This is a genomic window from Variovorax fucosicus (genome assembly GCF_030316825.1).
Lineage (GTDB): Bacteria > Pseudomonadota > Gammaproteobacteria > Burkholderiales > Burkholderiaceae_C > Variovorax > Variovorax fucosicus.
The window spans coordinates 387,828-442,294 of record NZ_JASZYU010000004.1; the positions used below are offsets into that span (position 1 = coordinate 387,828).

The 54,467-nt window shown below is 53.7% G+C and carries 67 protein-coding genes (2 of these 67 cut by a window edge); 52 read left to right on the top strand and 15 right to left on the bottom strand.

The window, feature by feature from the left end; translation table 11 throughout:
- A protein-coding gene (locus QTI05_RS24020) for a fumarate hydratase (protein ID WP_286657926.1) crosses the window boundary here: on the bottom strand, positions 1–1,066 show its 5' portion. Its footprint begins 485 nt before the window's first position; 1,066 of the gene's 1,551 nt are visible here — the first part of the coding sequence; the start codon lies at positions 1,064–1,066; the stop codon falls past the left edge of the window.
- A 358-nt stretch (positions 1,067–1,424) separates the two neighbouring features.
- On the opposite strand from QTI05_RS24020, the gene QTI05_RS24025 reads away from it, so the two are divergent.
- The 8 genes from QTI05_RS24025 (at position 1,425) to QTI05_RS24060 (ending at position 4,267) form a co-directional block, all read left to right on the top strand.
- The gene (locus QTI05_RS24025) at positions 1,425–1,952 is read left to right on the top strand and encodes an H-NS family nucleoid-associated regulatory protein (protein ID WP_286657927.1); all 528 of its coding nucleotides are present in this window, start codon (positions 1,425–1,427) and stop codon (positions 1,950–1,952) included.
- Between the two features lie 115 nt (positions 1,953–2,067).
- Complete coding sequence (locus QTI05_RS24030) at positions 2,068–2,205, top strand: hypothetical protein (protein ID WP_286657928.1); 138 nt, start codon at positions 2,068–2,070, stop codon at positions 2,203–2,205.
- The gene (locus QTI05_RS24035; RefSeq protein WP_286657929.1) at positions 2,198–2,578 is read left to right on the top strand and encodes a hypothetical protein; all 381 of its coding nucleotides are present in this window, start codon (positions 2,198–2,200) and stop codon (positions 2,576–2,578) included. The genes QTI05_RS24030 and QTI05_RS24035 overlap by 8 nt, the downstream gene beginning before the upstream one ends.
- A complete protein-coding gene (locus QTI05_RS24040; RefSeq protein ID WP_286657930.1) occupies positions 2,575–2,871 on the top strand; it encodes a hypothetical protein in 297 nt (98 codons plus the stop codon). Before QTI05_RS24035 ends, QTI05_RS24040 begins: the two co-directional genes overlap by 4 nt.
- Positions 2,868–3,122: a hypothetical protein gene (locus tag QTI05_RS24045; protein ID WP_286657931.1), complete on the top strand. Its 255-nt coding sequence runs from the start codon at positions 2,868–2,870 to the stop codon at positions 3,120–3,122. The genes QTI05_RS24040 and QTI05_RS24045 overlap by 4 nt, the downstream gene beginning before the upstream one ends.
- A 174-nt stretch (positions 3,123–3,296) precedes the next feature.
- Positions 3,297–3,761, top strand: coding sequence for a hypothetical protein (locus QTI05_RS24050; RefSeq protein WP_286657932.1), 465 nt, complete (start codon positions 3,297–3,299; stop codon positions 3,759–3,761).
- Positions 3,748–3,915, top strand: a complete 168-nt coding sequence (locus QTI05_RS24055; protein WP_286657933.1) for a hypothetical protein — start codon at positions 3,748–3,750, stop codon at positions 3,913–3,915. Before QTI05_RS24050 ends, QTI05_RS24055 begins: the two co-directional genes overlap by 14 nt.
- Positions 3,916–3,949: 34 nt before the next feature.
- Positions 3,950–4,267, top strand: coding sequence for a hypothetical protein (locus QTI05_RS24060; protein ID WP_286657934.1), 318 nt, complete (start codon positions 3,950–3,952; stop codon positions 4,265–4,267).
- A gap of 52 nt (positions 4,268–4,319) precedes the next feature.
- On the opposite strand, the gene QTI05_RS24065 is transcribed toward QTI05_RS24060, so the two are convergent.
- Together QTI05_RS24065 and QTI05_RS24070 are read right to left on the bottom strand one after the other, a co-directional pair.
- Positions 4,320–4,553, bottom strand: coding sequence for a hypothetical protein (locus tag QTI05_RS24065; RefSeq protein WP_286657935.1), 234 nt, complete (start codon positions 4,551–4,553; stop codon positions 4,320–4,322).
- Positions 4,554–5,225 carry a hypothetical protein gene (locus tag QTI05_RS24070; protein WP_286657936.1) on the bottom strand — a complete coding sequence of 224 codons (672 nt, stop codon included), beginning with the start codon at positions 5,223–5,225 and terminating at the stop codon, positions 4,554–4,556.
- Between the two features lie 102 nt (positions 5,226–5,327).
- On the opposite strand from QTI05_RS24070, the gene QTI05_RS24075 reads away from it, so the two are divergent.
- From QTI05_RS24075 to QTI05_RS24220, 30 genes are all read left to right on the top strand, one after another.
- Positions 5,328–5,786: a hypothetical protein gene (locus QTI05_RS24075; protein WP_286657937.1), complete on the top strand. Its 459-nt coding sequence runs from the start codon at positions 5,328–5,330 to the stop codon at positions 5,784–5,786.
- Complete coding sequence (locus tag QTI05_RS24080) at positions 5,767–7,098, top strand: terminase large subunit domain-containing protein (protein ID WP_286657938.1); 1,332 nt, start codon at positions 5,767–5,769, stop codon at positions 7,096–7,098. The genes QTI05_RS24075 and QTI05_RS24080 overlap by 20 nt, the downstream gene beginning before the upstream one ends.
- A gap of 37 nt (positions 7,099–7,135) precedes the next feature.
- A complete protein-coding gene (locus QTI05_RS24085) occupies positions 7,136–8,650 on the top strand; it encodes a hypothetical protein (protein WP_286657939.1) in 1,515 nt (504 codons plus the stop codon).
- 38 nt (positions 8,651–8,688) lie between these two features.
- The gene (locus QTI05_RS24090; protein ID WP_286657940.1) at positions 8,689–9,282 is read left to right on the top strand and encodes a phage scaffolding protein; all 594 of its coding nucleotides are present in this window, start codon (positions 8,689–8,691) and stop codon (positions 9,280–9,282) included.
- A 50-nt stretch (positions 9,283–9,332) separates the two neighbouring features.
- Positions 9,333–10,259 carry a N4-gp56 family major capsid protein gene (locus QTI05_RS24095; protein ID WP_286657941.1) on the top strand — a complete coding sequence of 309 codons (927 nt, stop codon included), beginning with the start codon at positions 9,333–9,335 and terminating at the stop codon, positions 10,257–10,259.
- A gap of 86 nt (positions 10,260–10,345) precedes the next feature.
- Positions 10,346–10,561, top strand: a complete 216-nt coding sequence (locus QTI05_RS24100) for an FmdB family zinc ribbon protein (RefSeq protein WP_286657942.1) — start codon at positions 10,346–10,348, stop codon at positions 10,559–10,561.
- 23 nt (positions 10,562–10,584) lie between these two features.
- Complete coding sequence (locus QTI05_RS24105) at positions 10,585–11,061, top strand: DnaT-like ssDNA-binding protein (protein ID WP_286657943.1); 477 nt, start codon at positions 10,585–10,587, stop codon at positions 11,059–11,061.
- Entirely contained in the window at positions 11,061–11,384 is a 324-nt protein-coding gene (locus tag QTI05_RS24110) for a hypothetical protein (RefSeq protein WP_286657944.1), read from the top strand. The genes QTI05_RS24105 and QTI05_RS24110 overlap by 1 nt, the downstream gene beginning before the upstream one ends.
- A gap of 9 nt (positions 11,385–11,393) precedes the next feature.
- Complete coding sequence (locus QTI05_RS24115; RefSeq protein WP_286657945.1) at positions 11,394–11,807, top strand: phage tail terminator-like protein; 414 nt, start codon at positions 11,394–11,396, stop codon at positions 11,805–11,807.
- Between the two features lie 35 nt (positions 11,808–11,842).
- Positions 11,843–12,748, top strand: a complete 906-nt coding sequence (locus QTI05_RS24120) for a phage tail tube protein (protein ID WP_286657946.1) — start codon at positions 11,843–11,845, stop codon at positions 12,746–12,748.
- On the top strand, positions 12,748–13,026 hold the full coding sequence (locus QTI05_RS24125) for an HK97-gp10 family putative phage morphogenesis protein (protein ID WP_286657947.1): 279 nt from the start codon (positions 12,748–12,750) through the stop codon (positions 13,024–13,026). Before QTI05_RS24120 ends, QTI05_RS24125 begins: the two co-directional genes overlap by 1 nt.
- A gap of 9 nt (positions 13,027–13,035) precedes the next feature.
- Positions 13,036–13,434 (top strand): hypothetical protein, encoded by a 399-nt coding sequence (locus QTI05_RS24130; protein ID WP_286657948.1) that lies wholly within the window; start codon positions 13,036–13,038, stop codon positions 13,432–13,434.
- 62 nt (positions 13,435–13,496) lie between these two features.
- Positions 13,497–13,850 carry a phage tail assembly chaperone gene (locus QTI05_RS24135; RefSeq protein WP_286657949.1) on the top strand — a complete coding sequence of 118 codons (354 nt, stop codon included), beginning with the start codon at positions 13,497–13,499 and terminating at the stop codon, positions 13,848–13,850.
- A gap of 13 nt (positions 13,851–13,863) precedes the next feature.
- Positions 13,864–16,029, top strand: a complete 2,166-nt coding sequence (locus QTI05_RS24140) for a phage tail tape measure C-terminal domain-containing protein (protein WP_286657950.1) — start codon at positions 13,864–13,866, stop codon at positions 16,027–16,029.
- Positions 16,030–16,059: 30 nt separating this feature from the next.
- Positions 16,060–16,404: a phage tail protein gene (locus QTI05_RS24145; protein WP_286657951.1), complete on the top strand. Its 345-nt coding sequence runs from the start codon at positions 16,060–16,062 to the stop codon at positions 16,402–16,404.
- 3 nt (positions 16,405–16,407) lie between these two features.
- Positions 16,408–16,950 carry a phage minor tail protein L gene (locus tag QTI05_RS24150; protein WP_286657952.1) on the top strand — a complete coding sequence of 181 codons (543 nt, stop codon included), beginning with the start codon at positions 16,408–16,410 and terminating at the stop codon, positions 16,948–16,950.
- Entirely contained in the window at positions 16,950–17,702 is a 753-nt protein-coding gene (locus QTI05_RS24155) for an NlpC/P60 family protein (RefSeq protein ID WP_286657953.1), read from the top strand. Before QTI05_RS24150 ends, QTI05_RS24155 begins: the two co-directional genes overlap by 1 nt.
- On the top strand, positions 17,699–18,361 hold the full coding sequence (locus tag QTI05_RS24160; RefSeq protein ID WP_286657954.1) for a tail assembly protein: 663 nt from the start codon (positions 17,699–17,701) through the stop codon (positions 18,359–18,361). Before QTI05_RS24155 ends, QTI05_RS24160 begins: the two co-directional genes overlap by 4 nt.
- A gap of 2 nt (positions 18,362–18,363) precedes the next feature.
- Positions 18,364–22,644 (top strand): TipJ family phage tail tip protein, encoded by a 4,281-nt coding sequence (locus QTI05_RS24165; protein WP_286657955.1) that lies wholly within the window; start codon positions 18,364–18,366, stop codon positions 22,642–22,644.
- Positions 22,645–22,667: 23 nt separating this feature from the next.
- Positions 22,668–23,174 (top strand): hypothetical protein, encoded by a 507-nt coding sequence (locus QTI05_RS24170; protein ID WP_286657956.1) that lies wholly within the window; start codon positions 22,668–22,670, stop codon positions 23,172–23,174.
- Positions 23,174–24,022 (top strand): hypothetical protein, encoded by an 849-nt coding sequence (locus tag QTI05_RS24175; protein ID WP_286657957.1) that lies wholly within the window; start codon positions 23,174–23,176, stop codon positions 24,020–24,022. The genes QTI05_RS24170 and QTI05_RS24175 overlap by 1 nt, the downstream gene beginning before the upstream one ends.
- A gap of 108 nt (positions 24,023–24,130) precedes the next feature.
- Positions 24,131–24,601: a hypothetical protein gene (locus tag QTI05_RS24180; protein ID WP_286657958.1), complete on the top strand. Its 471-nt coding sequence runs from the start codon at positions 24,131–24,133 to the stop codon at positions 24,599–24,601.
- A gap of 56 nt (positions 24,602–24,657) precedes the next feature.
- Entirely contained in the window at positions 24,658–25,392 is a 735-nt protein-coding gene (locus tag QTI05_RS24185; protein WP_286657959.1) for a hypothetical protein, read from the top strand.
- A gap of 12 nt (positions 25,393–25,404) precedes the next feature.
- Positions 25,405–26,049, top strand: a complete 645-nt coding sequence (locus QTI05_RS24190) for a hypothetical protein (protein ID WP_286657960.1) — start codon at positions 25,405–25,407, stop codon at positions 26,047–26,049.
- 3 nt (positions 26,050–26,052) lie between these two features.
- Positions 26,053–27,987, top strand: a complete 1,935-nt coding sequence (locus QTI05_RS24195; RefSeq protein WP_286657961.1) for a LamG-like jellyroll fold domain-containing protein — start codon at positions 26,053–26,055, stop codon at positions 27,985–27,987.
- Positions 27,988–28,011: 24 nt separating this feature from the next.
- Positions 28,012–28,380, top strand: a complete 369-nt coding sequence (locus tag QTI05_RS24200; RefSeq protein WP_286657962.1) for a hypothetical protein — start codon at positions 28,012–28,014, stop codon at positions 28,378–28,380.
- 1,429 nt (positions 28,381–29,809) lie between these two features.
- Positions 29,810–30,175, top strand: a complete 366-nt coding sequence (locus QTI05_RS24205) for a hypothetical protein (protein WP_286657963.1) — start codon at positions 29,810–29,812, stop codon at positions 30,173–30,175.
- A 455-nt stretch (positions 30,176–30,630) separates the two neighbouring features.
- Positions 30,631–31,650: a hypothetical protein gene (locus tag QTI05_RS24210; protein WP_286657964.1), complete on the top strand. Its 1,020-nt coding sequence runs from the start codon at positions 30,631–30,633 to the stop codon at positions 31,648–31,650.
- Positions 31,651–31,661: 11 nt separating this feature from the next.
- A complete protein-coding gene (locus QTI05_RS24215) occupies positions 31,662–33,146 on the top strand; it encodes a DUF3987 domain-containing protein (protein ID WP_286657965.1) in 1,485 nt (494 codons plus the stop codon).
- A 429-nt stretch (positions 33,147–33,575) separates the two neighbouring features.
- Positions 33,576–33,770, top strand: coding sequence for a helix-turn-helix domain-containing protein (locus QTI05_RS24220; RefSeq protein ID WP_286657966.1), 195 nt, complete (start codon positions 33,576–33,578; stop codon positions 33,768–33,770).
- A 599-nt stretch (positions 33,771–34,369) separates the two neighbouring features.
- Here the strand turns inward: QTI05_RS24220 and QTI05_RS24225 are convergent.
- Together QTI05_RS24225 and QTI05_RS24230 are read right to left on the bottom strand one after the other, a co-directional pair.
- Positions 34,370–34,981 carry a hypothetical protein gene (locus QTI05_RS24225; RefSeq protein WP_286657967.1) on the bottom strand — a complete coding sequence of 204 codons (612 nt, stop codon included), beginning with the start codon at positions 34,979–34,981 and terminating at the stop codon, positions 34,370–34,372.
- 4 nt (positions 34,982–34,985) lie between these two features.
- A complete protein-coding gene (locus tag QTI05_RS24230; protein ID WP_286657968.1) occupies positions 34,986–35,336 on the bottom strand; it encodes a hypothetical protein in 351 nt (116 codons plus the stop codon).
- 49 nt (positions 35,337–35,385) lie between these two features.
- On the opposite strand from QTI05_RS24230, the gene QTI05_RS24235 reads away from it, so the two are divergent.
- The 3 genes from QTI05_RS24235 to QTI05_RS24245 all read left to right on the top strand — a co-directional run bounded on the left by QTI05_RS24235 (position 35,386) and on the right by QTI05_RS24245 (position 36,830).
- The gene (locus QTI05_RS24235) at positions 35,386–35,847 is read left to right on the top strand and encodes an HNH endonuclease signature motif containing protein (RefSeq protein ID WP_286657969.1); all 462 of its coding nucleotides are present in this window, start codon (positions 35,386–35,388) and stop codon (positions 35,845–35,847) included.
- A gap of 193 nt (positions 35,848–36,040) precedes the next feature.
- Complete coding sequence (locus QTI05_RS24240) at positions 36,041–36,493, top strand: glycoside hydrolase family protein (protein ID WP_286657970.1); 453 nt, start codon at positions 36,041–36,043, stop codon at positions 36,491–36,493.
- A gap of 67 nt (positions 36,494–36,560) precedes the next feature.
- Positions 36,561–36,830, top strand: coding sequence for a type I restriction endonuclease subunit M (locus QTI05_RS24245; protein ID WP_286657971.1), 270 nt, complete (start codon positions 36,561–36,563; stop codon positions 36,828–36,830).
- Positions 36,831–36,883: 53 nt separating this feature from the next.
- On the opposite strand, the gene QTI05_RS24250 is transcribed toward QTI05_RS24245, so the two are convergent.
- Positions 36,884–37,336: a hypothetical protein gene (locus QTI05_RS24250; protein WP_286657972.1), complete on the bottom strand. Its 453-nt coding sequence runs from the start codon at positions 37,334–37,336 to the stop codon at positions 36,884–36,886.
- Between the two features lie 42 nt (positions 37,337–37,378).
- Here QTI05_RS24250 and QTI05_RS24255 point away from each other — a divergent pair, with 42 nt between their 5' ends.
- From QTI05_RS24255 to QTI05_RS24280, 6 genes are all read left to right on the top strand, one after another.
- A complete protein-coding gene (locus QTI05_RS24255; protein WP_286657973.1) occupies positions 37,379–37,738 on the top strand; it encodes a hypothetical protein in 360 nt (119 codons plus the stop codon).
- Positions 37,739–38,171: 433 nt separating this feature from the next.
- Complete coding sequence (locus QTI05_RS24260; RefSeq protein ID WP_286657974.1) at positions 38,172–39,242, top strand: tyrosine-type recombinase/integrase; 1,071 nt, start codon at positions 38,172–38,174, stop codon at positions 39,240–39,242.
- A 78-nt stretch (positions 39,243–39,320) separates the two neighbouring features.
- Complete coding sequence (locus tag QTI05_RS24265) at positions 39,321–39,629, top strand: hypothetical protein (protein ID WP_286657975.1); 309 nt, start codon at positions 39,321–39,323, stop codon at positions 39,627–39,629.
- A gap of 204 nt (positions 39,630–39,833) precedes the next feature.
- On the top strand, positions 39,834–40,127 hold the full coding sequence (locus QTI05_RS24270; protein ID WP_286657976.1) for a hypothetical protein: 294 nt from the start codon (positions 39,834–39,836) through the stop codon (positions 40,125–40,127).
- On the top strand, positions 40,124–40,891 hold the full coding sequence (locus tag QTI05_RS24275; protein WP_286657977.1) for a hypothetical protein: 768 nt from the start codon (positions 40,124–40,126) through the stop codon (positions 40,889–40,891). Before QTI05_RS24270 ends, QTI05_RS24275 begins: the two co-directional genes overlap by 4 nt.
- A complete protein-coding gene (locus QTI05_RS24280) occupies positions 40,888–41,058 on the top strand; it encodes a hypothetical protein (RefSeq protein WP_286657978.1) in 171 nt (56 codons plus the stop codon). Before QTI05_RS24275 ends, QTI05_RS24280 begins: the two co-directional genes overlap by 4 nt.
- Before the next feature lie 248 nt (positions 41,059–41,306).
- Here QTI05_RS24280 and QTI05_RS24285 read toward each other — a convergent pair whose 3' ends face one another.
- Positions 41,307–41,429 (bottom strand): hypothetical protein, encoded by a 123-nt coding sequence (locus tag QTI05_RS24285; protein WP_286657979.1) that lies wholly within the window; start codon positions 41,427–41,429, stop codon positions 41,307–41,309.
- Positions 41,430–41,473: 44 nt separating this feature from the next.
- Positions 41,474–42,730, bottom strand: a complete 1,257-nt coding sequence (locus QTI05_RS24290) for a branched-chain amino acid ABC transporter substrate-binding protein (protein WP_286619957.1) — start codon at positions 42,728–42,730, stop codon at positions 41,474–41,476.
- A 193-nt stretch (positions 42,731–42,923) separates the two neighbouring features.
- Between QTI05_RS24290 and fumC the strand changes: the two genes are divergently transcribed.
- Positions 42,924–44,309, top strand: a complete 1,386-nt coding sequence (gene fumC / locus QTI05_RS24295; protein ID WP_286619960.1) for a class II fumarate hydratase — start codon at positions 42,924–42,926, stop codon at positions 44,307–44,309.
- A 28-nt stretch (positions 44,310–44,337) separates the two neighbouring features.
- Here fumC and QTI05_RS24300 read toward each other — a convergent pair whose 3' ends face one another.
- From QTI05_RS24300 to QTI05_RS24320, 5 genes are all read right to left on the bottom strand, one after another.
- Positions 44,338–45,021, bottom strand: coding sequence for a response regulator (locus QTI05_RS24300; RefSeq protein ID WP_286619962.1), 684 nt, complete (start codon positions 45,019–45,021; stop codon positions 44,338–44,340).
- Complete coding sequence (locus QTI05_RS24305; protein WP_286619964.1) at positions 45,018–46,604, bottom strand: ATP-binding protein; 1,587 nt, start codon at positions 46,602–46,604, stop codon at positions 45,018–45,020. The genes QTI05_RS24300 and QTI05_RS24305 overlap by 4 nt, the downstream gene beginning before the upstream one ends.
- 9 nt (positions 46,605–46,613) lie before the next feature.
- Positions 46,614–46,895, bottom strand: coding sequence for a hypothetical protein (locus QTI05_RS24310; protein WP_286619967.1), 282 nt, complete (start codon positions 46,893–46,895; stop codon positions 46,614–46,616).
- Positions 46,896–46,905: 10 nt separating this feature from the next.
- Positions 46,906–47,829 carry a dioxygenase family protein gene (locus QTI05_RS24315; protein WP_286543315.1) on the bottom strand — a complete coding sequence of 308 codons (924 nt, stop codon included), beginning with the start codon at positions 47,827–47,829 and terminating at the stop codon, positions 46,906–46,908.
- Between the two features lie 87 nt (positions 47,830–47,916).
- Positions 47,917–48,534 carry a YqhA family protein gene (locus QTI05_RS24320; protein WP_286543318.1) on the bottom strand — a complete coding sequence of 206 codons (618 nt, stop codon included), beginning with the start codon at positions 48,532–48,534 and terminating at the stop codon, positions 47,917–47,919.
- 177 nt (positions 48,535–48,711) lie between these two features.
- Between QTI05_RS24320 and acs the strand changes: the two genes are divergently transcribed.
- Positions 48,712–50,709: an acetate--CoA ligase gene (gene acs, locus QTI05_RS24325; protein ID WP_286619968.1), complete on the top strand. Its 1,998-nt coding sequence runs from the start codon at positions 48,712–48,714 to the stop codon at positions 50,707–50,709.
- Positions 50,710–50,801: 92 nt separating this feature from the next.
- Entirely contained in the window at positions 50,802–51,311 is a 510-nt protein-coding gene (locus tag QTI05_RS24330; RefSeq protein WP_286543323.1) for a LapA family protein, read from the top strand.
- 9 nt (positions 51,312–51,320) lie between these two features.
- Here the strand turns inward: QTI05_RS24330 and QTI05_RS24335 are convergent, their stop codons facing one another.
- Entirely contained in the window at positions 51,321–51,626 is a 306-nt protein-coding gene (locus QTI05_RS24335; protein ID WP_286619971.1) for a c-type cytochrome, read from the bottom strand.
- Positions 51,627–51,730: 104 nt separating this feature from the next.
- On the opposite strand from QTI05_RS24335, the gene QTI05_RS24340 reads away from it, so the two are divergent.
- A complete protein-coding gene (locus tag QTI05_RS24340) occupies positions 51,731–51,994 on the top strand; it encodes a TIGR04438 family Trp-rich protein (RefSeq protein WP_286543327.1) in 264 nt (87 codons plus the stop codon).
- Between the two features lie 25 nt (positions 51,995–52,019).
- Positions 52,020–52,847: a DUF3592 domain-containing protein gene (locus tag QTI05_RS24345; RefSeq protein ID WP_286619973.1), complete on the top strand. Its 828-nt coding sequence runs from the start codon at positions 52,020–52,022 to the stop codon at positions 52,845–52,847.
- Here the strand turns inward: QTI05_RS24345 and ilvD are convergent, their stop codons facing one another.
- Positions 52,848–54,467 carry the 3' portion of a dihydroxy-acid dehydratase gene (gene ilvD / locus QTI05_RS24350; protein ID WP_286619975.1) on the bottom strand. It continues 75 nt past the right edge of the window, so only the last 1,620 of its 1,695 coding nucleotides appear in the window; its start codon lies beyond the right edge, outside the window — the gene reads right to left on this strand; its stop codon occupies positions 52,848–52,850.

Here is a 54,467-nt window from a genome sequence, read left to right on the forward strand (position 1 = left end):
TGTGCGCGGCGTCGCGGCCGGTCAGCATCTTGCCGTTGAGCAGCAGCGTGTCGCCCGGCTTCCAACTCGCCACCTCTTCGGGGGTGAGCGTGTCGAGGTTGACCTTCTTGCTCTTGTTGTAGTCGGGCGCCCAGTTGACGTCGGGCCACAGGTCGAGCGAAGGCGGCGTGAGGTAGACCGCGCCGCTGCCGTCGAGCACGAAGTGGGCGTGGCGCGTGGCCGCGCAATTGGGGATCATCGCGACCGGCTTGCTGGCCGCGTGGGTCGGGTACATCTTGATCTTGATGTCAAGCACGGTCGACAGGCCGCCGAGGCCCTGCGCGCCGATGCCGAGCGCATTGACCTTTTCATACAGCTCGATGCGCAACGCTTCGACCTTCGTGAGTTCGGCGCCCGAGGCCTTCTTGGCCTGCAGCTCGTGCATGTCGAGGTCGTCCATCAGGCTTTCCTTGGCCATCAGCGCGGCCTTCTCGGCGGTGCCGCCGATGCCGATGCCCAGCATGCCCGGCGGGCACCAGCCGGCGCCCATCGTCGGCACGGTCTTGAGCACCCAGTCGACCACGCTGTCGCCGGGGTTCAGCATCACGAGCTTGCTCTTGTTCTCGCTGCCGCCGCCCTTGGCCGCGACCGTCACTTCGACGGTGTTGCCCGGCACGATCTCGGTGAAGATCACGGCGGGGGTGTTGTCCTTGGTGTTCTTGCGGTCGAACTGCGGGTCGGCCACGACCGAGGCGCGCAGCGTGTTGTCGGGGTGGTTGTAGCCGCGGCGCACGCCTTCGTTGATGGCGTCGTCCAGGCTGCCGGTGAAGCCGCCCCAGCGCACATCCATGCCGACCTTGAGGAACACGTTGACGATGCCGGTGTCCTGGCAGATCGGCCGATGGCCGGTCGCGCTCATCTTGCTGTTGGTGAGGATCTGCGCAATGGCGTCCTTGGCGGCGGGGCTCTGCTCGCGCTCGTAGGCCTTGGCCAGGTGGGCGATGTAGTCGGCGGGGTGGTAGTAGCTGATGTACTGTAAAGCCGCTGCAACGCTCTCAACGAGATCGTCGTATTTGATGGTAGTCATGGGGTAAGTCGTTGTTTTATAAGGGAAATTCGGCGTCGCAGTACAACGACTGTGACAGGTGATTTTAGCCCCTTTTGTCACTGTCACGATTTTGCGCAGTTCCAGTTCGCGCCCTGACATGCCATTTTTCTCTGTGTTTTCAACAGGTTAGCTTCGATCCAGCTGTCACACCCAGTTGGGTAGCATTTCCTCCGTCGAAGCAGTGCCTGCGCAAGCAATCTCTGATACCTACTTATGCACGACGTGGGATTGCGGCCACTTTTCTTCTTAGATACTCGATTTATTGGTCGCCCAAGATAATCGTTGATCACACAATTACCTATGCAGCACTTCCGCTGCGTACATATGGAGTGATAAGATGGCAACCGCAAAAGCAAACAAGTCTCCCGCGCAGCAAGCGCAAACCCCGGCAACTGCAACTCAACCCAAGAAGGACACACCCAAAATGGCAACTGCATCGCAAAGCTACGCTGACCTGCAAAAGCACCTGGAAGAACTGCAGAAGGAAGCGGACAAGACTCGCGCGTTGTTGGAAGGCAAGAAGACCGAAGAAATCAAGGTGCTTGTTGATGCATGCGCGAAGAAGCTTCAAGCAGCGGGCCTCGATATTGGTGAGGCTGTGGAATACCTTGCAACTTATGCCCCGCAGCGTCGCAAATCTCGCTTGAGCCAAACTACTGGTGGTGCGCCGCGCAAGGAACGTGCAGATAAGGGCGTTCCGCCCCCTCCCAAGTACAAAGGCCCGAAGGGTGAACTGTGGAGTGGTCGTGGACAGCCGCCGAAGTGGATGAAGCCTGAACTTGCCAAGGGCAAGAAAAAGGAAGACTTCTTGATGACCAAGGATCAACAGATCGAAGCAGAAATCTCTGCGCAGCTGAACAATTAATTTTCAACACTCCACAAACAAGCCCGCCGCGTGCGGGCTTTTTCACGTCTGTTTGAACCGTGTTTTGTTCTCGTTTTGATAAATAAATAGTCAGAACAACAAAGGAGAAAAGACAATGTCAACAGGACTTTTAATTTTTATCGTGGTAGCCAGCAGCCTTGTGCTCAGCTTAGTTTGGACAAAGCTACTGCATCAGCGTGCAGCCAAAGAAGACGAGCAGGAACTGTTCGCCGGAGTAGGGCTGAATGATTAAGGATACGACGCCCATTTATTGGGGCAAGCCGTGTCGTAATGGGCACGTCAACGAGAAACAGCAGACTAGGCGCTTTGTAGTGGGTAATAGATGCGTTGTTTGCGTAGAGATAGCACGCAATGCGCAGCCACCTTTAACAGCAGAAGCAAAAGCCAGATACAACGCAGCGCGGAAGCAATGGCGCGATGAGAACCCGCAAGAGCATGCTGAGAATCTGCAAAAGTGGCGCAACGAGAATCGAGAACACTACCGCAAGTATCAGCGTGAATATAGGCGCAGTTGGATTGCTCGCAACCCAAAGAAAACCAAAGATATCTACGACAGATGGATAGCTAAAAAAGCACAAGAACAACAAAAGGGAGAAGAACAATGAAAAATAGGGTATTAGAAGAATTCAGACAATTGCTCAAGTCTTCGATCAATGCTATGCCAGATAACCATTTGCGAGGAAGCTATGCACACGGTCGGTACGACGGCGCTTCGTTTGCTTTCGAGTTGTTAGATGCATTCATTGAAGCGCAAGCCGTGGAAGTAAAAAAACTTGAAGAACTAAAGACAACTATTCGTGAAGTAATCCGAGAAGAACTAGCCGCCCAAGAGAAAACTACAACAGATGCAGTCACAACGATGGGCTTCGTCGATACCAACTCGGGCACCGATCAATGAGTAACCTAACCGAAGCCGACTACCTTGTTGCTAAGTTGAAAGGCGATGAGAACACCTTATACGACGTGCGTCTCGGCCTTGAAGCAACGAATCCATGGAGAGCTGACGTTTATCCAAACCATTGGCGCGTGATCGAACGAGTCGCACTTAGTGAATCACACAACCGAGATTTGATTGGACGCGGCCTTATGAGGGTAAGAGAACTAACCTTCGAAGAGTGGCGCAACCGTAAATTAAAGGACGGCGAGTGACCGAACACAACGAAGAAGGTTACCTGTTTGACAAACTGGCCGGACACTTGGTTCACATGACTAGTTCGTACGGAAGCAGACGTTCATTGTGTTATCACTTCGAGGACTACGATCATGCAATGTTATGCAGGGACGAAAGTTTTTATGAATGGAAGATAAGAATGGAGCAGCAAGATGGAAGACAGTGAAGAAGAAATGATCCGAAAGTTGAAGCGCACGCATACAACAGAGTTTGCTATCCGCCTAGCCAAAAAAGCAGTGGTCGATTTCAACACGTCTAGCCATCTGCTAGTCGATCAAGACATAGACAGTATTCAAGCCGATAGAAAAAGGTTTGTAAATGCCGCGCTCTTGCCGATCGGTTATACATACGAAGAGATTGAGCAAGGCTTGCAAGCTGCTGGCGTAGGTATACGGCCTTTAAAGAAGAAGACAATAAAACGAATGTACAGTCTGACTCCTAAGAATGCAGTGCGGACAAATCTATGGAGCAATTTTGACGATCTGCAAGTAGCTCTTAAAAAGGTAGAGGATGCATTCCCAAATGATGAGGCAAAACTGATTCAAACAGCGAAGCTGCACAAGTGGGAATGGCCGAAATATTTAAAGGAAAAGGCAGCGCGTTATGGACCTCAATGATCTACTGCAACGAAGTCAACAGTTCTTGCAGGATTCTTATCAAAAGAGACTCGCTGAATTAGAAGAACAAAGGCTCACGCCAGAAGCCATTAACGAGATTGCAGAGCTTAAAGACACGATTGGTCGCGCAAGCAATAATAAGACAATAAAATAAAAGCACTGCGTTGCAGTACATAAAGGAGTGAGTTATGACGAAGATTGGAATAATGCTTTTATTGGCTGGTGCCATTTGCGCACCCGTTCAACATGCACAAGCAGCTTGGGAGCTAGGGTCAGCGTTCTACATGGACAAGGCTGGTGAATGCGAAGCGCACTTCAGATACCGCGACAAAGTGATTGCGGATGCACGCGCGCAAGGGCTGCAACCCGGCGTCATCGCATCGTTGGAACGCACCATGAAGGCGTCCGACGAAACATGCATGCGGTGGATGGAGCGCCAACGAGACATGTACAAGTTCGCAGCAGACCAGCAAGAGCGTTTGAACCAGCAGCGTCCAAGGGACTAGCAGCCCGTCACAGACACGCTACAAGCGCCTTAGGGCGCTTTTTTTGTGGTTCTTAGGGTGTTGGGGGCGGGGCAGTGCGGTCGCGCAGCTTAGACACCACGCCCGCTACGCCAGCAACGATTGACCAGCCTGTAGCCCATTCGATAGGGCTGAATGCTGCGCCACGAATGCCGTAGGCGTAGAAGCTGATCCCTAAAAACACAGCGATGCCCACTGCACCGAGGACTTTGCTGTAGTCGGGATCAGCATTTGTGCCGTCCGTAAAGAGTTTAAGAAGCCAGTTCATTTAGTGACCTCGAACGTCGCGTTCGTAAACGTCGATTGCCATAGTGCGTGCCTCTGCGCGCAAGTCTGGAATCTCTTCCGGCTTGGGCATGTGGTCTACCCAGATATTCAAGTAGCCGATGATTTGCCCGTAGTAGGGCGGAACTGAAATGCTGCAAATTGCTGCTGCAAGCTTGTTGGCAACAGGAACTTCATTTGAGATGTATTCTGGAATAGGCATGCAAACAAAATCGCCGTTGATAATGCCAACGATTCTTTGATTGTTCTTTTCGTTGCCCGAGATAAAAAGCTCTCGTTCGCCCATTAAGCGAATTATGTAATCGTTCATCGCAATGTTGAACGAAGCAACGTCAGCATAGAAATATACAGGTTCACTCTTGTTTTTACGGAAGTCGATGTTGTCAAGGCTGACTGCAACGATGCTCTTTGATCTATCCACAGCAGATTTCATTCGTGATGTTGTTTTCTCTGACAGCACAGGCGGGATGATCTCTGTGTTAAGTCTGCCTTTCAGATTGATTGTGCTGTAAACCCTGTCTCGGTTTTCCCAGTATCCCACTGCAAGGAAAACAATAATGAGGATTATCAAAGCCTTGATTACCGTTTGCCACTTAATACGGGCAACAAAGTTCCAAGCCGTCATTGCTGTCTTAACTTTATCTTCTGCGGACATAAAACTCCAGTGTTTTTGCCCGAGAGATTGCAGGCTTGTTAGCTAAGTATTTATGTGTCGTTGGACGGCATAAATAATGAAAACTAGCAAGGAAGGGAGCTAATGACAATAAAACAATACGATCCGGCAAAAGGAAGCAATCAGCCGATTGGTTCAATCATCAAGCATTTTGCTTCGATTGGGTTATCGAAGGCTGGCATCGCAGCCAAGTGCGGAATGAGGTATTCAGACTTCCTCGAAAAGCTAAGTAACCCAAAGAACGCAGAGCTGATGATGATTTGGGAACTATCGCGCGCTGATTACGAAGCACTGCGCGTAGGGATAAGACACGAGATCCTTATCAACCCAACAGAAAACAGCGCACTACGCGCAAAGATTGCAGGCGATGACTTGAGAGTATTTGAAGAACACGCACCAGCAACACGCGCAGTTCGTTTGCAAGTTGAAGATGCACGAACAGTGCTTGAGTTTGAAGCGCTGAGCCAGCAAGAACAAGAAGAAATCGCACGAGGTCACCAAGATGATCAAGCGGACGTAGCTGATGACGAAAGTAATTCGTAAACGCATTCGACTACTTCCTTACCAAAACGAGTTCGTATCCGACATTACTACTCCGCACCTTGCACTTGTGTGCGGATTGGGAGCAGGAAAAACCAAAGCAGCGGTATATAAGACGCTTAACTTGCTACAAGAAAACCCGGGCTGCAACGGCATTGGCTGCGAACCAACAGGACCACAGCTTGCCATCTTCACGGAAGAAATGAATGCAACTTGTCGTGACCTCGGGTTGGTATACGGCAAGCACTACAAGTACATCGGAATGGGGGCAGGCCACCCGGCTTACTACACATTCGACTTTGGACACGGCCCACAAAAGCTATTACTTGTGTCTGCTATGAACTACAAGGCATCTCTTGTTGGTTTCAATGCTGCATTTGGGTTCGTTGATGAAATGGACACCATCGCAAACAAGGATGAGGGTATTGCGATCTGGAACGCACTGAATGACCGTCTGCGCGATCCGCACGCCAAGTTCATTCAGTCGTTTGTCACCAGCACCCCAGAAGGGCATCACATCATCGAGGCAATCTTTGCAGAAGAAGTGTCTGCTGACGGCTTCGTGACCAAGTGCAAGCCGAATCACAAGGTAATCCAGCGCAGCACGCTAGACAACATCTATCTCAAGCCTTCATATATCCGAGGCCAGTTAGCACGCTACACAGAGAACCAAGCAGCAGCGAAGATTTATGGACGCTTCGTAAACAGCTTTGGTCTGCGCGTGTATGACTGCTTCGAGCGCGCCCGGAACAGCACAACCAAAACTCTTGCTGACTTTCCAGCTAAGTCGGTTCTGCACATCGGGATGGACTTCAACGTTGACAACATGAGCGCAACTGTCGCTGTCATCAATCAAGGAAAGGTTTATGTCATCGACGAGATTACTGGTCTAGCAGGCACTGTCGCGATGATCTTAGAGATCAAGAAGCGTTATCCAAACCATGCAGGGCTAATTGACATTTATCCCGACGTGAATGTTCGCAAGCGATCTACAAGCGCCGACGATGTTTCACTAACAGATCGAAAGCGACTACGTGATGCAGGTTTCAATCTCCATCATAAGGGTAATAACCCCGGAATCAAAGATCGCGTGGATTCCGTCAACACACAGTTTTATAACGCTCTTGGCGAAGTGAACTGCTTTATAAACATCGATAAGTGCGAGCAGCTTGTAAAAGGCTTAGAACAGCAAGGATGGAAAAAGGGTAAGCCTGACAAAGACAGCGGCTTAGACCATTGTCTAGATGCTTTTGGCTACTTCATCTACTACCGCTATCCAGCCATTGAGAAGAGCACGATCGAAGTGGTCAGATGAGCTAAATAACACAAAGAATGATTAGGGAATAACAACAATGAACGGAACGAACAAAGATGCAGTTATCGCACTCGGCCGCACAGCTAAAGAATGGGTTGACATGCTTCACACTGACCGTGCTGTTGATGCTCAAAAGTCCCTTAACTATCTAGATGGACAACAAGAAAAGGAAATGAAGAAGGTACTTAGCGATCCTGCCCGCGGTAGAGCTAAGTGGGTAGAGAAAGGCCTGTCACCTCGTTTCCGCAACGTCACAAAGATGATCGTTGAAAAGTCCGGTCTGCTGTTTAAGGATGCACCTCCAGTTCTAGAAATCTTCAACAAGAATGCTACCGCGCCAAATAAGCAGCTTTCCGAGATTCTCGCAGAGTATCTGTCACAAGTAGAGTTTGGCGAGTTTTGCCACAACTTTGACGAAGTGCTGCGCTTACTCAAAACGGCAATCATTTTCGTTCAATGGGACCCGGAAGATAAGAACTGGTGCTTTGACATTCTGCACCGCGGTAACTGCGAAGTAGTAGTTAATTCCTTGAATCGCAAGGTCGAAGGAATGATACATAGCACGGGTAATAACTCGTACTGTATATGGTTGCCTGATCGTTGCATCAACTTGATTGCAAACGGCGAGCTAAGCGTGAGCGTATTAAGCGAAGAAGACAACCCGTTTGGAGTTGTACCTATTGCCGCTTTCTACGATACCAACTTGCCACGTACGGGCTTTTGGGTTGAGCAGGACAAGTCGCTAGTTAATTTAAATGAAATGCTTAACCTGCATATCACCGATTCAGAGTACTCGATCATGTGGTCGAAGATGAGCACATTGTTCACAAACGGCCACCCAACTGGAGCCGGAACAGCGAGCGAGAGCATCGAGGTCCGTGAAGTAGCGAACAGCCCATGCCCGCGCATAGTTCCAGCATCCGCACAGACCCCTAGTTATCTGGCTGGTCCTGGCAGTGCAATCGTGCTGCACACAGAAGGCGGCGAGCAACTCTACGCTGAGTACAAGAACCCAAATATCGAACTGAAGCCTCTCAACGAAGTCATGGACAGCTGGATCAAGGGCTACGCGGGCGACTGGTGTGTACGCATCGAGGTATCGGGCCAAGGACGCGCACAGAGCGGTTTCCAGCTTGTTGTCGAAGAGACAGACAACCTGGACCTACGCAAGCAGCGCCAACGCATGATGGAAAGCGGTTTTAAGCGCCTTTATCGCGTCCTAGCAAGCGTGTTCAACACATCGACAGGTTCAACAGTCTTCCCGACAGACGCGCAGCTATTTGCCGTCTTTGACGATCCTGTACTCCCAATCGACATTCAAGAGCAAGAAGTCGTCTGGGACATGCGTATCGCAGGAAAGCGTGGAACACAGGTCGATTACTTCATGACGCTGTACGGCATGTCGCGTGAAGAGGCAACAAAGAAGTTTGAGGAAGTAATCGCCTTCGAAAAGCAGTATGGCGATGCACTTGCTCCAAAGGTTGCTCCGACAGTCGTAAACAACACAGTCACTCCAGAAGCTAATCCAGCGAAAGATTCGACGGATAAATAAAAAGGTAATAGCTCGGATGAGCAAAAGGAATAACAAAAATGTCGGATGACAACCAAAATTTAGGTGCGGATGCACAGAAGCAAGATGACGATGGTAAGGAAGCAACCTTAACAGCAGCAGAAGTGCATGCTCTACAGGAAGAGTTAACCACAACCAGAGCAAATCTTGAGAACGCTCGCAAGGGTGAGAAGTTTCACAAGTCGGAAAGAGCAAAGTTGGAAGAACAACTGAAAGGCTTTGTCGGCGGGGAAGATTTCAAAACCAAGTATGAGGCGTTAACTACAGAGCACGAAGGATTGAAGACAACGGTTAAGAACCAGACCATAGATAGCGCGCTGAAAAGCAAGCTTGAAGAGGCAGGTGCTATTTCCGTCAACACAGTTCTAAAGCTTGTAGATAAGTCGAAGATTGCAGTAAACGATGGACAGGTGGATGCCAAGTCTATTGAAGACGTAATCAGTGAACTTAAAAAAACAGATGAAGTGTTATTCACTTCCGTAAAGACACCTGCTGTGAAGCGTCCGAATGAGTCGGAATCTCAAAGCAGCTTTAAAACTGAGATGGATGCAGCTAAAACAGAAGCTGAAGTCAAGGCAGTATTAAAGAAATTCGGAATGGGAAGCACAATTTAAATAATACATTCGCTTCAAGTATCCGCGAATAATAATAGGGAGGCATCATAATGCCATTTACAACAAATTTAACAGGCACAGCGCAAGTAGACGACAGCTTAACCACAGCATTTGAAAAGTTCGTTTGGATCGCATACGGCCAGAGCAACCAAACTGACCAACTTATTTCTAAGAAGGTCGAAATCAATGCTAAGAACATTCAGATGCCGAAGTATTCGCGCATGGCAACTGCGGTGACACCTCTAGTTGAAACTGATGACCTAACTTCAGTTGCTCTAGCTGACACAAAGGTTACCTTCACACCAGTTGAATACGGTAACGCAATCACAATCACTTCTTTAGCTTCGCTACAGACAGGTGGATTAGTTGATGCAGCAGCAGCTTCGTTGATCGGTACAAACTACGGTGAAACAATGGACCAAATTGCTATCAACGCAATGGACGCATCCACAAACACATACGTAATCGGTGCAACTGCAGAAGGTTCCGTTGCTGCTGGACAAGTAGCTTCTGGTGCGTTCTTGAACGTGTTCTACAACAAGCTAGCACGCGGCAACGTTCCGATGATTAACGGACGCTACGTAATGATGGCTCATGATGACGTTATTGCCGACCTACGCGCTGATACAGCAGTTGGTTCGTGGACAGACGTTGTTAAGTACACAGGCGCTCAAGAAGTGCTAGCAAATGAAGTTGGTATGTACAAGGGCTTTGCTGTTGTTCGCAACAACCGCTCTACATACGCTGACCAAACTGGTGGCGGCACTGTTGACTTGTATAGCAGCTATTTCCTAGGTGCTAACGCACTGGGCAAGGCAACCAGCAAGCCAGGTTCGATCATCCTAACTGGACCATTCGACAAGGCTAACCGCTTCTTCAACCTAGCATGGTATGAAGTTTCGCACACACAAATCTTGGACCAAACAGGTATCTGGGTTGGTAAGTGCGCTTCTAGCGTTGGCACAAACGCAGCTTAATAGTTTCACAACTATCGACAAGGGCCCTTCGGGGCCTTTTTTGTTGGCTATTCCCGAGGCATAAATAACTCAAAGGGAAGAGACCAATGAGAAAAATGTTTGAGTTTGAATGCGAGCAATGTAAGGCCTATCAAGAGTCGCTTGTGAAAGACGAAGGCGACTATCCGCAGTGCCCCGAAGGCCACGGCAAGATGCTAAAGCTTATCTCGCGTTCAACCTTCCACTTCGTTAATGGTGCGGGCACGGACATGGGCAAAGCCTACGCATTCAGAGATCGCCCGCTTTGGGGAGGTACTGACTAATGGCTGTGGTTCTAACAATCAACGTGAATACTTACGTGACTGCTGATGAGGCGGAAGCATATTTTGCTTCGTATCCGAACTCCGCATGGGATGGCGACACCGATACAAAGGCGCAAGCGCTTATCAATGCTACTCAATCCGTTGACGCATTGTATGGCGATGGATATCTAAGCGGCATCTATAACGAAACACAGGATCTACTGTTTCCTCGATTTCCGTTCTATGACCATCGCGGTCGATACATCACAGGTATTCCGACAAGCTTGAAGAATGCAGTGTGCGAACTTGCTGCATTGGGGCTGTCAGGCACAGACCTATTTCCCGTTTCATCCACAGATGCGAATGTCACTGAGCGCACTTCCAAAGTAGGGGAGTTGCAGGAAACAGTGAAGTGGAGCAAAGCACCTGACACAGCTTCATTTGAAGGCTTCCGCAAGGTTGATTTGTTGATCGCGCCATTGCTGTGCAAGAAGGGCGGCAACTGGAGCTTGAAGGCTTAATGGATTACAAGAAACTTCAAGCAGTAGCGACAAAGCTTATCAAAGGGTTTGGCAACTCGCAGTCTGCCACGATTGAATATAAAAACGAGACAAGCGGCAAAGCCAAAGTATCTTGCGTGATCGTCGCATCCGCAGATACAGACCGCAACGGCACAGCGGTTCACAACCAATCGAAAACTGCATATCTCATGGGCACTTTAAAGATTGCCCCAGAGACGAATGACGTTCTTATCGTTGGTAAGAAAACATTCACCATCACTGACGTTGAAGATATTACTCCTGATGGCATCACGACTTGTGCATACAAGCTGCAAGTTAGCTAAGGAGTAAAGATGGACATAACAACAATAAGAAGCCTTCTATTAACTCAGCTACGCACTGCCGCTGGCGAGATTGGAACCATCGTCGCAGAGAACGAGACATTCAACGCCAAGAACAGAGCGCATTGGAATCGCTTTACTTTCACACCTATCGAAACAAGCGTTGAAACAACGGGTGCAACACCTTGGACACGCATCGGCGGCTTCGCAACTATCTCGATCTTTGAACCAAAAGGTACTGGTGTTGACTCGCTGTATGCAAGAGCGGAAACAGTTAAGTCGTTGTTCAAAGCATCAACGGTGTTGGGCGCTGAGCCTGATTTTGTGCATGTAGAAAAGAGTTGGTCAGAAGGGACCATTGAAGAAGATGTTTGGACGCAAGTTCAAGTCTTAGTGCGTTGCTATGCGTTCGTGCAGGCTATCTAGCATAAATAAACAAGAATAATAAGGAGCCTATCACTATGGCAATTGCAAGTAATTCAAGAACTCAAATCTTAATCGTTCCCGAAGTAACTATGGGAACAACACCGGCTACGCCTACGATGGTAGAAACTCCGACCGTATCGTCCAGCCTAAATCTAACAAAGACGCTGATTAGCTCAGCTGCGGCAGTCGCAAGTCGCAGAAAAAAGTTTTCTCGCCATGGCAACACAGCAGTTTCTGGTGACATTGCAGGTGAACTTTCTTTCGGTCAGTTTGACCCCTTGATTGAGTCTGTAATGTGTAGCCCATTCACTGCTGACATTGCACGAATCGGAACTACAAAGAAGTCTCTGTCTATCCAGATCGGCTCGCTTGATGTTTCACAGTATCAATTATTTAAAGGCTGTGTTGTCAACACAATGTCCGTAGAAGTTGCTCAAGACGCGATTATCGGCCTTAGCTTCGGCATTATTGGTATGACCCAAACAACATCAACAACAACAGCAGCAACTACGGTCACTCCAGCGCTTTCGTCGGAGCCGATGGTTCATAAGGAAGGCACCATCAGCATCGACGGCACAATGTCCGCAATAGTCACATCGTTCAACTTGGTTGTAGATAACGGCTATCAAGCTATATACGCAATCGGCAGTAGCAATGCAGTTGACATCCCCTACGGAAGTGCAACGGTTTCCGGTAACATGACTCTATATTTCGAAGACGTGATTGCTTATAACCGTTTCCTAAACGAAACGCAGGTTGCAGTTACTCTAGTCACTCTCGATCCAGCAGGCAACAAGTACACGTGGTTGATGCCTAACGTGCAGTTCAATACTGGTGCTATGTCTACAGGTGGAAATGGCCCTCGCACTATCACAATGTCATTCGAAGCATTGGATGAAGCAACACACGGACCGCTTGAAATCACTCGCGATCCAGCTTAATGAGCCGAGAGTTTGGCCGTGCTGTTGCTGAATTAATGGGCAAGGTAGGGCAGGAGATGGTATCGCGCATGGCGCGTAGAACTCCTGTTCGTACTGGTGCCGCTCAGCAAGGCTGGAAACTCACCAACGTAAGCAAAGACGGATTCGAGATCGAAAACGATGTTGAGTACGTAACCCATTTAGAAAACGGCACTGTTCACATGAAGCCTCATCACATGGTCAGATCGACTATGGAAGAAGCTCAACAGATTGTAGATCAGTGCGTTAGAAAACTATAAGAGACAAACATGGCAAAAATTACATCCCTAAAGGACATGCGTCCAAAGACAAAGACCTTTCAGTTGCACAGCGCACTAGACAAAGATGATTTGCTAACTGATGCAAACGACCAACCTATTATGATTGAAATCGTTGGATACGATTCAGCAGTCTTTCGTGACGCAGCTATCGAATCAGCACGCACTGAGCTAAACAGCGAAGTCAAAGATACTGTTGATCCTATGTTCCGTGCAGAAAAGAACTTGCGCCTTGCAGCAGCTTGCATCGTAGGTTGGACCGCACCGGAAGTATTAGGTGAGTATTCCAAAGAACGTGCATTAGAAATCTGCCTAGATGGCGACCTAAAGTACATCGTCGAACAGATTCAAGAAGCAATCAGCGATAGAAAGAGTTTTTTCGCAAACTGACAGATGACCTGTGCAACTGGACTCGACACGAAGTTGCACTAGATTTCCCAGACAATCAAGGTATGTCTGTCAGAAAGCATTTAACAGCCGTTTCCAGGCAGTCGAAGCAATCCCTTGGTGACTTGATTGCACAGCAGTGCGATCCTTCTGTAGACGCTCGTCACAGATTACCCCAATCAGCTAAATATCCAGAAGCCTTGCAGTATCTCAATGAGATATTTTATGCGCTACATGGGACACGCCAGCGAGACATGAACGGCTATCCGCAGCGTTTGATGTTCTCAGAAATTAAAGCCTATGTAGAACTGTTCGAACTTCATCTCGAACATTGGGAGCTTGAAGTTATCACTCGCGTTGATGAGGCGTGGACTTCGCAGAATATTATTGAACGCAATCGCCGTGCTAACGACGAGTAAGGGAAGGGGATAGATGAGCCAAATAGAAACGTTTGCAAAATTAAAAGTAGAAGCGGATACCTCTGACCTACAAAGGGCTAACAATGAAATCGATAAAACCAAGAAGAATGTCGATGATCTCGGAAGCTCTGCAAAGAAAAGTTCAGGTGACTTTAGTTCGTTTGGAGCAGCGGCTGAATCGGCAGGTAGTGGTGTCAGTGGAATGGCACTTGCTGCGGGTGCCGCAGTTGTTGCTATTGGTGCTGTTGTTGCTGTTGCTTCTGCGGCAGCTGGAATCTTCGCAGACCTAGCGAAAGAGGCAATCAACGCTGGCGACGAGATGAACGACTTCTCGAAGCAAACCAACATCGCAACTGAACGTCTGTCCCTGCTCAAGGCTGCATACGCGACCACAGGCGCGGACTTGAAGGAAGTCATTGCCAACTCTGAAACGCTGTCCGCAAAGCTGGCTAAGCAGGATGAGCAGACCGGCAAGGTCATCAACGCCATCGACAAGCTCGGCGTATCCACTAAGGACGCCAACGGTGTCCAGAAATCCTCGTTGCAACTTCAAGAAGACATAGTTGTTGCGGCTGACCAGATGAAGGACAAGCAGGAGGGTGCTGCGCTGGCTGTCACTGCCCTTGGCACAGCGTATTACAAGCTTCGTGGCCCGATCCTCGACGTGAAGGAGTCACAGGGCGAGTTGTACGACTTGATGGCGAAGACAGGCGGCTTGATGAGTGGTGAGTTTGCCAAGGCATCTGACAACCTCAACGACAAGCTGACCAACCTCAAGACTGTTTTTGGCGGCATTGGACAGACCATCGCTTCGGTTGCTTTGCCGGCATTGACTGCGGTTGCTGAGAAGGTTCTGAGCGTCGCTACAGCGGTTGCCCAAGCCATCGCACGCATCACCGGGATGAATCCAGCTACCGACAAGGTGAACGGTGCCCTTGGTGATCTGAACAAGCAGAAGTCCGACGCTGAGGCAACGATTGCGAAGCTGGAAGCCAGCGAGTACGGCAAGTCAGCAGCAGGCGCAAAAGCCTTGCAGCAGCAGAAAGAGCGCTTAGCAGTGCTACAGGACCAGGTTCGTGAAATGAACCGCTACAAGACGGCTACAGACGCCGCTGCTGAGTCAGACAAGAAGGCTGCGCTGAGTGGTGTTGCTGGCGAAGGTAACTCAACCGTTTCTGTCAAAGATCCCAAGGGCACGAAAGACAAGAAGGCGAAGGAAGACAAGGACGAGTTGGGCGACTTTGCGCGTCGTGAGCTTGAGAGGCAGCGCAAGCGCGATCAGCATGCTGAAGAAGCTGCGCACAAAGAAGATCAGAAAGGATTAGACGACTGGTTCAAGGGGTACGAGCGCAAGGACAAAATGATGACGCGCCAAGCTGACCAGATGAAGGCGTACATCGACCAGAACTACGAGGTGCAGAAGCAGATCGAGACCGTGAACAAGCTTCAAGAGGAAGGCTACTTGACCGCAGAGGAAGCGATCAAGGCACGTTCCAAGTTGAACGACGAACTCATTGATTCGTCCGAGACATTCGCAGCAGGTTGGAACAATGCGTTCAAGGCATTCAGCAAGGATGCCACCGACAGCGCGAAGCTGGGTGGGGATGCTTTCAAGTCGATGGCCAACACCGTTGAAGGTGCACTCGACAAGTTCATTGAGACCGGCAAGTTCAGCTTCTCCGACTTTGCTCGTTCCATCATTGTTGATATCGGCAAGATCGCTGCGAAGCAAGCTGCATCCGGAATCATGGGCTTGCTCGGTGGCGGCTCCAGTGGTGGCAGTGGCATTTGGGGCAGCATCATCAGCGGCATCACTGGCGCATTCAGTGGTGGTGGAGCAGGGCTTGGCGGACTGGATGCAAGCACTGTGTATGGCGCAGGCTCAGGATGGGCATCTGCTCGCGCACTGGGTGGACCGATGGGCATCGATCAACCAACGCTTGTTGGCGAACACGGACCTGAAATCATCAAGGCTCGTACACCTTCCACGATTGTTCCGAACAACGCGCTTGGTGGTACCACTCAGCAAAACAATATCAGCATCAACGTTACTGGATCGAAAGACCCGGAAGAGACTGCACGCCTAACAAGTATCGAACTGCAGAAGATTATGAAAGGCATCGCAAAGCAAGAAATCAAGGACGCCACACGTAGCGGGAATATATTGAATCGGAGGTAAGGGAATAAATAAGCTGGAGGGACATTCAACATGCCATCAGCTTTACCACTTACAGATCGAATCTCGCAGTCTTCATCGAAGAAGCGCACCAACAGAGTTATCCGTTGCCAGTTTGGCGATGGCTACGAACAAGTCAGGCCAGACGGTATCAACAACTTAGTTGATACATGGGAGCTTGGCTTCGAGTCCTTGAACAGCACTGATCGCGGTACGTTGCAAACCTTCCTCGATGCTATTGGCGCTTGGGACTATTTCACTTGGACTCCACCGGGTGAAGCTTCTTCCAAGAAATTCAAGGTAGTGGATGGTTATCAGGAACAGCCACAGTCCGGAAGTCTCTATTCAATCACATTCACTGCTAAGCAGTTCTTCTAAGCCATGACTATTCCATATGATGAGCTTAGAAAGCTTTCCCAAGATTCCTCACTTATCGAACTGTTTATTGTCGATTGCACTGTGTTGGGTGGAACGATCTATCGTTTCTGCAACGAAGCAGGACTTGATGGAGCTTCAGTCAGCCTAGCTGGCGCAGTCTTCTATCAGCTGCCGATTGTGATGCAAGGTTGGGGTATTAACTCAACGGGTGCTCCGCAAAAGCCTACAGTCACCGTATCCAATATTTCCAAAGAACTACTTTCGAATGTAGTGAACATGGGAGACATTGTTGGTGCAAAGATCAGTCGAATAAAGATATTTGCCAAGAATCTAGACGGCGGTAGTTCTCCAGATTCAACTCGCATCATCGGCCCTGAGATTTACCTTATCGATCAGAAGGTATCGCACACAAATAAGATGATTACTTGGAATCTGTCTGTACCGTATGACAGGCCGGGTACAAAGTTACCTATCAGACAAGCATTGAAAGACCCAACAAGCAACAGCACTGGCTTTCCTGCTCTATCACGCAGACGAATCCAGTAATGCACATCGAACAGAAAGCACTAGAAGACTTTCACGCACATGTTTTAGCCGAGTACCCGAAAGAGGCATGCGGCTTGATCGTGTCAGGCGCCTTTGTGCCATGCGTCAACGCAGCTGAAACCCCACTCACAGACTTCCGTATTGCTGCGCATGAAGTTGTCCTGGCTACAGCGAAGGGCGGGGTGATTGAAGCAGTTCTGCACTCTCACCCCTACGACATGACCGTACGTCAGCTGTACCCGGCTGAATGGCCGTCCACAAAGGACATGACAAGCTGGCTCAACAACCCAACAGTTCCTTGGGGCATCGCCAAGACAGAAGGTGAAAACGTCAGCAGCCTTGTGTGGCTCGAAGACGAACCAAACACACCCGTTCTAGGAAGGCAGTTTGTACACGGCATACACGACTGCTACAGCGTTATTCGGGATTGGTACTGGCAAGAGCACCAGATCAAGCTAAAGAACTTTGCTAGGGGTTGGGGTTGGTGGGAAACAAATGCCAATCTCTACGAAGAAAACTTCAAGCTTGCAGGCTTCCACGAAGTAAGGCTTGAAGACATTCAGATCGGTGACGTACTCATGATGAAGTATGGGGCGAGAGTTATCAATCATGCCGCTGTTGTTACCGGCAACAACCAAATAACCCATCATATGTTCCACAAACTGAGCTGCACAGATCAGGTAAGTAGTTGGCACAGGATGATTATCAAAGTAGTGCGCTACACAGATGGATTGGGAGACAAACAAGAATGAAGACAATTCATTTCTACGACAAAGTAAAAGAGCTAGCAGGGGTAGACGAGCATCCTTTCGAGGTAAACAGTCCGCTTGAGCTAATAAACGCACTTACAAGCCAGATCAAAGGCTTTCGAGAACTGGTAAGAGACAACGAGCTAATCATTCTTTCTACCAACGAAGACAAGAGCGAGTACGAATACGTATCGTTAGAGAATTTTCAGTTGAAGCTGGGCAAGCTTGAGCACGTTCATGTTATGTCTGTTGTCGAAGGCTCTGGTATTGAAACCGCCATTGCTGCTTTGGGCTACGGTGCGTTCGCTACTGCTGTTATCACCATCGCAGTAAACATCGCCATTTCATTCGTTGTATCAGCGATTGTTAAATCGTTGGCGCCATCGCCTGACACAAGCGAAGGTACGGCAGAAGCTGCAAGTCGTCCATCCTTTATATATAACGGCGCAAAGCTTGTTTATGAGCAAGGTTACGCAATTCCTTTGATCTACGGCATTCACATGTCGGGCGGCATTGTTATCTATACCGACCTTGTAATTGAAGACATTCCGTATGTACCGGCAGAGATTGCAATGCCAACCTACGTTACTGACCCAGCAGCTGGGGGACGAGGCGAACTAGTAGGGCGCGTGGATTATCAGTTTGGTGGAGGCGGACCATAATAATGAAAACAATTAAAATAGAAACAACAAGAGATATCCTGCACTTTCCTAAAGAGCCAGTTCGTGTTGAAGATCCAAATGCAAAGTTTAATCCTGCATTTGTCAGTTCCCCAGAGCTAGAAGTTAATCTCTGGGATACGACGAAGGACATTACCGGCTCGAAGAAGGGCGGTGGTGGAGGCGGGAGCAAGCCAGAGTTGCCAAACACTCTTGCATCTCGTGCGATCTTGAAGATTTTGATCTTGACTTCGGAAGGTCCGATTCAAGGTCTACCGGGTGGCCCACAAGCCATCTACATCAACGACACGCCTCTCCAGAACGCTGACGGTTCGTGGAACTTCCAGCACTGTGCGTATGACTACCGCGTTGGCTATCCAGACCAAGCAAAGGTCGATGGCTACATGGAAGCTGCGTCGCTCGTTGACGTAAACGCAACGCTGGTCAAGGCAACACCTGTCATCCGTGAAGTCTCATCCGAAGATATTGATGCCGTCAAAGTCATCGTCACATTGCCTACAGGTCTTGTGTATCAATGGCAGGGCCAGTTGTGGCCGACATGGGCTCACATCACCATCGACCGCAAGCTCAGCACAGGCGGCACATGGGAACAGGTCGTCTCGCAAGTCATCAACGGAAAGACTGACTCTGCAACGCAGAAGGAGTTTCGCGTTCCGCGCCCAGCTGGCACAGGCAAGTGGCAGTACCGCGTCACACGTATCACGGACGACAGCACCACAAGCGGCCTGAGAAACGACACCTCGGTAGCTGCGCACGTCGAGTATTCGAACATCGACAACAACTACCCGAACTGTGCATACGTTGCGCTCGCAATCGATGCCGAGGCAGTAGGTGGACAGATCCCCAACGTAGCGATCTTGACCAAGGGCTTAACCGTCCGCGTTCCGACGAACTACAACCCGGATTTAGGCACATACAGCGGCATGTATTGGGACGGCACGTGGAAGAACGCATGGACCGACAACCCTGCTTGGATCACTTATGACTTGCTGACAAACACACGATACGGCATGGGGGCGCGCGGCATCACAGATGACATGGTGGACCGCTTCTCGTTCTACGACGCTGGTGTTTACAACGATGGATACGTGCCCGATGGATACGGCGGTACAGAACGGCGCTTCACCTTCAACTATCCCGTAGCTGCGCGTGAAGATGCGTGGACGCACTTGACGGCGATTGCGGGGTCTATGCACGCAACGTTGATTCAGTCCCGCGGCCAAATTCGCTTGAGCCAGGATCGTCCATCCAGTCCGTACATGCTCATCACAAAGGCAAACGTCTTTTGTGGTGAAGACGGAAGCGAAGCGCCATTCACATACAAGGGCACGGCGCTTGATGAAAGACCAACCTCTTTCAACGTCACATACGCTGATCGAACCGACCGTAACCTTCCACGCATCGTCACTGTCTACGACGAAGACTTGATCGATCAGTATGGATTGACCATCTCGGAAATCTCAGCCTTCGGAGCTACTACGGCTGGGCAAGCGTTGAGACACGGCAAGTGGGCGCTAGACACATCGCATCACCAAACTGAAATTGCTCAGTGGCGCATGGGCATGAACGGCGCAGATTTGGAGCCTGGTCACATCGTTGAAATCTGGGACGAGGACTACACAGACGAAGCGGGAGCAGGGCGCATTATTTCGTCTACGGTCGACACCGTGACGCTAGACCGTCCGTGTGCCATCACTGACAACGCAACGATTCAGATCATCTACGCAGATGGCAAGACCATCACGACAAAGACCATCACGAATCCAGCTGGCACATACACCACGCTGACAATCGACACGATGTTCACGCAGACGGTGCTTCCGGGTGCCGACTACATCATCTCTGCGACAGTTTCGCCAAGACAGTTTCGTATTACCAGCGTGCTAGCTGAAGAAGACTTGTTGAGCATCGAGGCCATCTTTCATGATCCGAACAAGTTCGCGCGCATCGAACTTGGCATTGAAGTTCCTTCACCGATATTCAGTGACTCAGAACCTTCCATCTGCAACGCACCATCGGGTCTGACAGTTCGTGAGTCAATCGTTTCGGACAACAACCAGATAAACCGCCAGTTGCTTGTTTCATGGCTTCCACCATCACAGGGCAAGGTGTCGTCGTACACAGTCTCTTGGAGACGAGAAAACGAAGACTGGAACGGTGCTGTAAGTCGCGCAACTGGCTACACGATCAACGGGGCAACACCGGGCAACTATGAAATTGCTGTCTCTGCAAAATCCGTGTTTGGCATTCCGGGTCCAAGCGCAACGATCTTCTACAACATCGACACTACCGGCTCGATCTCATCGACGCTGAATCCAGTTGTTGAGTTGAAGGTTGCCGACAACGGCAGCACTACAGAGTTTCCGGGACGTGATCTAAACATCTCATTCCGAAATCCAGCGTCGAACGCGAACGTGCCGGGTACGTTGGTACGCGACTTCCAAGTCACCATCGTCGACCCAGACACCGACCTTGCCATCCGTGCGTTCTACGTTGCTGGTGTTCCAGCTGGCGTGCTGCAAAGCTTCACGTACACCTACAGCGACAACTTGGCAGATGGTGGGCCGAAGAGAAACTTGACCGTTTCAGTCCGCTGCCGTGACACCTCCAACAACCTCAGTTCTGCTGCTGAAATCACCGTAGAAAATCCACCTCCAGCATTCGTTGCGGACTTCGATGCAACTAGCGGGATTGGGCAGATTTACATCACCCATACACGTCCGACTGACAGTGACTATGTTGGTGTCCTGATCTGGCGCGGCACGTCTGCAGGCTTCACCCCTAGCAGCGCAAATCTGTTGTTCCAAGGCGATGCAACGTTCTTCACGGACACATCGAACTTGTCGGCTGGAACGACCTTTTATTACAAGATCGCAGCCTACGATGACTTCGGATTCGAGAGCGACTTCAGCGACTTGAACATCTCAGCAGCGCAATCTGCACAGGCAATCGCTTACCCAGGTGTTCCGGGTGGCACTTCGTTCCCTACGACGCCAGCACCGGCAGCGGGCGATTCGTTCTACCGCACTGACCTTGGCATCTTGTTCTTCTACAGCGGTACAGCTTGGGAGCAGGTTGGCATCGAGTCGGGCACAACCCTTCCAACTACAGGCAACTTTGAGGATCGTCAGTTCATCCTCACACCGGGCCAGAACCTGTACATCTATCACACGGTAGGTGGATGGACGCCAATCACACCAGCCAACGGCACCATCACGACAGGGATGATCGTTGCAGGCGCAATCACCACAGGAAAGATTGCCACTGGCGCTGTGACTGCGAACGAGATTGCGGCGAGCACCATCACTAGCGGCAAGATCGCAGCGAACACCATCGTCACTGCTAACTTGGCCACCGGCATCATCACAACTGCTGAACTTGCAGCTGGCGCAGTAACTGCGGCAAAGATTGCAGCGAACACCATTACAGCGAATGAGATTCAAGCAGGGGCTATTACGACGGCTACTCTAGCGGCTGGTGCAGTTACGGCAGGCAAGATCAACGTTACCAAGTTGAACGCGATCACAGCGAATATGGGTAACTTGACTGCTGGACAGATCGACATTGCTTCCGATGAAAACGGCGCAGGGTGGGGTTATATCCGCAATTCTGGAAAGTGGTATCGAGACAATCAGAATGGTTGGGTCTTTGGTCGCCATCCAAACGGTGACTCACTTATGTCTATTGAGTGTGGCGCATCTAAGATGTGGGCATATTCAAGCGGTGACTTTGGTATCCAAGCACCCGGCATCTTGATGACAAATGGTGGACTGACAATCAACCAATTGGATGTAATCGGTACGGCAAACATTCGTGACGCAAATATCGGAACACTCAAGTTGGCGAGCGGTGCATCTACAACAGCTTCCGGCAACTATAGAGACGGACGACAATTTGCTTTGGGTTGGAACACATATGCTGAATGTGGTATCTATGTTCCATACGGCGGCACGCTAATTATCTTTATGTCAGCGCAGGTGCAAGGCCCATGGATTGTTCAAAATGGTGGCGGAGAAGGCGATTACACTTGGACAACTATTTCGCCTACATACTCGCGTATTCTAATTAACGGCGGCGTCCATGTGCAGTATGAAGATATTGCAGGCAGTGCAAAGATCGGACAGCGCACTCAATGGTGTTCCAACTATGCAGTAGGGGTGGGTGGTGGCTATTTCACTTGCTCCTTGCAGTTCTATTTCGATCAAACTTGGAATACCCCTGGCACGTATAAAACTTCGATTGTTGCCTTCGCATCTACCAGATAAGTATAGGTAGATGAGGAGAAACGATGGCGAGTTTTTATGCATATTTTGATGAAACAACTGGAGAGATAATTTCGTATGGGCAGTTGCCTGATCCGATTGAAATCGTCCCCAACACAGATCCAGCAACGTTCTTCGATGTTTACGATCAATACTTGCTTGCGATTCCGTCCGGGCAAGGTTTGATTCGGATCGAAGATGATCTTCCTGTTAGCACTGCTTTTTACATTGCTGATCCCGGTGGCACACCGACACTGACAGCGCGCCCATCATTGGACGATGACAACGCTGTAGGCGGCTCTGATCCTTGGATTGCAGACGGTACGAGTTCAGTGACATACGGCCCTGACTTGCCCGTGGGAACCCTTGTGCGTGTTAGCTCTGGCAATCCTGCGTTCGCCACCATTGAAGCTCTAGAAGTTGACGACGGAGAGTTAGAACTGGCTACTACGCTGGTGGGGCAGTATGAGGTGATAGTCACTTCCTTTCCGTACGCAGACAAAACAATAATATTTACGGCGGAAGCACCATAATGGCATTAGTAACTTTAGCGGGGGATACACCTGCAGCACTCACAGGCGTTCTAGTAACAACAAAGGTCGATGGATATTCAATCTCATGGAATCCTCAACCTGTCGGTTCACGCGTCGAAGTATGGCAATCAATTACAAATGATCGTGCAGATGCCGATCTTGTGAAAACAGTTATTGATACATACTACGACTCAGCCACTTTGGGTTCGGGTACGTCATATTTTCTTTGGGTTCGCACTGTAAACCAATATGGAATACCTGGCGATTGGGACGTGGGCGATACAGCAGGACATGAGGTTGAAGTCCTAGGTATTGATAACGGGCAAGTATCACCACAGACCGCAAACACAACATTTAGTGTTTCTTTGTCGGGTGCGGGCTCATCCTTGATCACGAGCTACAACACTTGGCAGCTAATCTCATCGAGCTCCATTCCTGCAAACACGCTGTTCGCTTCTGCTGAAACGATTATGTGGGGGTATACAACCACTGACCTAAGCAGCGTCTCAAGCACGCTTACCACGGGCACGGTTACTGGAAGTGTTGACTGGCGCTTGAGACTTAAACGCGATTCTGATGGCGTTTATATCGGTAGCCAGGAAGTCCGCGCTACGACCGCAGCTATCTCGGTTGTCATGTTCAGTGGTAGTCCGAGTATCAAGCAGTTTGTGAATCCATTGAATCCATCTACAACCAAAATACGATTCGGAAATGCTGGCGGTGTTCCACCTGTTGCATACACGATGGAGCTTGAAGCAAAGAAGACAAATAGCGACACCAGCAAGCTTTCCTTCACCGCGTCTGTAGGTTATTACTTTGAAGGGCAGGGCAGTGTTGTTGCTTTCTAAGTAGCTGATTTCTTTGTGCCATACATAACCCGCTTCGGCGGGTTTATTTTTGGCTAAATAGTTTCGAAGGGTCGCACCCTCTTAACTAATACAAGGAAATTTCCAACAATGACAACAATCAACAAATTCAACAAGTTCTTGCTTACCCAAATGAATGGGGGTCAAGATACAACTGGTTCGTCAACAGCAAATGCAGCACGCGTCGTAGACTTTGACTCTGACACTATCAAGGTGTCATTGCATACTTCTACCTATAGTCCATCAGCAACAGGTCACGCAGCATATAACTCCGTTACTAATGAGGTTACTGGTTCTGGTTATACAAGTGGTGGCATCACGCTAACTTCACCAACTGTCGTAGATACAGCCGGCACCATTGCCTTCGATGCTGCTGACATTACTTGGTCACAGAACGCTTCAGGCTTTACAAACGCCCGCTACGCAGTTATCTATAAGAGCACAGGTACAGCAGCTACATCTACATTGATTGGTTGGATTGATTTTGTCGCAGATAAAGGGAATGTGTCCGGTGACTTGGTGATGCAGTGGAATGCTTCTGGTGTCGCTACTTGGGCTTAATAGCTAAGTTGACGACGCACGAACAAGAAAGCATTTCAATCTGAGGGAGAATAATAATGGCAGATAACGTCCCAATTACCGCTGGTAGCGGTACAAGCATTGCAACTGACGATGTGTCTGGTGATCAGTACCAACGAGTCAAGATTACTGATGGCACAGCGGACAGCGCAAACCATCTAACAGTCAACGCATCTGGCGAAGCACTTGTAAAAGTGAACGCAGCACTACCAGCAGGAACCAACAACATTGGTGACGTTGACGTGCTTTCGTTGCCAGCACTCCCAACAGGCACAAATGCAATCGGAACTGTGACAACAGTTGGTGCAGCAGCAAGTGGTGCATCTGTTTCTGGCAATCCAGTTCTCAACGGAGCAAGAGCAGCTACAGCAAACCCAACAGCAGTAACTGACGGCCAAGCTATTGCATTGATGACAGACAAGGTAGGTCGTTTAGTGACTGTGCCTATGCATTCACGCGCATTGATGGGCAAACAAGCAACAACCATCACAAGCTCGACAAGTGCAACAACTGTAGTAAGTGCTATTGTATCGACGTTTACGGATATCACTTCGTTCACAGTCACAAACAGTTCTTCAACTGCAACGCTAGTGACTCTGACTGATGGCACAACCGCAATGATTTTCAGTCTTGCCGCTGGACCCGGAGCAGGCTTCACAAAGGAATTCTCAACACCGCTATACGCAACCACAGCTAACACAGCTTGGACATTGCAGTGCGGTACTTCTGTTGCTTCAATCTACTGCAATATCGTTTACGCGAAGAACACATAAGGAGGTAGTTTTATGGCTATCTCCATGACGTCTTTAGCTTCGCAAGGAAGCACCAATGCGAGCCCAACCCTTACTTGGGCTAATTGGGGTTTTGGTAGCTTCACAGTTGGCACCTATGTCTTGATGGCAGTCAGTTATGCCGACGCTGCAGCGGGTGCAGCGCCAACTGTATCGGTGAATACTGGTACTTCTGGCACTCCACTAACGTATATCGGTAATGCTTCAAACGGCTCGTCTGGCCTAGCCCTATTTGGTGGCTACACCGTGAGTAGTGCTTTCGACACCATGACAATTACATTCTCCGCGAATGCCATCAATACACAGTTGTTGATGACAAAGATTTCGGGAATGCACCCGACGACACCGATCACTCAACAGTCGATCGTTTCGGGCTCAAGCACAACATTAGCTGCATTTGGGGCAAGCAGCGCAACGTTGATTCTTGCAGCCTCTACAACCGGAAAGCCAACGTTGACTGGTGGCTACACGAACAATGTCGATGAGTCGCTAAGCCGCTCAATGTATAAAACCACACAAGACCTGGCGCCAGCATTTGCTGGCAGTTCGGCGGGTGCAGTAATCGCTGCATTGGAAATTGCTAATGCAACAGTAGCAGCGCCCAAGGGTCGCAACATGCTTCTTGGCGTGGGGGTCTAACCCATGTCCTTGCTGCTCCTTCTATCCAGCGCGGCACCTTCTGGCGATCCACACGTTAAATCGTTGCTGCATTTCAACGGCACCAACGGCTCAACAGCTATCGTTGATGAAACTGGCAAGACGTGGACTGTTCAAGGTGCAGCAGAACTAGACACGTCAGATCAGAAGTTTGGTTCTGCATCGGGCTACTTCCCACCATATCAGGGAACGTCCCCGCTTTGGACAACCCCGATACATACCGACTTTGAGTTTGGCACGGGTCAGTTTCAAGTTGAAGGGTTCTGCAACTATATCGACGGCGGTAACTCCGAAGGTACGCTAGTTGAGTGCGGTGACGGAACAGATGGATGGCGCATCTTCTTTACCGCGGGGGGCGGGGGGCTGTTGGTGTTTAAAAGAACTGGCAGCTTCACGGTCTACACTTTGGCAGCACCTGTCCTTGGTGACGGGTTATGGCACTACTTCAAAGTCAGTCGTGATGCATCAAACCAACTTGTCCTGCAATTCGACAGCACGACCTCGACGCCTGCAACTGACACCGATACTTACACGATCCCAGTAACGGGCGAAGTCTCGATTGGTGCCTCTCCAGATGGCTCAAACAAGTTCAGCGGGCACCTGGACGAAATCCGTATCCTCAATGGTGCGATTGACGGCAGCACGACTGTCCCAACAGCGGAGTTTCCAGATCCGGGTGATGCTTCTACACCGGAAGTAGTTGAAGCACCGGTTCTAGCTTTCGTTCAAACGTTGCTAGTGCCAATCGTCAATGCAAAGGAAGTCATTGCTGTTCCGCTGCGAGCCAATGTGCAGACATTGCTGTTGCCGAACATCAAGGCAAATGAAATCGTCCCTGTACCTGTACAGGCGTTCACGCAGGTATTACAAGTACCGGTGATAGCTTCTGCAGCGTTGATCGAGGCCGACAAGCTCACTATCGTTCAGACTCTGCTTGTGCCAAATATCAAGGCGAACGATGTTGTCGCTGTACCGTTGCTCACTTTCACGCAATCCCTGTTCGTACCGAAGCTGAGTGAGGCAATCAACGCGCCTACATGCGCCTTCGTTGAATCTCTGCTTGTACCCAACATCAAGGCGAATGAAATTGTCCCTGTGCCTGTACGCGCGAACGTGCAGACATTGCTGTTGCCGAACATCAAGGCTGATGAGGTTGTTCCGGTTCCGGTACTTTCAGGCGTTCAGACGCTGCTAGTCCCGATCACGAACGCACGCGAAGTGGTTGCCGTCCCGGTAATTTCAGCAACTCAGGCATTGCTTGCTCCGACAGTCAACACGACGACGGGTGTGTTGGTCGACACGATGGCGATTGTTCAAGCGCTTCAAGTTCCGAACATCAAGGCGGACGAGGTTGTAGCTGTTCCGCTTCTTGCCTTCGCACAGAGCTTGCAGGTTCCAGCTGCGAACGCGAAGGAAGTCATTGCTGCCCCGGTACTCACGCTTGCCCAGGTGCTCAACGCGCCTACGGTCAACATGCAGGAGCGCATTGCGGTTCCGCTGATCACGTTTGCTCAGGTCTTCAACGTCCCGAACATCAAGGCAGACGAGGTTGTCGCTGTCCCAACAAAGGCGTTCACGCAAGCGTTTGTAGCCCCTACAGTCAACGCAAGGGAAGTTCTGGGGGTCACGGTGCTGAATGTGCTGCAAGCGCTGTACGTGCCTGCAATCGCGGAAGGGCTGGTTGTGGAACGCTTGCAGTACGTCCAGCAGTTCCTCGATGTCACGCTGCGCGAAACCTTCCACGTCCCGGCCATCAGCTTCACGCAGACGCTGTTCGATCCGACCGTGCGCAACGACAAGGTCACCAGCATCACAGTGATTGGGCCGCAGCAGGTTGGCGTGAGCGTTGTTGGGTTGGCAGAGCAGGGTGTCTCTGTAGTAGCACCTTCCGAGGAAGCGATTTCAGTGCTAGTTCAATAAATATAAGAATAAGAGAGACAAAACATGAGCACTTTTCAGAAAGACATTGAAATCAATCAAGGCGACGACTACGAGCAAGTCTTCAAATTCTATTCCGACACGAATAATACGGTTCCGCTGGACATGACAGGCGCAACGTTGGCCATGAAGGTTCGCCAAAATAACTACGACGGAAAGGTGCTGTTGGCTTCTCCCACAAATATTACGTTGACATTGGACGCACCTCTTAGCAAAGCAACCATCCAAGTAACTTCGGCAGCATCTTTAGTTCTCGCCACTACAAAAGACACAGATGAAATCGACGCCATATACGATTTGCACATGACAAAGGGCGGAATTACTACAAGATTAATGGAAGGTGCCTGCATTATCAATCGCATTGTCACTAAGTAGGCGTTAAGCTAGATAAATAGTTAACAATAAAAAGGAGTTACTATGAAATATCTTATCGCTTTCGCAATCGCAACACTGGCCGTCGCATCCAATGCACAGGTCACACAATCGTTCTCAAACTCAGTCTCGGCATCGGCTTCATCTAGCTTTAGCGGATCAGCTTTTGGTTCGTCCTCATCAACGTTCTCTACGCTAAACGGTCCAACAGCTAATACGTTTACACAATCTTATGGCGCTGGTACTGCAAGCGCTGCTGGCGTTGCAACTGGCAATGGAGTAACGGTGCACAGCTACTCTACAAGCCCTTCGGCTGCGCCTTTGCTGAACACACCGCAGTTCAATTACCCACAATCGTTCTCGTTCCCAACGGTTGGTGTCAGCAGATAATGCAGTTTGTTTAAGCTCATAAAACCGCCTATTTCTGGCGGTTTTTTATGACTAAGCTACCCTGGTACTATCTTAGGTGCATAGCGATGATTCTTAAAATTAGGCGATATAAGTCATTGATTTATATAGAGAAAAACCACCCGATTTTAAAAGACTTCATTATTTGAAAGAAGTGGGCAAAAAGAAGCCCACTTTCCCTAGTGCAATAGGTAGTGGGCTTAAAGTGTATTAACACACAAGGGCTACACGAATGAAGTTACGCGTGCAGCAAATTAATTATATTTGTTTTTTAGCTAGATAGCGACACAACCAACATGTGGTTCCTGCAACGCATATTCAGTAGTAGATATCGGCATGGCAGGTTGGCGCATGTGACATACTTAGTCTTTTAATAGACGTTCACGCAGTATTTTTTGCATCTCTGTAATCTCTGCGGTGCGCGGCTTCATGTTCTTATAAGCCGGTGTGTTCATGATGGTTCGCACTGTGCGCATGGAATGTTTATTCTTTCCGCATAGAACTGCAAATACGATATCTTCTCTGTCTTGTCTTGTTAGCATGGTTTATCCTTTTGTATTGGTTAATGTAGGGGCAGAGACCAACTGCCGCATTCCTACATTAATACTTAGTGGATTGTTGACAAAAACAGGCTGTTATACCTCGAAAATCGACGGTTTTATATTTGGGTATGCTTTATGTGCGGTGACTAGGCGGCCTTGCGCTAAATAGCTGACTATGTCCCGCCACAGATTCACCCAACCGTATATACAAAAGCGCATCAAAAAGGTCGTTGAAGAATCTAAATTGAGCGACAAACAAGGAAACTTGTTCATCCAGACCCGCAGCGGAATGTGGATTGATATCACTGGAATCGACAGAAAGAATCTGGACCTTGCGTTATTGGGCATAAGGCTAAATACTTTTAGCTAAAACAAAACCATGATAAGTTGCCATTAGCGAACTCCTTTTGTAGACCATCAGAGCCCCATTACTGTTCACGCAGTTTTGGGGCTTCTTTTTGGCCTACAAGAATAAGTAGTTGATGAGTAATAACTACAGATCGGGCTTAGAACAGAAAGTCGCCAAGCAGCTAGAAGCAAACTGCATCGCATTCCAGTACGAGGCACGCAAGATTGCCTTCGAGCAACCGGTGAAGCAGCGCAGCTACACGCCGGACTTCATCTTGCCCAACGGCATCGTGATCGAGACAAAGGGAATCTTCGACGTTGAGGACAGGCAGAAGCATCTTTGGGTACGTGAGCAGCACCCCGAGCTTGATATCCGCTTCGTGTTCAGCAGCAGCAAGACCAAGCTGCGCAAGGGTAGCCCCACAAGCTACGGCGAGTGGTGCGAGAAGAATGGCTTCTTGTACGCAGACAAGGCGATTCCAGCTGCTTGGCTGGTCTAACGGATAAATAAGTGTGCAGCATGCAAAGTGCTGCGTACTGTCAAAAGTTCGAAGTCGAAGAAAAACATCCAAGCCGAGGCCCCGAAAGGGGCTTTGTGCTTTGTAAAACACAAAAAGCTAACTATAGCTAACTCAGATGATAAATAAACTTGTAGTCGGGGACGACTGCGCGACACAAGAACTTTGCAAGCAAGGGGCTAGCTATGGAACGGCGTCGCAACACGACATTGGAAACATATGACAGAGAAAGAACGCAGAGGGGTAGATTACACCCCTTTCGAATCATCCGAAGCGAGACTGATTCGACACATAAAAAGAAAACCTTTTCAGGAAGTATTTGACGAAATTCATAATACTGTAGATATTTACGGCAACTTCCTTTATCACGAAGCACAAAACGTGATAACAGAATCCGGTTGGACGTTAGACGAATACATTAATTACAGAGGTTCGGAGTGAGCCCGGCTGCACAACGTTATCTAGAACAGATGCAGCGTGCTATAGGCATCAATGCGCCCAAGCTATTAGAAGTTTCGGTTCACGCAGTTGTACGTGGCAAACCTGTAAAGCACGAAGACAAAACCCTTTGGTGTGGTGACGATCAAGTAAATCTAGGCTACGACTGGCACAACATCAGCGTCAGCGTAGACGATCTGTTCGAACTACTGACAAAGGATGGAATGGCGCTGGGTCCTGCACTTAGCAAAGGTACGCACAGAATTGAACCCAACTTTAAATGCCACAGCGTTGCTCTAGTTGATATTGATTCTGGAATGAGCATCGCAGAGCTTAAAAAGAACATCTTTTATCAAAAGTATGGAGCAGGGTATTACACAACGCCGTCGCATACGGACTCTGAGCCACGCTTTCGCATCGTTTATGAGCTAGAGCAAGCGATCACAGATGCGTTGGAGATGCGTGCGCTGTACGAAGCGCTCATGTGCATTCACGGTGCTGCGGACGCTAGCTGCAAGGATGCTTCCAGGTTGTTCTACGGCACGGTCAACGCTGCACGCTGCGAACGCACTGGCCGGGTGCTAGATGCTGCGGGCATCAAGTACGCGCTGCTACAGCGCCCTACAGCCCCCGCAAGACACGTTCGCACAGCCGAGGAAAAGAGCTTTCCAGCACCGCAGCTTGCAGAGGTTCAAGAACTGCTGGACGAGCTACGCAAGTACGTAGGCGATCTCCAATATCACGACAGGTTCAGCGTCACACGCGCTGTTGCCACAGCCATCCCGGCGCACCAAGCTTGTGCAGAAATGCGCTCGCGTTGGAGCGATGCGGAAAAAACAGCCTCATACGAAGAGATTCTAAAAGCTCCATTAGTAGGAAATGGCCCTACTTTGGGCTCGCTTGTATATCGCATTCGTGAAAGCAACCCACAGTACCGCAAGGCACAAGAAGATTCAACAAAACAATTATTAAACAAGGCATTCGGCAAGAGCACAAAAATCAGCCGCATTGCTTTCTAAGGACTTATCAAATGTTAGACACAAACATAAAGGCACTGCTGCCAACTATTATTTCAGACACTATGGCTACTCTTTCTGCGCTCACAAACGCACCGGACGAAATGACATTGCCTATCACTCTTGCTGTTGCAAACTTTGCAGCACAAGCAATGTTCAACGTTAACCCAATGCAATGGCGTCCTTGCAGCGTCAGCGAATTCTTTGTCGTGTTAACACCAAGCGGTGGTATGAAAACATCTATCAGCAGTCTGCTACTAGATGGCATCAGGGACTTCGAGCGCGAACAGGAGACGGAAAATGCTCAAGCGATGATCGATTACAAGATCAAGGTAAAGCAGTTCAACAAGGCAATCGAAGACGAGGCGAAGAATCCCACGGGAATTAACCCTAAAGAGCCGGTTAGGCCTAAAGGTTCGCGTTATAGGGTCGAAAAGGCCACGGTAAATGGCTTAATTAACACCTTAGCAAGCGTACCGTTTGCAGGGTTGTTCAGCAGTGATGCAGGCGAGTTCTTTAACTCCCACAGCTTCCAAAGCAGCGACAAGAGCATGGAAATGGTAGCTACGTTATCTAAGGCGTGGTCTGGCGAAATGATCGACAGGGTGACAGGCATCGAAGAAAACAATGTCCGTTTGCACAACCGTCGCTTCAACATGCTTGTTTTGTTGCAGCAAGAGCTAGCAGGCTTCCTGAACAACAGCCAATACAAAGATCAGGGCTTCACCAATCGCATGTTAATAACGCAGTGTGAATTATTTGCCAAGCGTGCAGCAGATTTCAGTGAGGCAGGGCAGCTAGAGACGCAGAGGCTAGAACAAACGCTTAAACCGTTTAATAGACGTGTGTATGAGCTACTAGATGATGTGGATCACAAGCAGAGCAAGGCACGCATGCAGCATCTCATGATTCCAGGCGCAACAGCAGCGATGCGCATTGCAGCAGCCAACGTTCCAGTCAACGCACCACCAAACGAACTGGTCCTTGATGCAATCACATTTTCGTCAGAGGACGGTGCAGCAAAGATCATGGAAGAATTCTGCAATGAAATGGGTAAGGAAAGTCAAAATCCTAAGTACAGTGAATATGCCAACTTCATGAGTCGTGCTTACGAGCATGCTTGCCGTTTAGCTGCAACGCTTGCGATTTTCGACAAGCAGGACGTTATAAAGGCTGAATATGCGATGGCAGGAGTTGAATTGACACGGTACTTTATCGAGCAGCGCATGAATTTGTCTGTAGACGGTAGCGTCAAAATCAATCCTATCGTTGAAGCTGGTAATGCGCTGCTTAAGTGGCTTGCGAAGCAGCCTAACAATGAAGCTACAAAGGGCCATTGCTCGCAGAGTGGGCCAGCGATTTACAAGAAGATGGAAGCATCAGAGCGCCTACGGGTCATACAGGACTTGGATGCGAGAGAGTGCATTGAAATTGTTGAGCGCGGCGTGGAGGAAGGCAAAAAGGCTACAACCTACGTTAAAGCAATAGTTAGCAAATAACGAATAGTTAGCTGGATAGTTAGCAGGGCAAGAGCTAACTGTGATTTGCCAAAATTGAGTGGTTTTTAGGCGAAAGGGATAGTTAGCTAACTGGTTCTGAATCAAGAGCTAATTATTGCAATAGTTAGCTCGTGGTTTTGGAGGTGGACGCCATTTAGTGGACAATAGTTAGCTAGTTAGCAGGGGGTGCTATATAAATGAAGCTTTACCATTATTTTGTATGTTTTAGCGTGTTTATACGTATGTGCAGTAGCTAACTAGCTAACTAGCTAACTATTGCATTTCCAGCAGATCTAAGCTCCAAAGAGATAAATAGAAGCGATACCTAATAAAAATTGAGTTTCATAGCCCGGCCGCCAATAAGCCCCAAGTCGAGAGACAAGGGGCTTTTTTGTGCTCGTTTCATTCATTGCTGTGGGTAAATAGTTCATGAAAAAGAAATCAGACTTAACGCCACAGCAGATTGTCCGTGCGACGCCAAAGAACTTGAATATCAATACCATGAAACACAAGCTGGCACTTGAAGCGCTACTGGCTGCTGATGGGAATAAGAAAGAGGCAGCAAAACTGCTAGGCATAGATAGAAACACAATCGCTATCTGGCTAAAGGTTTACGGCTTTTAAGCAAGCGAGAAAGTACCGCTTTTGGTATGCGCAAATATAGGGATGAATATAATAGGCTAGGACCGCCTCCATCCAAAAAATGTCAACCTGTATTTTCTATCTTTACATGACTGTTACATCTTACTCTGAAAAGCCCACAAGATCATTTAAATAGGTAGACCTTTTCGCCAGTCAACCACCAGAAAGATATCCTTTCATTTAGTCGAACATCTCAGTCTGGTTGACCTAAATGATTTTCTAATGTAGCAGTTCACCTAGAGCAACAGTACATGTCGTGCATACATAGTGCATCTATTGTGGCTGCACTGTGGCACAGATTCACTAACAATATCAATAGGTTAGCGACCCAGCCTAGCCTGCACTGTGTCTGTCACGGTGCTGTCACGACGCATGCTTGCCGTTGACAACAGTATCTATAGGCTATCTCTATTATGTGTATGGCGCTAGATATTCACCATAGAAATAATAAAGGTCAACCTAAATATATTTTTATTTAAATATATCTTGACGATATCGGTTGACAGACCTATTCACTTTCAGAGTGGCGGGGCATGGGGTACCCGCGTTTGACATTTGAAGAAAGTGGAGGCGGTGGGGATCTATGTACGACCTATTTTAATTTTCCGGACCCTCTGAATACCGGTGGCGAAAATTTGGGCGGCACCTTTGTATTTCCGAACTAACCATGTCAAAATTTTCGAAAGCAATGTTTGGTTGTACTTCCTTCGGATCATTTCGGCCGATACCTCAGGAAGAAAATGCATTCCGTAAACCCCATTGAATGCAAATGTCAGTGCCCAAAAAGCATGCCTTGTAGTTTGCTCCAACCCACCCTCGACCGTCCGCTGTTGCTTTACTGTCTCGTCTTGCAGCTTCGAAACAGTTACTAGGCGATTTATAACGAGGGCCCGCAAGTCAGTATCAACCCAAGCTACAACAGACTCGCTAAAGTAATAGTTCAAATCCTTTGCGATTAGATCGAACTCATCCATGAACCCGTTATTGCGAAAGTCTGTTTCATCAAACAGTACACGGTTGATTAGCGTAGTTAGACGTTCATATACCTCTCGTCGCTTTTCGATAAGCGTGAACTCCGTCTGCATCAGCGTAGCGTTATGCTGCCTGTGTGCTGCCCACGCTGCTGCCCCGGCAGCGATAGCACTCGCAACCGCAGCTATAACTTGCAACCAAGTTGCTGTGCTGTTGTCCATGCTGCTACCGCACACCCTCTTTGGCTAGCTGTGCATAGAGCGCTCCTAGCCCTTCGTGAATTCGCTTCAACGGATACTGTCTACAGTAGTTTTCCAAGTATGCGTTGATTGTGCTGACAGATGGCAGCGTCACGTATTCAGCGCTGTACTGTTGATTCGAACCTGAGAGATAACCTTGAGCCCAAGTTTCAGTTGCTGAGGCTAATATTGGGGTTCCGCGTCCAGAGCGCGCCTCGGTCCAATCCCCGCAGGTGAAAGCGCCGACACCGACGATCGCGTTTTTGACGTTCTGAGCTTGCGCCGCACCGAAGCTCATGAGCGAAGTCAAAAAAATTGTGCAGAGGTACTTTTTCATCGTCGAAGTCTAGCTGTAGTCCCCACACCTGACCCACACTAAATATGGGATGAACTACAGCAAATTTCACGATCGCATCATCAACCGCGCACTGAACCGAACACCACAACCCGGCATGGAAGCCCACCACATCCTTCCGCGCAGCCTAGGTGGCAAAGACGAGCCCGGCAACCTCGTCTACCTGACCGTGAAGGAGCACTACCTCGTTCACCTGTTGCTGTGGAAGCAGGGCTTCGACAATCAAATCTTCAGCGTAGAGTGCTTCATCAACGACAGCATCAACTTCCGCAGACCGCATCGCTTCGGTCAGTTCCGCTGGACTAGACGCTTGCGCAGGGCAGTCACTCTCCAGCGTGCCAAGAACCTACGCGAGACGGCAAAGCTCAAGTTGGCCCTGAGCTACTCGCAGAGGATGCTGATCCTGGCGCAGCAAGCAGAGCAAGCGCAGAAGCAGATCGATGATGAATACGCAGAGATATTTCTAGAGACCGTAATCGACACAACGAACTAAATATGTGTGCAGCCCAAACCTCATAAGTTACGAGCGCTCCAACGTAGCGTGCTGCAAAACGTAGACGGAACTTGTGACATCTCCACGCTGTGCAAACAGTGGCCCGAAAGGGCATTCACAAGCGACCTCCGAATGCCTCCAACAGTGTGCCGCCAAGCAAGTTGGAGGCTTTTGTTTGACTGCTAAGTAGTAGATGAAAAACAAACATCTACTTCAATCAGTTCTCACGCGCCACGAAGGCAAAGTAAACAAAGTCTATCTAGACAGCTTGGGCTACAAGACAGCGGGCATCGGCCATTTGCTCGTTGGCGATGAAACAAGCATGGCAGTCGGCACAATCGTTTCCGAAGAAGAAATTCAAGCTTGGTTCGAAAAGGATTGCGAAGATGCCATTGCGTTCGCCCGCAAATTCGTTCCGGGATTGGACGGCCTAGACGAGGTGCGCCAAATAGTGATTGTGTCCCTTGCTTTCAATCTGGGCGGCAAGCTTGCGCAGTTCAAGAACTCGCTTAAATTCATCAACGCCAAAGACTGGAGCAATGCAGCGGCAAATCTAAAGCTCAGCAAATGGTACGGGCAAGTTGGGCGTCGTGGCCCTGAGCTTTGCAGTGCCTTGGAAAAGGGCTTTTTTGGCTACGCTACATAACGATTGATTGGTCGCTTTCACGATGTGAAATCCGTAGCATTTAGCTCTTACCACCCAGGAGCTTTAAATGCCACTTTTCGTACCCGGAACTGTAGTCGCAACCAAAGGCGCACTTGCTGCGCTGGACAGAGCAGAGATTAACCCGCTGACGCTTTTAAACCGCCATGTGCGCGGTGATTGGGGCGATCTGGGGCAAGAGGACTGTGATGCCAACAAAAACGCGCTTACGTGGGGAGGCAGGCTGCTTAGCAAGTACCTCGTAAAAGACCACGCTTTTTACGTAATAACCGAGGCGGACTACAGCAGCACAACCCTGATGCTTACTCAAGAATATTAACCGTTAAATAATACACAGAATTGCCAACGGCCCTTCGGGGCCTTTTCTTTTGGCTAATGCTTATACAGTTCTAAGTATGCGCTAAAGACCCAATGGAATTGATTATCAGACTCAACAAGTCGTTTGCGCATCTCTGATAGTTCTTGTCTTAGAGCTTTGTCATCGTCGGCAACTTCGATTTCGCCGATTTTGATAACCATGTCTCGGATCAGCATGCTGACATTTCTTTCTATCCACACCATCACATTATTGGGAAACAACCACTGCGCTTTCTTGATGATTGCGAGGCACTCCACGTATGGATCGTTTCTGGGTAGCACACGCGCGTACATCTGGGTGATGACTTCTTGCAGTTCGTTTACGACCTCAAGGCGCTTTTCAAACAGATCGATCTTGATCTTGTGCTTGGCGATTCTCATGTTGTGCCACGCGATAGCTGCACCTACGAGTGCCACTGTGGGCGTGAGGAAAGCGGCAAGGGCGGTGGTTGCTGATGCGTCTGGCATGTTCCTGCTCCGGTTGTTTGCAGCATTGTCCACGAGCTGACCTTGAACTACTGGATGCCCATACAGTACCATTGCTACATGTTGGTTGATGTCTATCGTGTGCGGTACAGGGGTGTGAAGCAGGAGCGTGAACGCATACGCAAGGACAAGCACAGGGGTGAGCTTTCGTATCTGACTCGCTTGTGGGATCCTCGGCCGGGCCGCAGTGTCATGAAGGCTGTGCTGCTAGGTGCTGACGGAGAGCGCTACGTGCTGCCGGTGCTCGATCATGCGCGCGTCGTGGAGGTGCGTGGGGAAGGGCTGCTCATCACGGGCATGGAGGTCATTCCTACCTCGCGTGGCATCAAGAACATCAAGTCCGACAGGTATCCGCAGACTTGGTGGTGCGTGAAAGTGAGCTGATACAAAGTTTTACTCTGTTCCAAAACGCCCTCTGTTTCCCTCCATTGTTCACTTGGACCACCGGCATCCCTCTATTTCACTTGTTTTGGGGGAATTCACAATGATTTGTCTTTCGAGAAATTGCGTAAGCTTCTGGTCATGAAGCAAACACACCAGTCTATGTGGGTCCGAACAGCAGCCGCGTTCACCATAGCGCGCGGCAGTCTTGGCATTGCTGACAGCGCTACGTTCAAGCGCTTCCTGCGTTGGGTTGCTGACCATTTCTAGGGTGCTGGTGGTTTTCTAGTCGCCCAAATCCCACATGGGATACATAACCCTTGGTGCGTGCTGATTTATCTATTTAAACCGCGGTAAGTGGTCGCTTTCCTAACAGGAAAAACAGCACACTTACATCGCAGTACCTAAATATGACAGTCAACACAAAGGAGTATGTATGGCATTATTAAAAAGAGGGAAGATTTATCACGTTCGCGCGCAAGTTGGGGGCGTGATGATCGCGAAGTCAACCAAAACAGCGAACAAGCGTCTCGCAGAGCAAATCGAGGCGAAGTGGATCAGCGAAGTTCACGCAGAAGTCATTGTCGCAGGCCGCAAGCCTATTACGGTCGAGAAGGCAATCGAAGTGTTCCTCGCAAGTCGCAGGGGAACGCCAGGATGGGAGAGCGCTGGCATCAAGCTGCGCGCATTCGAGCCGTTCTACAAGGGCATGCTGCACGAAGCGGACGCAGAAGCCGTGCGCGCACACTGCATTTCGCTCGTCGAGGATGAGGACTACTCAGTCAACACCATCAACGTGAGCATCGTGTACTGGAACGCAGTGCAGAACCACTGCAAGGAAACGGGCTACACGCCGGGCAAGAAGCTCAAGCAACTCAAGGGTGGGCAAGGGCGCATCCGCTACTTCACAGCAGACGAAGAAGACAAGCTGCTCGTTTCACTTGATCCGAACAACGGCGCGTTCCGCGAGAAGCGCAAAGCCCAAGACAACATGGACTTCGTCGTTGCGCTGCTGGACACAGGCGCGCGTGAGCAGGAAATGGCAAAGCTTCAGCTGTCTCAGATCAACATCCAGCGCAACGAGATCACGATCCATCGCAGCAAGGGCGGTACAGACACCACCATGCACATCTCGGACAGGCTGCAAAAGGTCATCGCACGCAGAATGATTGAGGCGGAGCAGGAGCTACCCGAAGGACAGTCACTGCATGGCCGCGCTGGCAACGGCTTTCTGTTCCCCGAACGCGCAGAGGCCCGCTACAACAACGAGTTCTTCCAGCGTGCATGCGAGCGCGTGGGCATCAAGGACGCGTCGCTGCACACTTGCAGGCACACATTCGCTTCGAGGCTCGTGCAAGCTGGCGTCCAGCTGCAAACAGTTCAGCAGATGTTGGGGCACCGGAACTACTCGTCCACGATGATCTACGCGCACTTGGCCCCTGCAGCGGAAGCGCTGCGCGTTGTAGCTGTGCTGAACGCGGTCCGCAACCCAATGCAAGTGACCTGAGCAAAAAACGCGCTGTAGACGGTTTTTGAGCGCCTCTCGGGGCGCTTTCTCACGGCTGCGCGTAGCTATGATCCCCGGATGCAAACACCTGACTTCAGCAATCTCGTCCCCACGCAGCGCGAATCCATCATCGATCAGTTGGAAGATGAGATCCGCGACTTGCGGCAACAGGCGCTGCACATCATCCTGACAGACGCGCTCGCGCAGGCCAAAACATCCGGGCTCGATGCGGAAGATTTGATCGTTGGGCTGAATCAGTACCTCGATGACGACGTGCTGTACGTCCGCCAAGGGCATGCGTTTGCACCCGCAAAAGCACCCGGTAAGAAGCGTGGCCGTCCAGTGGGCAGCACGAAAGCGGGGGGTTATCGCAAGCCCAAGGTGTAGCTACCCTACCTGCCTGCCGGCAGTATCTATTTTTGACGCGATTTCAGCACTATCTAATAGCTTGCTGTTGATCGCAGTTTCCTTGACATTAGATAGTCGTGCGAGCTACATTATCTATGTCCCTTGCACAGCAATCTTCACGCGTCTATATCTGCGCGCGTGCGGAGCCTATGCGGCTGTACAGTGAGGATGGAGAAAATAATAATGGAAAGCAATTTGCAAATTCATGTGAAGCTCGAACACCAGTACCAGCACCGCGCAGCTTTGGCAACAATTATGAGCGTGCTAATGAGCAACTTCAAAGCGTCCGGCCAAGATGCAATTATTGAACCTTGGCTCGACTTCGAAGGCTGCACAGCTTACCTGAGCCAAGACGGAAACGCATCGGCTGTTATCACAGCATTAGATGGCATCGATTCATACGGCATTACGACTATGCTTCGTGATATCTCGTGCGATTGCCAACAATGCAAGACACAAAGCGGGGTGCAGGCATGATCGATCAAGCAAAAAACTACATCCGTGTCGAGGGCGACTATGCAAAAAACTACAACGAAGGCCCGCTTTCCGCTGCTGTTAGATTGCATGCGCAGTGGGACAAGCTGTCCCTGTTGCAGCGCTACATCTATGTAAGCCTCGCATTTGATGCAGAAAACTGTCCCGGTACGAACGGGTACGGCACGCGGCACACACTTGAAATTATGGGCGAAACAAGTATCGCATCCACAAAGTACACAGTGCAAGGCAATGTTATCGACTTGACGAAGGCGCAGCTTGAGCAGAATGGCATGGTGCTACATCTGTGGGAAGCAAAGGGCTACGTCTGCGAAGCCGATTATCTTGAGTACGATATCGATTTTGAGTACGACGAAGAATTCATGCGAATTGAGAGCACATACTTCCGCGGTGGCAGGCATGTCGAGATTTTGGACGTACTCACGTTTGAATACTGTGGCGACGACAAGTGGGATGCAATGTCCGAAGGCGAACGTCGCGATTGGATGCGTGGCTGCGTAGAAGGTAAGTTAGATATGCGCGGCGATCTCATGGTCACCGATGGACTGAAAGGAAGCGTCGAATACGAGTTTGTTTGCACCCTCGGCCCAGACGAACTACGCGAGCTCGGCTACGTAACTAAAAAGGATTGGAACCTCTGCGGAGAAACAGACGAAGAATATGCAGACCAACTACGCGCAGCCCGCGAAGACGAGGATGCAAAATTCATTGCGCAATTTCCTGCACAGGCGGAGGTGCCGGCATGAACCCATCCCTTCAACAGCACCTCGACCACATGCTGAGCGACGCCAGAACGTGTTTCGATTTCGAGCGTGCAGAGGTGTACATGCACCCGGACGGACGACTGCACATCAGATTGCTTGATGCAGCTGGAAACTATGTGGGCGAAGTAAACGCCATGCCTGCAGCCTGAAAGTAAAAAGCCCGACTAATCCTCGGGCTTTATTATTTGATATTGACCAAAACAGATTATCTAGTAGGTATGTATTGCACAGAAAATGTCACAGTCTGCGCATCGCAACTGTCACGATTTTTGCCACCTAAAAGCAAATAACACTCTAGAAAATCAAAGACTTAGCGCTGAAACGTCATGTTTCTGCTAAATCTTAATGAAAAGCCTGAACTTTCAGGCGATATCCAATTGATTTATATAAGTCCGCACTAGCGTGTTAAGTAGCTGATGTACTGGAGCGCGGCGGCGACCGATTCGATCAGGTCGGCCTGCTGGATGGTGGTGGTCATCGTGAGGTTCTTGTGCGGTGGGGAGCCGAAATTATCCCCCACCGCCCCTTAATCGCCGCCAGGGCTGGCGCCGGCAGCCCGTTGGCTCAGACCGGAGGCCGCTTCATCTGGCAGGACGTCGGCTGCGCGCTCACGTACGAGTCCCACACCACCTCGGAGCGGAAGCCGTAGCCGGTGTTCTCGGCGTCGTGCTTGACGCCCGGGCTGCCCTTCTTGGCCCACACGCCGAGGTAGATCGGCGCGAGCATCTGGTGATCCGCCTTGCGCATCTCGACTTCGCCCACCGGGCTCTCGTATTTCATGCCTTCCAGAGCGTAGGCGACCGTCTTCGGATCGGTCGACTTGGCCTTGCGCATCGCCGCGCGCAGCATGTTCATGGTGTACCAGTGCGAGGCGAAGATGAAGTCTTCGTCGGGCGACTTCTTCTTGTACGCCATGGCGATTTTTTCGAGCGCAGGCGTCGGTGCGTTGCTACCCCAGTTCCACATCACGCTCACCTTGTCGACGCCCCAGGCGCCCATCTGCGACGGAATGCCCGGGTTGTTGGCGTTGAAGGTGTAGAAGTTGATGTTGAGGTTGTAGTCCTTGGCGGCCTTGAAGAGCAGGCCCAGGTCGCTGCCCCAGTTGGAGGTGATCACCGTGTCGGCACCCGAGGCGGCAATCTTGGCGACGTAGGGTGCGAAGTCGCGCACGGTTGCGATCGGCACGTAGTCTTCGCCGACGATCTGGATGTCCGGGCGCTTCTTCGCGAGATAGGCGCGCGAAGCTTTCGCGACCTGCTGGCCGTGCGTGTAGTTCTGGTTGAACAGGAACACTTTCTTCACGGCCGGCTTGTTCTGCAGGTAGGTCGTCAGGCCTTCGATCTGCATCTCGCTCGACGGATAGAAGCGGAAGTGCCAGAAGCTGCACTTGTCGTTGGTCAGGCCCGGGTCCATCGCCGAGTAGTTCAGGTAGACCATCCCGCCGTTCGGATCGCGATCGGCCTGCTTGTTGATCGCATCGACCAGCGCAAAGGCTACGCCGGAGCCGCCGCCCTGCGTGACGTAGCGGATGTTCTGGTCATACGCCATCTTCAGCGCGGAGGCGCTTTCCTGCGGCGAGCCCTTGCCGTCGAGCGGCACGATCTCGAACTTCGGATCGGTCGGCGTGGCCGTGGCGTTGAGTTGCGTGACCACTTCGCGCAATTGATTGAGCGAGCCCTGGCCCGTGAAGGCGAAGGGACCGGAAAGCACCTCGATGAAGGCGATCTTGACCGTCTCGGCGGCTGTGGCGGCGCCGCAGGCGGCGACCGCGGCTGCGCAGAGCAACGACCGGACAGGGCGGATGAAACCGAAGCGCTGCATGCTTGTCTCCATGGGGTGGGTGGTGGAGCAGCACAGTAGGCGGCACATCGCGGCGCTTCCGTCGCCGACGTGACTTTCCGTGCAGGGACTATCCCTTAGCCGGCCCGGCGCCGAAGTCCCTGCCAATGAGAATTCTTCTCGTTCGGCCGATACTGTCGGCCCGTTTCATCACTGCCAACAACGGCCTCTCTCCATGACCACACGCATCGAACGCGATACCTTCGGCCCGATCGAAGTCCCTGCCGACAAATTGTGGGGTGCCCAGACGCAGCGCTCGCTGCAGAACTTCGACATCTCTGGCGAGCAGCAGCCGCGCGAGATCATCAAGGCGCTGGCGCAGGTCAAGCGTGCCTCGGCGGTGGTGAACCATGCGCTGGGGCTGCAGGACGAGAAGAAGACCGGCGCCATCGTCGCGGCGGCGGACGAGGTCATCGCCGGCCAGCATGGGGGCGAATTCCCGCTGGTGGTGTGGCAGACCGGTTCAGGCACGCAGACCAACATGAACGTCAACGAGGTGCTGGCCAACCGTGCCAGCGAGTTGCTGGGCGGCGAGCGCGGGGAAGGGCGGCTGGTGCATCCGAACGACGACGTGAACCGCAGCCAGTCGAGCAACGACGTGTTCCCGACCGCCATGCACGTCGCAGCGGTCGAGGCGCTCACGCACAAGCTGCTGCCCGCCGTGGCCAGGCTGCGCGGAACGCTGGAGGCGAAGTCCAACGACTTCATGGACATCGTGAAGATCGGCCGCACCCATCTGCAGGACGCGACACCGCTCACGCTCGGCCAGGAGTTCTCGGGCTATGCCGCGCAACTCGCGCATGGCGAGGCCCATGTGCGCGCCGCGCTGCCGCACCTGTGCGAACTGGCGCTGGGCGGCACGGCCGTCGGCACCGGCCTCAATGCGCCGAAGGGCTACGCGGAACAGGTGGCGGCCGAACTGGCCAGGCTCACCGGGCTGCCGTTCGTGACTGCGCCGAACAAGTTCGAAGCCATGGCCAGCGTCGACGCGCTGGTGCACGCGCACGGGGCGCTCAAGACACTCGCCGCCAGCATGACCAAGATCGCCAACGACGTGCGCTGGCTCGCGAGCGGGCCGCGCAGCGGCATCGGCGAGCTCAGCATTCCCGAGAACGAACCGGGCTCGTCGATCATGCCGGGCAAGGTGAATCCGACGCAGAGCGAGGCTGTCACGATGCTGGCCGCGCAGGTGTTCGGCAACGACGTGGCCATCAACATCGGTGGCGCCTCGGGCAATTTCGAGCTCAACGTGTTCCGCCCGATGGTGGCGCACAACTTCCTGCAGAGCGTGCGCCTGCTGGCCGACGGCATGGTGAGCTTCAACGACCACTGCGCGGTCGGCATCGAGCCGAACCGCGAACGCATCACGGAACTGGTGCAGCGCTCGCTGATGCTGGTGACGGCACTCAACACGCACATCGGCTATGACAAGGCGGCCTTCATCGCGAAAAAGGCGCACAAGGAAGGCTCGAGCCTGCGCGAAGCGGCCGTTGCGTCGGGCCACCTCACGGGTGAGCAGTTCGATGCCTGGGTCATCCCCGGGAACATGACGGGCCGCTAGCGAGGCCGCCGCCCGCCGCCGGTCCTGTCTATTTCTCTTCCAGCGAATAGCCGACGCCGTAGACGTTCCGGATCCAGTCCGTGCCCGGGTCGGCTGCTGCCAGCTTCTTGCGCAGGTTCTTGATGTGGCTGTCGATGGCGCGTTCGTTGACGTCGAGCGCATCGTCGTAGGCCAGTTCCAGCAACCTGCCGCGCGAGAAAATGCGGCCGGCCTGGCCGCTCAGGACTTGCAGCAGCCGGAATTCGCGTCGCGTGAGGTTCAGCGCCTGTCCCCGCAGGCTGGCGCGCCACAGCGTTGCGTCCAGTACCAGTCCGGGTGCTGGGGCCGGGCTGCTCGGGGCGCCGGCCGTGGATTGGTTTCGCCGCAGCACCGCCTTGACGCGGGCGATGACTTCGCGCGGCGAGAAGGGCTTGCAGACGTAGTCGTCGGCGCCCAGCTCCAGGCCCAGCAACCGGTCCACCTCTTCGACGCGGGCGGTCAGCATGATGACGGGCGATTGCGTTACGGCGCGTGCCTGTCGCAGAACCTCCATGCCGTCCAGGCCGGGCAGCATCACGTCCAGCAGCGTGAGGTCGGGCGGCGCGGCGAGGATGCGCGCCAGCGCCTCGCGGCCGTCCGCAAGATGCTCTGCCTCATACCCCGCATGCAGCAGGTAGTTGACCAGCACCCGCGCGATGTCGGGATCGTCCTCGACCACCAGAACGCGTGTCATGGCGATCCCGCCAGCGGCAGCGAGACGATCATCCGCAGCCCGCCCAGCGGCGAAGGGCTGGCTGCCAGCTGGCCATGGTGCGCTTCCACGAAGTTGCGGCAGATGGCCAGCCCCAGGCCCGAACCGCCGTGTGCCCGGCTGCGGGAGCTCTCGCCGCGGAACAGCCGGTCGAAGATGCGCGGCAGTTCGTGCTCCAGCACCCCGGGCGCGCTGTCATCGAATTTCAGCACCAGCCGGCTCGGGTTGCCATGTTCGATGCTCGCGCCGATGCGCAGGGTGCCGAAGGAGTCGGTGTAGCGCAGGCTGTTTTCGAGCAGGTTGACGAAGACCTGGTGCAGCCTGTCCGCATCGCCCGATATGGTGGGGGTGCGGGCTGCGGCCAGGGCGTCCAGCGCAGCGGTATCGAGCGCGATGTCGGCGCGGTGGAAGCGGTCTTGCACCAGGTCGATGGCGTCGCGCAGCAGGGCGAGTGGTTGCACCGGGGCCAGGTTCAGTGCGAACTCGCCCGATTCGCTCATGCTGCGCCGCAGATCCTCCACCAGCAGGCTCAGGCGCATCACCTGGCGGTGCAGGCGCTGGCTGGTATCCGGTTCAAAGGGTTGAACGCCATCCTGCAGCGCCTCGATCTCGGCGCGCATAGCCGCGAGCGGCGTGCGCAGCTCGTGGGAGACGTCGGCCAGCCATTCGCGGCGGGAGTTTTCGATGCCGTCGAGGCGCTGCACCATGTCGTTGAAGGTGCCGGCCAGGGCCGCGAGTTCGTCGCTGCCTTTCACCGGAACGCGCGTTGCCAGCTGGCCGCGCGCAACGGCCCGGGCGCCGTCCATCAGCGCGTCGATCGGGGCGAACCAGCGCCGGGCCAGCAGCCACGAAAACAGCAGCGCCAGCGCCAGGCCAGCCAGGCCGGTCAGGATCATGAAGCGCGACTGGCGCGTGAGGAAAGCCTGCTCGGCGTTGCGCGCGAGGCCTTTCAAGGGCGCCAGCACCAGATAGCCGACCACCTTGTCGGCCTCGCGCAGCGGCAGGCGGGCTGCTTCGTCGGCCGGAACGGCCACGCCCGCCACGTGAATGCCTTCGGCGTCCGTCAGGCCCAGGCGTCGGTAGATGGAAGTGGGCTCGTCGCGCGGGTCGTTGGCGCGGTCGGGTGGCGGCGGTGGACGATGGCGCCCCGGCAGCAGGTCGAGTTGGGGGCCACCGCCACCGGCCATGCCGGGCGGCGGTGGCGGTGGGCGTGATCCATCCGACGCTCGGGGCGGAGGGCGCGTCCCATCAGGCGCTAGCGGCGGAGGGCGCATTGCGCCTCCCGGCGGCGGCGGCGCATTTCCGAAGGGCAGGTCGTCGTCCATCTGCAGGCGGTGCCAGGCACCCGGGTCGGCACGCAGAGCGTCCCAGTTGCCAGCGCGGACATGGTGTTCGACGGCGCGTCGTGCCAGCCAATCCAGGCGCTCGAGTTCGATCTCGGCAACGTACGGCCCCAGGCCCTGCGTCAGAACCAGCCGCGAGAAGCCGACGTAGATGCCCATGAGCGCGACGAGCAGCGCTGCAAGCGTGAGAAAGACCTTGTTCTGCAGTGTCAGACGGGGCACATGCGAGGGTCAGCGCGGTGGCGGCGTGCCGCCGCCGGGCGGGGCGCCCGACGGGCGCGCAGCCAGAGTGTCGCCGAGTTTTCGGCATTCGCCCTGGAAGGTTGCGCCGCCGCGCCCGGTGAAGCTCACCTGCGCGCCCTCGGTCTTGCCCTTGCATGCAGCCACCGCTTCCGGGGGCGGCGGTGGTGGTCCGGAGCCGCCATCGGGGCGCGCGCCATCTGCGGCATGAGCGCTGCCCATCAAGGTCAGGCCCGCAACGGCAAGGCCCCAGGCGACAGAAAACTTCCGCATCGCGCCTCCGTCAGACCGCAACGCCGACTTGCAGCGCCGTGGTGAAACCGTTGGCGACGCTGCCGCTCACCGTGGCAAGTTGCAGTGCAGCGCTGTCATTGCCGAACACGTTGTCGCTGGCGAGCGTGGCGTTGGCGAAGTTGCCGACGCTCGCTTCGTAGCCACTGACCACGCCGTAGACCTGGGTGCAGGCCGCCGCAGGCATCGCCAGCTGGGTCACGAGCGCGTAGTCGCTGACGGCGCTGCTGTCCGTGGCCGCCGTGAGGTTCGGGTACACCTCGAAGTGCACATGTGGCCAGCGGCCGCTGTAGCAGCCCGGGAAAATGGTCGTGAACGTCACCTTGCCGCTGCTGTCGCTGACCTGGATGCCGCGCAGGAAGTTCTCGGCCGTCACGCCGGTCGAATACATCGAGTAGTTGCCGTCGCGCGTGCAGTGCCAGAGGTAAACCGCATAGCCCTCCAGCGGCGCGCAACTGTTCTTGGTGTTGACCAGGGTGAGGGTGATCGTCATCTGAACGCCCGGCGCGACGGCGCTGGCGCTGCCGACGCTGGTGCGGATATCGCTGCGCACGATGCCGGAGAGCACCAGCGCGTTGAGCTTCTGGTTCGATGCCGTGGAGCCGTCCGCCGGGTAAGGGCCGGCAGTTTCGGTGGGCGTCGCAGGACAGCTGCTCGATGAAGAGGATGTCGTGGTGGTTGTGGTGGTCGTGGAGGTGCCGGAACTGGTGCCAGAACTTGTGCCGGTTGCGGCAGCGGTCGTCGTGGTGCTGGCCGCGGCCGCAGCGGCGCTCGTGCCCAGCAGGCTGGCGCTGCTGCTATCGCTGCCGCCGCCCCCGCAGCCCGCCAGCGCAATGACCCCCAGTGAGCCCAGCGCGCCCAGCGCGTGACGGCGGGCCGGGTCGGCCGGTTGCCGGATCGAATCGTCTGCCTGCATGTCGCGTTCTCCTCTTCTCCATTCGTGGAGCCCCTACTTTGCAAGGGGAGTGTGGAGAAACGATGTGCGAGGCGGGCGGCGCAGCCCTCAGTGCGACGCGGGGGCCGGGCCGGACATCAGCTTGTCGGTGTAGGCGATGGCCATGGCCGAAAGCAGGAAGGTGATGTGGATCACGGTCTGCGCGATCAACACCCGGTCGGTGTAGTTGTCGGCATTGATGAAGGTCTTGAGCAGGTGGATCGAGCTGATGCCGATGATGGCGGTCGCCAGCTTGACCTTCAGCACCGAGGCGTTCACGTGGCTCAGCCATTCAGGCTGGTCGCGATGGCCTTCGAGATCCATGCGGCTCACGAAGGTCTCGTAGCCGCCCACGATCACCATGATGAGCAGGTTGGAGATCATCACCACGTCGATCAGCGCCAGCACCACCAGCATGATCACCGTCTCGTTGAGCGTGACGATCGGCGCGGCGGTCTTGTAGCCGATGCTGCTGATCAGCGCCTGCAGCGCGGTCTGGCTGCCGAAGGCGGCCTCCACCAGATGCAGCAGCTCGACCAGAAAATGCACCACGTAGACGCCCTGCGCCACGATCAGGCCGAGGTAGAGCGGCAATTGGAGCCAGCGGCTTGCGAAGATCAGCTTGGGCAGCGGCCGCAACGGCGAGCGGGGGCTGGGCGTCGGGACTTGCGGGTCGGTAAAGGACATCGTTGCCTGGAAAGAAAGGAACGCGCGATTCTAGGGGCCGATACAGCAGGGGGCTGAGGCAATGCCCCTTCGCTGCGCTTCGGCGCGGCATGATCGCCCTGGCACCGCGTCAGTGGCCCGTAAGTGGGCCCGCCGACATTACCGCCCGTACCCACAGCAGGTCGACAGGAGACAACAATGAGCAGCCCATCCAAAAACATCGAGTCGGTTCTGGTCGAGAGCCGTGTCTTCCCGCCCGACGCGCGCGCCTCGACGGGCGCCCGCATCGCCGGCATGGCGGCCTACGAGGCGTTGTGCAAGGAAGCCGAGCAGGATCCGGACGGTTTCTGGACGCGCCAGGCGCGCGACAACATGGTCTGGACGAAGCCGTTCACACGCACGCTGGACGAGTCGAATGCGCCGTTCTACACCTGGTTCGACGACGGCGAACTCAACGCGAGTGCCAACTGCCTCGACAAGCACATCGGCACGCCGGTCGAGCACAAGACCGCGATCATCTTCGAGGCCGACGATGGCGCGGTCACCGAAATCACCTACAAGGACCTGCTGGCGCGCGTGGCGCAATTCGCCAATGCGCTCAAGGCGCAGGGCATCCAGAAGGGCGACCGCGTCATCGTCTACATGCCGATGACGATCGAGGGCGTGATCGCGATGCAGGCCTGCGCCCGCATCGGCGCCACGCACAGCGTGGTGTTCGGCGGCTTCTCGGCCAAGGCGCTGCAGGAACGCATCATCGACGCCGGCGCCGTCGCCGTGATCACCTCCAACTTCCAGATGCGCGGCGGCAAGGAATTGCCGCTCAAGGCCATCGTCGACGACGGCATCGCCCTCGGCGGCTGCGAATCGATCAAGACCGTGTTCGTGCATGAGCGCACGCTGTCCGACTGGAAGCGCGTCGAAGGGCGCGACATCACCTTCGCCAAGGCGCTCGAGGGGCAGGGCATCGATTGCGCGCCAGAGCCGGTGGGCGCCGAGCATCCGCTCTTCATCCTCTACACCTCGGGTTCGACCGGCAAGCCCAAGGGCGTGCAGCATTCGACCGGCGGCTACCTGCTGTGGGCCAAGCTCACGATGGACTGGACCTTTGACCTGCGCCCCGAAGACGTGTTCTGGTGCACCGCCGACATCGGCTGGATCACCGGCCACACCTATGTTGCCTACGGCCCGCTCGCGGCCGGCGCGACGCAGGTGGTGTTCGAGGGCATCCCGACCTTCCCGAACGCCGGGCGCTTCTGGCAGATGATCGAGAAGCACAAGGTGTCGATCTTCTACACCGCGCCCACCGCGATCCGTTCGCTCATCAAGGCGGCGGAATCCGACGAGAAGGTGCACCCGAAGAACTGGGATCTGTCGAGCCTGCGCATCCTCGGCTCGGTCGGCGAGCCGATCAATCCGGAGGCCTGGATGTGGTACCACCGGAACATCGGCCACGAGAAATGTCCGATTGTCGACACCTTCTGGCAGACCGAAACCGGCGGCCATGTGATCACGCCGCTGCCGGGCGCCACGCCGCTGGTGCCGGGCTCCTGCACCTTGGCGCTGCCGGGCATCGCGGCCGCGATCGTCGATGAAACCGGCAAGGACCTGCCGAACGGGGCGGGCGGCATGCTGGTCATCAAGCGCCCCTGGCCTTCGATGATCCGCACCATCTGGAACGACCCGGAGCGCTTCAAGAAGAGCTATTTCCCCGAGGAGATGGGCGGCACGATCTACCTGGCCGGCGACGGCGCGGTGCGCAGCGCCGACCGGGGTTACTTCCGCATCACCGGCCGCATCGACGACGTGCTCAACGTGTCGGGGCACCGCCTCGGCACGATGGAGATCGAATCGGCACTGGTGGCCAAGACCGATCTGGTGGCCGAGGCGGCAGTGGTGGGGCGTCCGGACGACGTCTCGGGCGAGGCCGTTTGCGCCTTCGTGGTGCTCAAGCGGGGCCGCCCGACCGATGCCGAGGCTAGGCAGATCGCGAACGAACTGCGCGCCTGGGTGGCGAAGGAAATCGGCCCGATCGCCAAGCCGAAAGACATCCGCTTCGGCGACAACCTGCCCAAGACGCGCAGCGGCAAGATCATGCGGCGCCTGCTGCGCTCCATTGCCAAGGGCGAGGCCATCACGCAGGACACTTCGACGCTCGAAAACCCGGCGATCCTCGAGCAGCTCGGGCAAGCCTACTGACGCCTCCGGGAAGCCGACGCGCCGCTGTCCGACGCGCGGCGGCCCCGATGTGCGTTACAAATGGGCCCTGATTTGCAGAGAGGAGCGCGATCATGGGCTTGAGAACCGGTGTGTTGTTGGTGGTGGTGCTGCTGATTGCGGCACTGGCCGCGTTGAACTGGGGCATCCTGGTGGAGCCGACCGTGATGTCGATCGGCCTGATGCAGATCACCGCGCCGTTCGGCTTGATCATGCTGGGGCTGACCACGCTGTTGGCCGTGCTGTTCCTGGCCTATGTGTTCTACCTGCAGAGCGCGGTGCTGATCGACACGCGTCGCCACACCAAGGAGATGCAGGCGCAACGCGAGCTGGCCGACAAGGCCGAGGCTTCGCGCTTTACCGAGCTGCGTGCGTTCCTCGAGGCCCAGGAGCAAGCCCGTGTGGTGCAAAGCAACCAGCGGCAGGCCGCGGTGCTGGCGCGCGTGGAGCAGCTCGAAGCGACGTTGCGCCTGCGCGCGGATCAGTCCGACAACACCACGGCCGCGCACGTCGGCCAGCTGGAAGACCGCTTCGAGCGGCGCCCGACGCCGCCGCTTGGAGAGGTTGTCCCGCAGCGCGTGTAGCCGCCGCGTCTACTTTGTCGAGAGAACCCAGGCCGCCAGCTTTTTCGCGTCGGCCTCGCTGACCTGCGGATTCGCCGGCATCGGCAGCGGGCCCCAGACGCCCGAGCCGCCCTTGACGATCTTGATCACCAACTTGTCGGCCGCTGTCTTGTCGTCCTTGTATTTGGCAGCCACCTCCTTGAACGACGGGCCCAGCACCTTGCGTTCCACCGCATGGCAGCTCATGCAGTTTTTCGACGTTGCCAGCGCCAGGTCGGCCAGGGCCGGTGCGGCTGCGCCGAGGCTCAGCGTCATGAACAGCAGGGTTCTTCTCATGGGGTAATTCGTATCCGTTGCGTTACAGTCGTTCCAACGCGATTGTAGGCAGCGCGGTGCACCGCGCCTTGCGGCGCGCACTCAACTTTCCCGAGGGATTCGCCATGTGGTTTTTGATGTTGGGCCTGCTCGGCGTGGCTCTCAAGTACTTCGAGATCGGCCCCGCAGCCCAGCTCAGTTGGTGGATCGTTCTGATTCCGTTCGGACTGGCGCTGGCCTGGTGGGCTTATGCCGATGCATCGGGCTACACCAAGCGCCAGGTCATGAAGAAGGAAGACGAGCGCCGCCAGGCGCGCATCGACCGGCAGCGCAGCCAGCTCGGCATGCTCAACAGCCGCTCCAACCGCAAGCGCCGCGGCAAGAGCTGACGCGGCTTCAACCGGCGCACAGGCCATGGACGAGAGCATCATCGACATGGCGGTGCTGGCGTTCGGTCTGTCGCTGCTGGTCGGGCCGGCCTGCGGCGCGCTGCTCGGCTGGCGCATGGGCCTCGAAGCCGGCGTCGCGCTGGGCTGCCTGATCATCGGAGCCGCCGGGCTCGCCGCAGCGGGCGTTTCGGCCTGGCAGCGCTGGCAACTGGTCGGCGGAACCGAGGTCGTGCAGGGCCAGATCGCGGGCTACGTCACCGAACGCAACACCGATGGCAAGGGCAAGGTCACCGAGACGCGCGCCCCGCTCGTGGCCTACACCGCGCCGGACGGCGAGCCGCGCCAGGTCAAGGGCCTGGGCGGCGGCCTTGCCGGGCTTTCGGCCGGTGACCCGGTCGAAGTGCGCTATCGGCCCGACAACCCGGCACGTGCCGTCGTGGCCGATTTCCAGAACGTCTGGGGGATCGTGTGGGGCATGGGCGTCTTCGGATTGCTTCCCACGCTGTTCGGGCTGTTCTTCGTCGGCGTGGCGCGGGGCGAGCGCAGGAACGTGGCGGATCGCCCCCCGCCGGCGCGGCGCGATCCGACGCCTGGCCAGCTGCGCTGGCGCCAGCGCGTCACCATGGGTTCCAACGCGCTGTTCGTCGGCGGCTTTCTGGTCGCGATCTTCTATCCGTTCGACGACTCGGCGCGTTCGCTGGGCCTCGGCTTCATGACCATCGGCTTCGGCATGCTCGGCCACTTCATCGGCCAGAGCATTCCGCCGGCGATGGAGTTTCAGTTCCGCAGCATCTTCGGCATCATCGGCATCGGCTTTCTGGTGTTCGGCTTCGGTGCCTGGATGATGGCCTGATCAGTAGTTGTCGAGCACCGCGCCGGTGCTCGCGCTCGATGCGTTGAACGCGAACTTGGCCTGCACGCCACGCGTATAGCGCGGGGCCGGTGCCTTCCAGGCCGCACGGCGCTTCTCGATCTCGGCCTCCGGCACGTTCAGCTCCAGCACCAGCTTGTGTGCATCGATGGTGATCGAATCGTTTTCGTGGACGAAGGCGATGGTGCCGCCGGCCGCGGCTTCGGGCGCGACGTGGCCGACCACCATGCCCCATGTACCGCCGGAGAAGCGGCCATCGGTGATGAGGCCGACGCTTTCGCCCAGGCCCGCACCGATCAGCGCGCCGGTCGGCGCCAGCATCTCCGGCATGCCGGGGCCGCCCTTGGGGCCGAGATAGCGCAGCACCATCACGTCGCCGGCCTTGATCTTGCCGTCGAGGATGGCTTGCAGGGCCGACTGCTCGTCGTTGAACACGCGCGCCGGGCCGGTGATGACTGGATTCTTGAGGCCCGTGATCTTGGCGACCGCGCCTTCGGGCGACAGGTTGCCCTTGAGGATCGCGAGATGGCCTTCGGCGTACATCGGCTTGCCGATGGCGCGGATCACGTCCTGGTCGGCGCGCGGAACGTCGGGCACGTCCGCCAGCACTTCGGCAATGGTCTGGCCGGTGATGGTGATGCAATCGCCGTGCAGCAGGCCGGCGTTCAGCAGCACCTTCATCACCTGCGGGATGCCACCGGCCTGGTGCAGGTCGACCGCGAGGTACTTGCCCGAGGGCTTCAGGTCGCACAGCACGGGCACCTTCTTGCGCATGCGCTCGAAGTCGTCGATCGTCCATTCGACGTCAGCCGCATGCGCGATCGCCAGGAAGTGCAGCACCGCGTTGGTCGAGCCGCCGGTGGCCATGATCACCGCCACCGCGTTCTCGATCGCCTTGCGGGTCACGATGTCGCGCGGCTTCAGATCCTTCTTGATTGCCTCGATCAGAACCTTGGCCGACTCCTTCGCCGAGTTCTGCTTCTCGTCGTGCGGGTTCGCCATGGTCGACGAGTAGGGCAGCGACATGCCCAGTGCCTCGAACGCGCTCGACATGGTGTTGGCCGTGTACATGCCGCCGCACGAGCCGGTGCCGGGGATGGCGCGCTTCTCGATCTGCAGCAGGTCTTCGTCGCTGAGATTGCCCGCGGCGTTCTGGCCCACCGCCTCGAACACGCTCACGATGTTCAGGTCCTGGCCCTTGTAGCGGCCCGGCAGGATGGTGCCGCCATAGACATAGATGGCCGGCACGTTGGCGCGCAGCATGCCCATCATGCCGCCCGGCATGTTCTTGTCGCAGCCGCCGACCACCAGCACGCCATCCATCCACTGGCCGCCGACGCAGGTCTCGATGCAGTCCGAAATGACTTCGCGGCTCACCAGCGAATACTTCATGCCCTCGGTGCCCATCGCCATGCCGTCCGAGATGGTGGGCGTGCCGAACACCTGCGCATTGCCGCCGGCTTCTTCGATGCCTTCGATTGCCGCGTCGGCAAGCTTCTGCAGGCCCGAGTTGCACGGCGTGATGGTGCTGTGGCCGTTGGCCACGCCGACCATCGGCTTCTTGAAGTCGCTTTCCTCGTAGCCCATCGCATAGAACATCGA

What these genes read in the sequence shown, in the direction of transcription:
- QTI05_RS24025 (WP_286657927.1), top strand. Translation starts at nt 1,425, where the DNA reads ATGGCAACCGCAAAAGCAAACAAGTCTCCCGCGCAGCAAGCGCAAACC.
- QTI05_RS24030 (WP_286657928.1), top strand. Translation starts at nt 2,068, where the DNA reads ATGTCAACAGGACTTTTAATTTTTATCGTGGTAGCCAGCAGCCTTGTG.
- QTI05_RS24035 (WP_286657929.1), top strand. Translation starts at nt 2,198, where the DNA reads ATGATTAAGGATACGACGCCCATTTATTGGGGCAAGCCGTGTCGTAAT.
- QTI05_RS24040 (WP_286657930.1), top strand. Translation starts at nt 2,575, where the DNA reads ATGAAAAATAGGGTATTAGAAGAATTCAGACAATTGCTCAAGTCTTCG.
- QTI05_RS24045 (WP_286657931.1), top strand. Translation starts at nt 2,868, where the DNA reads ATGAGTAACCTAACCGAAGCCGACTACCTTGTTGCTAAGTTGAAAGGC.
- QTI05_RS24050 (WP_286657932.1), top strand. Translation starts at nt 3,297, where the DNA reads ATGGAAGACAGTGAAGAAGAAATGATCCGAAAGTTGAAGCGCACGCAT.
- QTI05_RS24055 (WP_286657933.1), top strand. Translation starts at nt 3,748, where the DNA reads ATGGACCTCAATGATCTACTGCAACGAAGTCAACAGTTCTTGCAGGAT.
- QTI05_RS24060 (WP_286657934.1), top strand. Translation starts at nt 3,950, where the DNA reads ATGACGAAGATTGGAATAATGCTTTTATTGGCTGGTGCCATTTGCGCA.
- QTI05_RS24065 (WP_286657935.1), bottom strand. Translation starts at nt 4,553, where the DNA reads ATGAACTGGCTTCTTAAACTCTTTACGGACGGCACAAATGCTGATCCC.
- QTI05_RS24070 (WP_286657936.1), bottom strand. Translation starts at nt 5,225, where the DNA reads ATGTCCGCAGAAGATAAAGTTAAGACAGCAATGACGGCTTGGAACTTT.
- QTI05_RS24075 (WP_286657937.1), top strand. Translation starts at nt 5,328, where the DNA reads ATGACAATAAAACAATACGATCCGGCAAAAGGAAGCAATCAGCCGATT.
- QTI05_RS24080 (WP_286657938.1), top strand. Translation starts at nt 5,767, where the DNA reads ATGACGAAAGTAATTCGTAAACGCATTCGACTACTTCCTTACCAAAAC.
- QTI05_RS24085 (WP_286657939.1), top strand. Translation starts at nt 7,136, where the DNA reads ATGAACGGAACGAACAAAGATGCAGTTATCGCACTCGGCCGCACAGCT.
- QTI05_RS24090 (WP_286657940.1), top strand. Translation starts at nt 8,689, where the DNA reads ATGTCGGATGACAACCAAAATTTAGGTGCGGATGCACAGAAGCAAGAT.
- QTI05_RS24095 (WP_286657941.1), top strand. Translation starts at nt 9,333, where the DNA reads ATGCCATTTACAACAAATTTAACAGGCACAGCGCAAGTAGACGACAGC.
- QTI05_RS24100 (WP_286657942.1), top strand. Translation starts at nt 10,346, where the DNA reads ATGAGAAAAATGTTTGAGTTTGAATGCGAGCAATGTAAGGCCTATCAA.
- QTI05_RS24110 (WP_286657944.1), top strand. Translation starts at nt 11,061, where the DNA reads ATGGATTACAAGAAACTTCAAGCAGTAGCGACAAAGCTTATCAAAGGG.
- QTI05_RS24115 (WP_286657945.1), top strand. Translation starts at nt 11,394, where the DNA reads ATGGACATAACAACAATAAGAAGCCTTCTATTAACTCAGCTACGCACT.
- QTI05_RS24120 (WP_286657946.1), top strand. Translation starts at nt 11,843, where the DNA reads ATGGCAATTGCAAGTAATTCAAGAACTCAAATCTTAATCGTTCCCGAA.
- QTI05_RS24125 (WP_286657947.1), top strand. Translation starts at nt 12,748, where the DNA reads ATGAGCCGAGAGTTTGGCCGTGCTGTTGCTGAATTAATGGGCAAGGTA.
- QTI05_RS24130 (WP_286657948.1), top strand. Translation starts at nt 13,036, where the DNA reads ATGGCAAAAATTACATCCCTAAAGGACATGCGTCCAAAGACAAAGACC.
- QTI05_RS24135 (WP_286657949.1), top strand. Translation starts at nt 13,497, where the DNA reads ATGTCTGTCAGAAAGCATTTAACAGCCGTTTCCAGGCAGTCGAAGCAA.
- QTI05_RS24140 (WP_286657950.1), top strand. Translation starts at nt 13,864, where the DNA reads ATGAGCCAAATAGAAACGTTTGCAAAATTAAAAGTAGAAGCGGATACC.
- QTI05_RS24145 (WP_286657951.1), top strand. Translation starts at nt 16,060, where the DNA reads ATGCCATCAGCTTTACCACTTACAGATCGAATCTCGCAGTCTTCATCG.
- QTI05_RS24150 (WP_286657952.1), top strand. Translation starts at nt 16,408, where the DNA reads ATGACTATTCCATATGATGAGCTTAGAAAGCTTTCCCAAGATTCCTCA.
- QTI05_RS24155 (WP_286657953.1), top strand. Translation starts at nt 16,950, where the DNA reads ATGCACATCGAACAGAAAGCACTAGAAGACTTTCACGCACATGTTTTA.
- QTI05_RS24160 (WP_286657954.1), top strand. Translation starts at nt 17,699, where the DNA reads ATGAAGACAATTCATTTCTACGACAAAGTAAAAGAGCTAGCAGGGGTA.
- QTI05_RS24165 (WP_286657955.1), top strand. Translation starts at nt 18,364, where the DNA reads ATGAAAACAATTAAAATAGAAACAACAAGAGATATCCTGCACTTTCCT.
- QTI05_RS24170 (WP_286657956.1), top strand. Translation starts at nt 22,668, where the DNA reads ATGGCGAGTTTTTATGCATATTTTGATGAAACAACTGGAGAGATAATT.
- QTI05_RS24175 (WP_286657957.1), top strand. Translation starts at nt 23,174, where the DNA reads ATGGCATTAGTAACTTTAGCGGGGGATACACCTGCAGCACTCACAGGC.
- QTI05_RS24180 (WP_286657958.1), top strand. Translation starts at nt 24,131, where the DNA reads ATGACAACAATCAACAAATTCAACAAGTTCTTGCTTACCCAAATGAAT.
- QTI05_RS24185 (WP_286657959.1), top strand. Translation starts at nt 24,658, where the DNA reads ATGGCAGATAACGTCCCAATTACCGCTGGTAGCGGTACAAGCATTGCA.
- QTI05_RS24190 (WP_286657960.1), top strand. Translation starts at nt 25,405, where the DNA reads ATGGCTATCTCCATGACGTCTTTAGCTTCGCAAGGAAGCACCAATGCG.
- QTI05_RS24195 (WP_286657961.1), top strand. Translation starts at nt 26,053, where the DNA reads ATGTCCTTGCTGCTCCTTCTATCCAGCGCGGCACCTTCTGGCGATCCA.
- QTI05_RS24200 (WP_286657962.1), top strand. Translation starts at nt 28,012, where the DNA reads ATGAGCACTTTTCAGAAAGACATTGAAATCAATCAAGGCGACGACTAC.
- QTI05_RS24205 (WP_286657963.1), top strand. Translation starts at nt 29,810, where the DNA reads ATGAGTAATAACTACAGATCGGGCTTAGAACAGAAAGTCGCCAAGCAG.
- QTI05_RS24215 (WP_286657965.1), top strand. Translation starts at nt 31,662, where the DNA reads ATGTTAGACACAAACATAAAGGCACTGCTGCCAACTATTATTTCAGAC.
- QTI05_RS24220 (WP_286657966.1), top strand. Translation starts at nt 33,576, where the DNA reads ATGAAAAAGAAATCAGACTTAACGCCACAGCAGATTGTCCGTGCGACG.
- QTI05_RS24225 (WP_286657967.1), bottom strand. Translation starts at nt 34,981, where the DNA reads ATGGACAACAGCACAGCAACTTGGTTGCAAGTTATAGCTGCGGTTGCG.
- QTI05_RS24230 (WP_286657968.1), bottom strand. Translation starts at nt 35,336, where the DNA reads ATGAAAAAGTACCTCTGCACAATTTTTTTGACTTCGCTCATGAGCTTC.
- QTI05_RS24235 (WP_286657969.1), top strand. Translation starts at nt 35,386, where the DNA reads ATGAACTACAGCAAATTTCACGATCGCATCATCAACCGCGCACTGAAC.
- QTI05_RS24240 (WP_286657970.1), top strand. Translation starts at nt 36,041, where the DNA reads ATGAAAAACAAACATCTACTTCAATCAGTTCTCACGCGCCACGAAGGC.
- QTI05_RS24245 (WP_286657971.1), top strand. Translation starts at nt 36,561, where the DNA reads ATGCCACTTTTCGTACCCGGAACTGTAGTCGCAACCAAAGGCGCACTT.
- QTI05_RS24250 (WP_286657972.1), bottom strand. Translation starts at nt 37,336, where the DNA reads ATGCCAGACGCATCAGCAACCACCGCCCTTGCCGCTTTCCTCACGCCC.
- QTI05_RS24260 (WP_286657974.1), top strand. Translation starts at nt 38,172, where the DNA reads ATGGCATTATTAAAAAGAGGGAAGATTTATCACGTTCGCGCGCAAGTT.
- QTI05_RS24265 (WP_286657975.1), top strand. Translation starts at nt 39,321, where the DNA reads ATGCAAACACCTGACTTCAGCAATCTCGTCCCCACGCAGCGCGAATCC.
- QTI05_RS24270 (WP_286657976.1), top strand. Translation starts at nt 39,834, where the DNA reads ATGGAAAGCAATTTGCAAATTCATGTGAAGCTCGAACACCAGTACCAG.
- QTI05_RS24275 (WP_286657977.1), top strand. Translation starts at nt 40,124, where the DNA reads ATGATCGATCAAGCAAAAAACTACATCCGTGTCGAGGGCGACTATGCA.
- QTI05_RS24280 (WP_286657978.1), top strand. Translation starts at nt 40,888, where the DNA reads ATGAACCCATCCCTTCAACAGCACCTCGACCACATGCTGAGCGACGCC.
- QTI05_RS24290 (WP_286619957.1), bottom strand. Translation starts at nt 42,730, where the DNA reads ATGCAGCGCTTCGGTTTCATCCGCCCTGTCCGGTCGTTGCTCTGCGCA.
- fumC (WP_286619960.1), top strand. Translation starts at nt 42,924, where the DNA reads ATGACCACACGCATCGAACGCGATACCTTCGGCCCGATCGAAGTCCCT.
- QTI05_RS24300 (WP_286619962.1), bottom strand. Translation starts at nt 45,021, where the DNA reads ATGACACGCGTTCTGGTGGTCGAGGACGATCCCGACATCGCGCGGGTG.
- QTI05_RS24310 (WP_286619967.1), bottom strand. Translation starts at nt 46,895, where the DNA reads ATGCGGAAGTTTTCTGTCGCCTGGGGCCTTGCCGTTGCGGGCCTGACC.
- QTI05_RS24315 (WP_286543315.1), bottom strand. Translation starts at nt 47,829, where the DNA reads ATGCAGGCAGACGATTCGATCCGGCAACCGGCCGACCCGGCCCGCCGT.
- QTI05_RS24320 (WP_286543318.1), bottom strand. Translation starts at nt 48,534, where the DNA reads ATGTCCTTTACCGACCCGCAAGTCCCGACGCCCAGCCCCCGCTCGCCG.
- acs (WP_286619968.1), top strand. Translation starts at nt 48,712, where the DNA reads ATGAGCAGCCCATCCAAAAACATCGAGTCGGTTCTGGTCGAGAGCCGT.
- QTI05_RS24330 (WP_286543323.1), top strand. Translation starts at nt 50,802, where the DNA reads ATGGGCTTGAGAACCGGTGTGTTGTTGGTGGTGGTGCTGCTGATTGCG.
- QTI05_RS24335 (WP_286619971.1), bottom strand. Translation starts at nt 51,626, where the DNA reads ATGAGAAGAACCCTGCTGTTCATGACGCTGAGCCTCGGCGCAGCCGCA.
- QTI05_RS24340 (WP_286543327.1), top strand. Translation starts at nt 51,731, where the DNA reads ATGTGGTTTTTGATGTTGGGCCTGCTCGGCGTGGCTCTCAAGTACTTC.
- QTI05_RS24345 (WP_286619973.1), top strand. Translation starts at nt 52,020, where the DNA reads ATGGACGAGAGCATCATCGACATGGCGGTGCTGGCGTTCGGTCTGTCG.